The 55,478-nt window shown below is 60.8% G+C and carries 57 protein-coding genes and 1 other RNA gene (2 of these 58 cut by a window edge); 33 read left to right on the forward strand and 25 right to left on the reverse strand.

What is annotated here, in order from left to right:
• Positions 1 to 567, forward strand: partial view of an IclR family transcriptional regulator C-terminal domain-containing protein gene (locus HCZ23_RS01125; protein ID WP_167599861.1) — the 3' portion only. 204 nt of this gene lie to the left of the window's left edge; the window shows 567 of its 771 coding nt (coding positions 205–771); its start codon lies off the left edge, out of view; its stop codon occupies positions 565 to 567.
• An 8-nt stretch (positions 568 to 575) separates the two neighbouring features.
• Here HCZ23_RS01125 and HCZ23_RS01130 read toward each other — a convergent pair whose 3' ends face one another.
• From HCZ23_RS01130 to HCZ23_RS01155, 6 genes are all read right to left on the reverse strand, one after another.
• Entirely contained in the window at positions 576 to 1,169 is a 594-nt protein-coding gene (locus tag HCZ23_RS01130) for an energy-coupling factor transporter transmembrane protein EcfT (RefSeq protein ID WP_167599862.1), read from the reverse strand.
• Positions 1,163 to 1,840 (reverse strand): energy-coupling factor ABC transporter ATP-binding protein, encoded by a 678-nt coding sequence (locus tag HCZ23_RS01135; RefSeq protein ID WP_167599863.1) that lies wholly within the window; start codon positions 1,838 to 1,840, stop codon positions 1,163 to 1,165. The genes HCZ23_RS01130 and HCZ23_RS01135 overlap by 7 nt, the downstream gene beginning before the upstream one ends.
• Positions 1,840 to 2,388 (reverse strand): biotin transporter BioY, encoded by a 549-nt coding sequence (locus HCZ23_RS01140; protein ID WP_167599864.1) that lies wholly within the window; start codon positions 2,386 to 2,388, stop codon positions 1,840 to 1,842. The genes HCZ23_RS01135 and HCZ23_RS01140 overlap by 1 nt, the downstream gene beginning before the upstream one ends.
• Before the next feature lie 221 nt (positions 2,389 to 2,609).
• The gene (gene arsJ, locus HCZ23_RS01145; protein ID WP_167599865.1) at positions 2,610 to 3,896 is read right to left on the reverse strand and encodes an organoarsenical effux MFS transporter ArsJ; all 1,287 of its coding nucleotides are present in this window, start codon (positions 3,894 to 3,896) and stop codon (positions 2,610 to 2,612) included.
• The gene (locus HCZ23_RS01150) at positions 3,896 to 4,918 is read right to left on the reverse strand and encodes an ArsJ-associated glyceraldehyde-3-phosphate dehydrogenase (protein WP_167599866.1); all 1,023 of its coding nucleotides are present in this window, start codon (positions 4,916 to 4,918) and stop codon (positions 3,896 to 3,898) included. The genes arsJ and HCZ23_RS01150 overlap by 1 nt, the downstream gene beginning before the upstream one ends.
• 11 nt (positions 4,919 to 4,929) lie before the next feature.
• Positions 4,930 to 5,745: a helix-turn-helix domain-containing protein gene (locus HCZ23_RS01155; RefSeq protein ID WP_167599867.1), complete on the reverse strand. Its 816-nt coding sequence runs from the start codon at positions 5,743 to 5,745 to the stop codon at positions 4,930 to 4,932.
• Between the two features lie 274 nt (positions 5,746 to 6,019).
• Between HCZ23_RS01155 and cydD the strand changes: the two genes are divergently transcribed.
• From cydD to HCZ23_RS01205, 10 genes are all read left to right on the forward strand, one after another.
• Positions 6,020 to 7,711, forward strand: coding sequence for a thiol reductant ABC exporter subunit CydD (gene cydD, locus HCZ23_RS01160; protein WP_167599868.1), 1,692 nt, complete (start codon positions 6,020 to 6,022; stop codon positions 7,709 to 7,711).
• Positions 7,704 to 9,329 (forward strand): thiol reductant ABC exporter subunit CydC, encoded by a 1,626-nt coding sequence (gene cydC, locus HCZ23_RS01165; RefSeq protein WP_167599869.1) that lies wholly within the window; start codon positions 7,704 to 7,706, stop codon positions 9,327 to 9,329. Before cydD ends, cydC begins: the two co-directional genes overlap by 8 nt.
• Positions 9,330 to 9,553: 224 nt before the next feature.
• Entirely contained in the window at positions 9,554 to 11,167 is a 1,614-nt protein-coding gene (locus tag HCZ23_RS01170) for a cytochrome ubiquinol oxidase subunit I (RefSeq protein WP_167599870.1), read from the forward strand.
• A 5-nt stretch (positions 11,168 to 11,172) separates the two neighbouring features.
• Positions 11,173 to 12,336, forward strand: a complete 1,164-nt coding sequence (gene cydB, locus HCZ23_RS01175; RefSeq protein WP_167599871.1) for a cytochrome d ubiquinol oxidase subunit II — start codon at positions 11,173 to 11,175, stop codon at positions 12,334 to 12,336.
• Between the two features lie 13 nt (positions 12,337 to 12,349).
• Entirely contained in the window at positions 12,350 to 12,472 is a 123-nt protein-coding gene (cydX, locus tag HCZ23_RS01180) for a cytochrome bd-I oxidase subunit CydX (RefSeq protein WP_167599872.1), read from the forward strand.
• 219 nt (positions 12,473 to 12,691) lie between these two features.
• Complete coding sequence (locus HCZ23_RS01185; protein ID WP_167599873.1) at positions 12,692 to 14,008, forward strand: NAD(P)/FAD-dependent oxidoreductase; 1,317 nt, start codon at positions 12,692 to 12,694, stop codon at positions 14,006 to 14,008.
• A 12-nt stretch (positions 14,009 to 14,020) separates the two neighbouring features.
• Positions 14,021 to 14,383 (forward strand): DUF5368 domain-containing protein, encoded by a 363-nt coding sequence (locus HCZ23_RS01190; protein ID WP_167599874.1) that lies wholly within the window; start codon positions 14,021 to 14,023, stop codon positions 14,381 to 14,383.
• Between the two features lie 170 nt (positions 14,384 to 14,553).
• The gene (locus HCZ23_RS01195; RefSeq protein ID WP_167599875.1) at positions 14,554 to 15,306 is read left to right on the forward strand and encodes a glycosyltransferase family 2 protein; all 753 of its coding nucleotides are present in this window, start codon (positions 14,554 to 14,556) and stop codon (positions 15,304 to 15,306) included.
• Positions 15,307 to 15,309: 3 nt separating this feature from the next.
• Positions 15,310 to 15,627, forward strand: a complete 318-nt coding sequence (locus HCZ23_RS01200; RefSeq protein ID WP_167599876.1) for a lipid-A-disaccharide synthase N-terminal domain-containing protein — start codon at positions 15,310 to 15,312, stop codon at positions 15,625 to 15,627.
• Positions 15,611 to 17,041 (forward strand): glycosyltransferase family 39 protein, encoded by a 1,431-nt coding sequence (locus HCZ23_RS01205; RefSeq protein WP_167599877.1) that lies wholly within the window; start codon positions 15,611 to 15,613, stop codon positions 17,039 to 17,041. The genes HCZ23_RS01200 and HCZ23_RS01205 overlap by 17 nt, the downstream gene beginning before the upstream one ends.
• Positions 17,042 to 17,102: 61 nt before the next feature.
• On the opposite strand, the gene HCZ23_RS01210 is transcribed toward HCZ23_RS01205, so the two are convergent.
• Entirely contained in the window at positions 17,103 to 17,741 is a 639-nt protein-coding gene (locus HCZ23_RS01210) for a sugar transferase (RefSeq protein WP_368487263.1), read from the reverse strand.
• Positions 17,742 to 18,417: 676 nt separating this feature from the next.
• Between HCZ23_RS01210 and modB the strand changes: the two genes are divergently transcribed.
• The 4 genes from modB to HCZ23_RS01230 all read left to right on the forward strand — a co-directional run bounded on the left by modB (position 18,418) and on the right by HCZ23_RS01230 (position 24,640).
• Entirely contained in the window at positions 18,418 to 19,131 is a 714-nt protein-coding gene (gene modB / locus HCZ23_RS01215) for a molybdate ABC transporter permease subunit (protein ID WP_167600281.1), read from the forward strand.
• Positions 19,128 to 20,207, forward strand: a complete 1,080-nt coding sequence (gene modC / locus HCZ23_RS01220; RefSeq protein ID WP_167599879.1) for a molybdenum ABC transporter ATP-binding protein — start codon at positions 19,128 to 19,130, stop codon at positions 20,205 to 20,207. The genes modB and modC overlap by 4 nt, the downstream gene beginning before the upstream one ends.
• A 166-nt stretch (positions 20,208 to 20,373) precedes the next feature.
• Complete coding sequence (locus tag HCZ23_RS01225) at positions 20,374 to 21,360, forward strand: efflux RND transporter periplasmic adaptor subunit (RefSeq protein WP_167599880.1); 987 nt, start codon at positions 20,374 to 20,376, stop codon at positions 21,358 to 21,360.
• A complete protein-coding gene (locus HCZ23_RS01230; RefSeq protein ID WP_167599881.1) occupies positions 21,353 to 24,640 on the forward strand; it encodes an efflux RND transporter permease subunit in 3,288 nt (1,095 codons plus the stop codon). Before HCZ23_RS01225 ends, HCZ23_RS01230 begins: the two co-directional genes overlap by 8 nt.
• 69 nt (positions 24,641 to 24,709) lie before the next feature.
• On the opposite strand, the gene HCZ23_RS01235 is transcribed toward HCZ23_RS01230, so the two are convergent.
• Both HCZ23_RS01235 and HCZ23_RS01240 read right to left on the reverse strand, forming a co-directional pair.
• Positions 24,710 to 26,785 (reverse strand): PAS domain-containing methyl-accepting chemotaxis protein, encoded by a 2,076-nt coding sequence (locus tag HCZ23_RS01235; RefSeq protein ID WP_167599882.1) that lies wholly within the window; start codon positions 26,783 to 26,785, stop codon positions 24,710 to 24,712.
• 157 nt (positions 26,786 to 26,942) lie between these two features.
• Positions 26,943 to 29,132, reverse strand: coding sequence for an NADP-dependent isocitrate dehydrogenase (locus HCZ23_RS01240; RefSeq protein WP_167599883.1), 2,190 nt, complete (start codon positions 29,130 to 29,132; stop codon positions 26,943 to 26,945).
• A gap of 315 nt (positions 29,133 to 29,447) precedes the next feature.
• Between HCZ23_RS01240 and HCZ23_RS01245 the strand changes: the two genes are divergently transcribed.
• From HCZ23_RS01245 to HCZ23_RS01260, 4 genes are read left to right on the forward strand one after another with little or no spacing between them, the layout of a single operon-like run.
• Positions 29,448 to 30,872 carry a circularly permuted type 2 ATP-grasp protein gene (locus tag HCZ23_RS01245; RefSeq protein ID WP_167599884.1) on the forward strand — a complete coding sequence of 475 codons (1,425 nt, stop codon included), beginning with the start codon at positions 29,448 to 29,450 and terminating at the stop codon, positions 30,870 to 30,872.
• A gap of 13 nt (positions 30,873 to 30,885) precedes the next feature.
• Positions 30,886 to 31,827: an alpha-E domain-containing protein gene (locus HCZ23_RS01250; RefSeq protein WP_167599885.1), complete on the forward strand. Its 942-nt coding sequence runs from the start codon at positions 30,886 to 30,888 to the stop codon at positions 31,825 to 31,827.
• Positions 31,828 to 31,833: 6 nt separating this feature from the next.
• Entirely contained in the window at positions 31,834 to 32,643 is an 810-nt protein-coding gene (locus tag HCZ23_RS01255; RefSeq protein ID WP_167599886.1) for a transglutaminase family protein, read from the forward strand.
• Between the two features lie 9 nt (positions 32,644 to 32,652).
• Positions 32,653 to 33,384 carry a proteasome-type protease gene (locus HCZ23_RS01260; protein WP_167599887.1) on the forward strand — a complete coding sequence of 244 codons (732 nt, stop codon included), beginning with the start codon at positions 32,653 to 32,655 and terminating at the stop codon, positions 33,382 to 33,384.
• Here the strand turns inward: HCZ23_RS01260 and tsaD are convergent.
• The 7 genes from tsaD to HCZ23_RS01295 all read right to left on the reverse strand — a co-directional run bounded on the left by tsaD (position 33,381) and on the right by HCZ23_RS01295 (position 38,646).
• Positions 33,381 to 34,373 carry a tRNA (adenosine(37)-N6)-threonylcarbamoyltransferase complex transferase subunit TsaD gene (tsaD, locus tag HCZ23_RS01265; RefSeq protein ID WP_167599888.1) on the reverse strand — a complete coding sequence of 331 codons (993 nt, stop codon included), beginning with the start codon at positions 34,371 to 34,373 and terminating at the stop codon, positions 33,381 to 33,383. The two genes, HCZ23_RS01260 and tsaD, sit on opposite strands and share 4 nt — an antisense overlap.
• Entirely contained in the window at positions 34,370 to 34,963 is a 594-nt protein-coding gene (locus HCZ23_RS01270; RefSeq protein WP_167599889.1) for an L-threonylcarbamoyladenylate synthase, read from the reverse strand. Before HCZ23_RS01270 ends, tsaD begins: the two co-directional genes overlap by 4 nt.
• Positions 34,960 to 35,562, reverse strand: coding sequence for a hypothetical protein (locus tag HCZ23_RS01275; RefSeq protein ID WP_167599890.1), 603 nt, complete (start codon positions 35,560 to 35,562; stop codon positions 34,960 to 34,962). The genes HCZ23_RS01270 and HCZ23_RS01275 overlap by 4 nt, the downstream gene beginning before the upstream one ends.
• Positions 35,559 to 36,020: a tRNA (adenosine(37)-N6)-threonylcarbamoyltransferase complex ATPase subunit type 1 TsaE gene (tsaE, locus tag HCZ23_RS01280; RefSeq protein WP_217703093.1), complete on the reverse strand. Its 462-nt coding sequence runs from the start codon at positions 36,018 to 36,020 to the stop codon at positions 35,559 to 35,561. The genes HCZ23_RS01275 and tsaE overlap by 4 nt, the downstream gene beginning before the upstream one ends.
• A gap of 84 nt (positions 36,021 to 36,104) precedes the next feature.
• Entirely contained in the window at positions 36,105 to 36,545 is a 441-nt protein-coding gene (dtd, locus tag HCZ23_RS01285; RefSeq protein WP_167599892.1) for a D-aminoacyl-tRNA deacylase, read from the reverse strand.
• A 15-nt stretch (positions 36,546 to 36,560) separates the two neighbouring features.
• Entirely contained in the window at positions 36,561 to 37,487 is a 927-nt protein-coding gene (locus HCZ23_RS01290; RefSeq protein ID WP_167599893.1) for a carbohydrate kinase, read from the reverse strand.
• An 82-nt stretch (positions 37,488 to 37,569) separates the two neighbouring features.
• A complete protein-coding gene (locus HCZ23_RS01295) occupies positions 37,570 to 38,646 on the reverse strand; it encodes a primosomal protein N' (replication factor Y) - superfamily II helicase (protein WP_167599894.1) in 1,077 nt (358 codons plus the stop codon).
• 104 nt (positions 38,647 to 38,750) lie between these two features.
• On the opposite strand from HCZ23_RS01295, the gene HCZ23_RS01300 reads away from it, so the two are divergent.
• On the forward strand, positions 38,751 to 39,140 hold the full coding sequence (locus HCZ23_RS01300; protein WP_167599895.1) for a CZB domain-containing protein: 390 nt from the start codon (positions 38,751 to 38,753) through the stop codon (positions 39,138 to 39,140).
• Between the two features lie 26 nt (positions 39,141 to 39,166).
• On the opposite strand, the gene HCZ23_RS01305 is transcribed toward HCZ23_RS01300, so the two are convergent.
• From HCZ23_RS01305 to HCZ23_RS01335, 7 genes are all read right to left on the reverse strand, one after another.
• Positions 39,167 to 39,421, reverse strand: a complete 255-nt coding sequence (locus HCZ23_RS01305; protein ID WP_167599896.1) for a hypothetical protein — start codon at positions 39,419 to 39,421, stop codon at positions 39,167 to 39,169.
• A gap of 233 nt (positions 39,422 to 39,654) precedes the next feature.
• Positions 39,655 to 40,761 (reverse strand): SPFH domain-containing protein, encoded by a 1,107-nt coding sequence (locus tag HCZ23_RS01310; protein ID WP_167599897.1) that lies wholly within the window; start codon positions 40,759 to 40,761, stop codon positions 39,655 to 39,657.
• Between the two features lie 15 nt (positions 40,762 to 40,776).
• Positions 40,777 to 41,721 carry a DUF2927 domain-containing protein gene (locus HCZ23_RS01315; RefSeq protein WP_167600282.1) on the reverse strand — a complete coding sequence of 315 codons (945 nt, stop codon included), beginning with the start codon at positions 41,719 to 41,721 and terminating at the stop codon, positions 40,777 to 40,779.
• 21 nt (positions 41,722 to 41,742) lie between these two features.
• Complete coding sequence (locus HCZ23_RS01320) at positions 41,743 to 42,921, reverse strand: toxic anion resistance protein (protein ID WP_167599898.1); 1,179 nt, start codon at positions 42,919 to 42,921, stop codon at positions 41,743 to 41,745.
• A 22-nt stretch (positions 42,922 to 42,943) separates the two neighbouring features.
• Positions 42,944 to 43,864, reverse strand: a complete 921-nt coding sequence (locus HCZ23_RS01325) for a 5-bromo-4-chloroindolyl phosphate hydrolysis family protein (RefSeq protein ID WP_167599899.1) — start codon at positions 43,862 to 43,864, stop codon at positions 42,944 to 42,946.
• Between the two features lie 191 nt (positions 43,865 to 44,055).
• A complete protein-coding gene (locus HCZ23_RS01330; protein WP_167599900.1) occupies positions 44,056 to 45,438 on the reverse strand; it encodes a pseudouridine synthase in 1,383 nt (460 codons plus the stop codon).
• Positions 45,439 to 45,549: 111 nt separating this feature from the next.
• Complete coding sequence (locus HCZ23_RS01335) at positions 45,550 to 46,170, reverse strand: OmpW family protein (protein ID WP_167599901.1); 621 nt, start codon at positions 46,168 to 46,170, stop codon at positions 45,550 to 45,552.
• 181 nt (positions 46,171 to 46,351) lie between these two features.
• Between HCZ23_RS01335 and HCZ23_RS01340 the strand changes: the two genes are divergently transcribed.
• Complete coding sequence (locus HCZ23_RS01340) at positions 46,352 to 46,801, forward strand: nucleoside deaminase (protein ID WP_167599902.1); 450 nt, start codon at positions 46,352 to 46,354, stop codon at positions 46,799 to 46,801.
• Here the strand turns inward: HCZ23_RS01340 and HCZ23_RS01345 are convergent.
• Positions 46,798 to 47,046 (reverse strand): peptidase, encoded by a 249-nt coding sequence (locus tag HCZ23_RS01345; protein ID WP_175580857.1) that lies wholly within the window; start codon positions 47,044 to 47,046, stop codon positions 46,798 to 46,800. The genes HCZ23_RS01340 and HCZ23_RS01345 overlap by 4 nt on opposite strands.
• A 272-nt stretch (positions 47,047 to 47,318) precedes the next feature.
• Here HCZ23_RS01345 and HCZ23_RS01350 point away from each other — a divergent pair, with 272 nt between their 5' ends.
• The 5 genes from HCZ23_RS01350 to HCZ23_RS01370 all read left to right on the forward strand — a co-directional run bounded on the left by HCZ23_RS01350 (position 47,319) and on the right by HCZ23_RS01370 (position 49,617).
• The gene (locus HCZ23_RS01350) at positions 47,319 to 47,726 is read left to right on the forward strand and encodes an EF-hand domain-containing protein (RefSeq protein ID WP_167599903.1); all 408 of its coding nucleotides are present in this window, start codon (positions 47,319 to 47,321) and stop codon (positions 47,724 to 47,726) included.
• A gap of 128 nt (positions 47,727 to 47,854) precedes the next feature.
• On the forward strand, positions 47,855 to 48,169 hold the full coding sequence (locus tag HCZ23_RS01355) for a hypothetical protein (protein ID WP_167599904.1): 315 nt from the start codon (positions 47,855 to 47,857) through the stop codon (positions 48,167 to 48,169).
• A gap of 129 nt (positions 48,170 to 48,298) precedes the next feature.
• Positions 48,299 to 48,865 carry an RNA polymerase sigma factor gene (locus tag HCZ23_RS01360; protein ID WP_167599905.1) on the forward strand — a complete coding sequence of 189 codons (567 nt, stop codon included), beginning with the start codon at positions 48,299 to 48,301 and terminating at the stop codon, positions 48,863 to 48,865.
• A 6-nt stretch (positions 48,866 to 48,871) separates the two neighbouring features.
• Positions 48,872 to 49,207, forward strand: coding sequence for a hypothetical protein (locus HCZ23_RS01365; RefSeq protein WP_167599906.1), 336 nt, complete (start codon positions 48,872 to 48,874; stop codon positions 49,205 to 49,207).
• Positions 49,207 to 49,617, forward strand: a complete 411-nt coding sequence (locus HCZ23_RS01370) for a periplasmic heavy metal sensor (protein WP_167599907.1) — start codon at positions 49,207 to 49,209, stop codon at positions 49,615 to 49,617. Before HCZ23_RS01365 ends, HCZ23_RS01370 begins: the two co-directional genes overlap by 1 nt.
• 3 nt (positions 49,618 to 49,620) lie before the next feature.
• On the opposite strand, the gene HCZ23_RS01375 is transcribed toward HCZ23_RS01370, so the two are convergent.
• Entirely contained in the window at positions 49,621 to 50,325 is a 705-nt protein-coding gene (locus HCZ23_RS01375) for a metal-dependent hydrolase (protein ID WP_167599908.1), read from the reverse strand.
• Positions 50,326 to 50,519: 194 nt separating this feature from the next.
• Between HCZ23_RS01375 and HCZ23_RS01380 the strand changes: the two genes are divergently transcribed.
• The 7 genes from HCZ23_RS01380 to HCZ23_RS01410 all read left to right on the forward strand — a co-directional run.
• Positions 50,520 to 51,182 (forward strand): ceramidase domain-containing protein, encoded by a 663-nt coding sequence (locus HCZ23_RS01380; RefSeq protein ID WP_167599909.1) that lies wholly within the window; start codon positions 50,520 to 50,522, stop codon positions 51,180 to 51,182.
• A gap of 35 nt (positions 51,183 to 51,217) precedes the next feature.
• Entirely contained in the window at positions 51,218 to 51,505 is a 288-nt protein-coding gene (gene gatC / locus HCZ23_RS01385) for an Asp-tRNA(Asn)/Glu-tRNA(Gln) amidotransferase subunit GatC (RefSeq protein ID WP_167599910.1), read from the forward strand.
• Positions 51,505 to 52,992 (forward strand): Asp-tRNA(Asn)/Glu-tRNA(Gln) amidotransferase subunit GatA, encoded by a 1,488-nt coding sequence (gene gatA, locus HCZ23_RS01390; RefSeq protein ID WP_167599911.1) that lies wholly within the window; start codon positions 51,505 to 51,507, stop codon positions 52,990 to 52,992. Before gatC ends, gatA begins: the two co-directional genes overlap by 1 nt.
• A 39-nt stretch (positions 52,993 to 53,031) precedes the next feature.
• Complete coding sequence (locus tag HCZ23_RS01395; protein ID WP_167599912.1) at positions 53,032 to 53,697, forward strand: excalibur calcium-binding domain-containing protein; 666 nt, start codon at positions 53,032 to 53,034, stop codon at positions 53,695 to 53,697.
• A 1-nt stretch (position 53,698) separates the two neighbouring features.
• Positions 53,699 to 54,397 (forward strand): N-acetylmuramoyl-L-alanine amidase, encoded by a 699-nt coding sequence (locus HCZ23_RS01400; protein ID WP_303048516.1) that lies wholly within the window; start codon positions 53,699 to 53,701, stop codon positions 54,395 to 54,397.
• Positions 54,398 to 54,410: 13 nt separating this feature from the next.
• Positions 54,411 to 54,823: RNase P RNA component class A (gene rnpB / locus HCZ23_RS01405), an RNA gene on the forward strand.
• Positions 54,824 to 54,982: 159 nt separating this feature from the next.
• Positions 54,983 to 55,478, forward strand: partial view of a DUF533 domain-containing protein gene (locus tag HCZ23_RS01410; protein WP_167599914.1) — the 5' portion only. 215 nt of this gene lie beyond the right edge of the window; the window shows 496 of its 711 coding nt (coding positions 1–496); the start codon lies at positions 54,983 to 54,985; the stop codon falls past the right edge of the window.

The following is a 55,478-nucleotide window of genomic DNA, read 5'->3' on the forward strand; positions in this document are numbered from 1 at the left end:
TTCACGCTCACGCCGCGCACCTTGCGGTTGGGGATGGGGGCGATCTCGTCCCTGCCTCTGCCGCAGATCGTGCAGCCCTGGCTCGATCAACTGACCGAACAGATCGGCCAGAGTTGTTCCGTGTCGATCCTTGACGGTACAGAAATCGTCTATCTCGCCCGCGCGGCGCAGAAGCGGGTGATGTCCATCGGGTTGATGCCCGGCTCGCGTTTGCCGGCGCATTGCACCTCGATGGGGCGCATCCTGTTGGGGGCTTTGCCTGCCACCGAAGCCCGCGCGATTGTCGAGGCCTCCGACCTGTCGCCCCGCACGAAGTTTAGCGTCACCGACCCGGAGGAGGTCATGAAACGCATCGAAGAGGCGCATGCCCAGGGCTATGCGATCAACGATCAGGAGGTGGAGATTGGGCTGCGCTCCATCGCCGTGCCACTGGTGGACGGGCAGGGGCGGATCGTCGCCGCGCTCAACACCGGCATGGCCGCGACGCAGGACAAGGCGCATGCTTTGGTGCCGACCTACCTGCCGCGGCTTTTGAAAGTGCAATCGGGATTGCGCCGGGTCCTTTAAGCGGGTTTTTAGTCCAGAGACCGCGCGGTGATCGCCTCCGCGACCTCATCGGCGGTCTTGAGTGTGCGCACGACCAAAGGCACCACCAGCGCCAACATGTTGCGCTCAAGTCCGCGCGCGCGTTGTGCCTCGCGCACCTCATCGAATTGCGTGCGGATCAGTGGAATGAACCGCCAGACCAGAGACATGGCGAGCGCGATCTTGTCCTTTGGCACCCACGCGGGGGCGCGGGACAAGAGCGCGATGATGCCCTCGGTGAATTCGCTGGCGCGCGTCGTGTAGGTCACCAAAGCGGCGGCCATCAAAAGCGCCATGAGCCGAAGCGTGACATAACCCGCCATCGCGAGACCCGCGAGCCAGAGCTGGGCGGCGAAGATGATCGCGAGGACAAAGAGGGCGGGGCGAATGGCGGTGAAGGCGTCGCGGAGGGTGAGACCGGCTGCCCCATAGCCAAGCGCGACCAGCACGAGCCCGACGGTCAGCACGACCGGATGCGTGACGACAAAAAGCGCTGTGCAGTAGAGAAACAGCAGCGCCAGTTTCCACGCCGGACGCGCGCGGTGCAACGCGCTGTCGCCGGGGATGTAGAGGTCCGTCAGCATCCGCCCAGGTCTTCGCAGAGTTTCCGGTAGGCGGGGATGACCTCTTCGGGAGTGCCGTCAGCGTAGATGCCGCCCTCTGCGATATGCAGCACGCGGTCGAACCCCGCGAGCAGATCGAGGTCATGCGAGACCACGACGGCGGGCTGGGGCAGGGTGGCGAGCACGCGCATGAATTGCATCTTGTTGCGCAGGTCCAAAAGCGTGGTCGGTTCGTCGAAGACGATCATTTCGGGCTCGGTCACCAGCACGCCCGCGAGCGCGACCATCTGTTTCTCGCCGCCGGAAAGCTGATGTGTCAGACGGCCTTTGAGATGGGTGAGCGACAGGTCGCTGAGCACACGCTCGATACGCGCGGTGACCTCGGCTTTCGGCAATTTTCGGGATTTGAGGCCAAAGGCCAGATCTTCTTCGACCAGCGGATAAACGATCTGATTGTCGGGGTTCTGGAACATAAAGCCGACATGACGGCGCAGGTCGTCTTCGGTGTCCCCAAATTGCACTGTGCCGAAAGAAGGTTTCTCCAACCCGTTGAAAAGCCGGAGAAATGTACTTTTCCCGGAGCCATTGTTGCCGATCACGCCAATGCGGCTCTCGGTCAGCTCCAAAGTGATCTCCGACAGGATTTCGCGTGTGCCTTTGGTCACGGAGACCCTGTCGAAGCGCATGGACATCAGGCGGCTTGTCCGATGATCGGGTAGGATTTCTTGACCGTGACCATGACGGCGGCGGCGACCAGGGCCTTGACGATGTCACCGGGGATGAAGGTCACGGAGCCTATGAAGGCCTTGGAAATCGGCACGCCCGCCATGAGGCTGATGCCCGGAATGCCGATGGCGTAAAGGACGCCGATGCCGCCGACCACACAGATTAGCGTGGCGGAGACGAAAGACAGCCCGTCCCAGTATTTTTCGGTCAACCAGCCGATCACGAAAGCGGCGACGAGCCAGCCCAAAAGGAAGCCTGCGGTCGGGCCGAAGAACACCGAAAGTCCGCCGCGCCCGCCGGACAAAAGCGGCAGGCCGATGGCGACGAGCACCAACAGCAAAAGGATCGCCAGACCGCCACGTTTCGCGCCGAGGATGCCGCCTGCGAGCATGACACCCAAAGACTGCGCGGTGATCGGCACCGGCAGAATCGGCAGGGCAATCGGCGGGAAAACGGCCATTACGGCGGTCAGGGCCGCAAACAAGGCAATCAGAGTGATGTCGCGCGTGGTCATGGGGTCTCCTCCACAGAGTGCCGGTTGGATCGGCGTCATAGCTTTGGCGCAGAGTGATAAGCGTCCGCTTCCCCTTTGGTAAACCCCCTTTTTCGACAGGAGTCAGTTTGCTTTGCAAAATTGCGGAAAAACTCTGCAAATTACGCATTCTACGTGCTCTGCTGCAAAGTTATTCAGGAATTTTCCCATATTTTCAGACCTTTCGGTCAGGTTTTTACCCGTCAATGCGACGAATGTCGATCCATGCTCCGATCCAAGCCGCGCGCGGAGAGAAAGCTCAGCCCCGCCATTATGCCAGCAGTTGCGAGGCAAAGCCAAAGTCCGCCGAGCTGATAGGAGAGGCCGGACAAAAGCGTGCCCAAAAGCCGCCCCGCCGCGTTGGCCATATAGTAGAAGCCCACATCCATCGTCACACGGTCCTCGCCGGAGAAGGCGAGGATGAGGTAGGAATGCACCGAGGAATTCACAGCAAAGACAAAGCCGAAGAGCAAGAGCCCCGCGACCAAGGAGATCGTCAGCCAAAGTGTCGGCGCACCAGCGATCAAGGCGAGCGCGGCGAGGACAAAGGGGATGGGCGTCAGAAGCCCGACCCATTTGACGGCCATCCGCGCACCGGCCGCGTCGTCTCCTGCGGCGCCTTTGAGAAAGCTTGGCGCGATGCCTTGGACAAAGCCATAGCCGATAATCCAGAGCGCCATGAAGGCGCCGACGATGAAAAACGCCTGCCGCGCGCCTTCGGGCGTGCCGTCGGAGAAGATCGCTTTGAAATAGATCGGGATGCCGACCACGAACCAGACATCGCGCGCGCCAAAGAGGAACATGCGCGCGAGGGACAATTGGTTGATGCGGCGATCCTTCGACCAGATCGCCGAGATTTTGGTGCCCTTTTTGCCGGTCGGAAGGCCCTTGGGCATGAAGATCGCCACCGCCACGAGGATCACGGCAAGGACCAAAGCCATGCCCCAGACCGCCGCCTTGAAACCTGCGAGCGCCAGGAGTGCGGCGCCTAAGAAAAAGCCAAATCCTTTGACCGCGTTCTTCGATCCCGTGAGCACGGCAACCCATTTGAAGAGGCTGCCGTCGCCTTTCGGGGCGAGGATCTTGACTGCCGATTTCGACGACATTTTTGCGAGGTCTTTGGCGACGCCCGAGGCGCCTTGCACTGCCATGACGTAGATCACCGAGGCCGAGACCGACCAAGCGGGATCAAGCCCGGCCAAGGCGGCGAGGGCGCCGATCTGGATGACAAGTCCCGCGTAAAGTGTTGAGGTCAAACCGAAACGTGCCGCCAACCAACCTGCAGAGAGGTTGGTGACGATGCCCGCAATTTCGTAGAACAGGAACAGATACGCCAGTTGGATCGGCGAAAACCCCAGCCCGTTGAAATGCAACAGAACGAGCATTCTGAGCGCGCCATCCGAAAGCATGAAAGCCCAATAGGCCGCCGTGACGGCCATATAGGCGCGCATTGGATTTGAACGTGGGTTTTCCGCCGCTTCGGTCGTCATCACATGGCACTCGCAACCATGCGGGCAATGTCCGCAAGACGGCAGGAATAGCCCCATTCATTGTCGTACCAGGCGTAAATTTTCACCTGTGTCCCGTTGATCACCATGGTCGATTGCGCGTCCACGATGGAGCTGCGCGGGTCGTTGACGTAATCCGTGGACACCAAAGGCCGCGTTTCATAGCCAAGAATGCCTTTGAGCGCGCCTTCGGAGGCCGTTTTGAACAGCGCGTTGACCTCTTCGGCGGTCGTTTCGCGTTCGACTTCGAATACACAATCGGTGATCGAGGCATTGAGCAACGGCACCCGCACCGCATGGCCATTGAGGCGACCTTTCAGCTCCGGGTAGATCAGCGTGATCGCGGTCGCCGAGCCGGTCGTGGTCGGGATCAGGTTCATCGAAGCGGCCCGCGCGCGGCGCATGTCCTTGGCGGGGCGGTCGACGATGGTCTGCGTGTTGGTCACGTCATGGATCGTCGTGATCGAGCCGTGTTTGATGCCAAGGTTTTCGTGGATCACCTTGACCACCGGCGCGAGGCAATTGGTGGTGCAAGACGCTGCCGTGACCAGATCATGCGCCGCTGGATCGTAGAGATCATGGTTGACCCCGTAGACGAGATTGAGCGCGCCGCCATCTTTCACCGGCGCCGAGACGACCACCTTCTTGACGCCCGCCTCGTAATAGGGCGCGATGCGCTCGGCGGTCTTGAAATACCCTGTGCAGTCCATCACCAGATCGACGCCCAATTCCCGCAAAGGCAGGTTTTCGATCCGCGCCTCCCGCGTCAGCATCATATGCGTGCCGTTCACCGTCAGACTGTCGGCGTCATATGAAATCTCCGCATCCCAGCGCCCATGCACGGAGTCGAATTCCAACAACAGCGCATGCTGCTCCGGGTCACCCATCAGATCGTTGATCAACACGATGTTTTCGCCCAGCCCACGGTCGAACAGATCCCGAAGCGCGAGTTTCCCGATGCGGCCCAGGCCGTTCAGGGCAATTTTAGGGGCAATGTTAGCCATGAGATAAATCCTTAGATGTCAGAGAGATCGTCGATCTGCTTTTGCAGAGACAGGCGGTCGAGTTTTTCGAGGGGCAGCGCGGTGAAGACCTCAATCCGGCGGCGCAGCGCGTCATAGGTCTGCGCAAACGCCAATGCGCGTTCGGCCTCCGATCCGGTGGCTTTCACTGGGTCCGGCAGCCCCCAATGCGCGCTCAAAGGCTGACCGATCCACGGCGCGCAGTCTTCGCTCGCGGCCAGATCGCAGACGGTGAAGGTGAAATCGAAAGCGGGTGCGCCTTCGCCCTGAAATTCGGTCACATCTTTTGGGTGCAACCCGGCGGTGAGATGCCCGTGACGCTCCAACAGCGCTCGGGTCTGCGGGTTGATCTCAGCACTGGGCCGGGTGCCCGCGGAAAAGGCCTCGAACCGACCGGCGCCAAGTTCATTCAACAGGGCCTCGGCCATGATCGAGCGCGCGGAATTGCCGGAACAGAGAAACAGCACGCGGTAGGGCCGCGTCTCGCGCTCCGGCAGGGCGCTCAAACACATCTCGGGCCGTCCGCGACAACAATCGTTGACCAGATAGCTGACCAGCCCGTCGCACTGCGCCATGTCCACGCCATAAAACAGCGACCGTCCCTCGCGCGTGGCGGTGATCAACCCGGTTTGCAACAGATCGGAGAGATAGCCCGACAGAGTGTTGGGTTTCATCTCGAGCGCTTCGGCGATTTCCGTCGGACGCACGGGGCGCGGGGCGAAGCGCATCAACAGCCGAAACACCGAAAGGCGTCCGGGGTGGCCGAGGGCGGCGAAGGCTTGGGGCGCTGTGCTGGTGTCATAGGACATGGGGGACTCGCTTATATTTCTATAATTCGTGAATAATAGAAATAAATGATTCTGCCAAACCGAAATCTGTGAGATATGCGTGAAACTTTCATGACAGGACCCGCGACCCCGTTTTGACGTAAGGACAAGGTGAGACACCCCGCCGCAGAAAGGTCGCTCATGGACGGCATACGATTGCATCCCTTGTCGCAACGTGCCAGCAAAGAGCAGATCTGTAAAAACAGGACACAGACTGTAAAGCACAGCCTATAAAGCACAGCGGGATCACACGCGCATGACACGACCAAAGAAACGCCGCCCGGTCGCGCCGGAGCGGCAGAGGCTCAAGGCGCTCTTGGCCGGGGAAAGCCGCGCGATCAAACTGGCGTCTTACATGACCGCTTTCTCGGCGCTCTTATGGTTGCCGCAGGCGGCTTTCGTGGCGGGCGTGTTTGCGCGTCTTCTGACGGGCGAGGGTGGTGTCACGGTTCTGACGGGCGTGATCGCCTTTCTGGGCTTTGCCGTGCTGCGTTTGCTGCTCAATTACCTCGCCGAAGGCCTGCTGTTTCGCGCAGGCCAAAACATCGTCACCCGGACACGGCAGGAGATTTTGGCGCGCGAAGCGAACAGTCTCGGCACCTCGCCGCTGGGTGGCCCCGGTGCGCTGGCGGCCTTGGCGGGCGAAAAACTCGACGCGGTGTTGCCCTATATCACGCGCTACGCCCCCGCCCAGACCCGCGTGATGACGGTGCCTTTTGCGATCCTCGCGATCGCCTTTTGGCAAAGCTGGGCCGTCGGGCTGGTCTTTGTGATTGCCGGGCCTCTGATCCCTGTGTTCATGGCGCTGGTCGGGTATGCTGCCAAGGAGGCCTCCGAGCGCCAGATGCAGGAAATTGGCTCTCTTGGCGATCTCCTGGTCGACCGGTTGGCCGCGCTCTCTGACATCCGTCTCCTGGGTGCCGCCCCGCGACTGATCGAGCGCTTTGAACAGGCTGCGGATGACCTGCGCGACCGCACCATGGCGGTGCTGCGCATCGCGTTCCTGTCCTCGACCGTGCTCGAATTGTTCGCCGCCTTGGGCGTCGCGATGGTCGCCGTCTGGGTCGGCTTTTCGCTCTTGGGTGAGCTGAGCTGGGGCGCTTATGGCGGCGGTATCACGCCTTGGGGTGGGATTTTCCTTTTGCTCTTGGCGCCCGATTATTTCCAGCCGCTGCGCGATCTCTCTGCGGCCTGGCATGACAAAGCCGCGGCGCTGGCTGTCGCGGGCGAATTGGACGCGTGGCAGGCCCATGAGGCCGAGACGCTCATGGGCACCGGCGACAAGGTTTCGCCTCTTGCGGGTCCCGCCCATATCCGCACCTCTGATCTCTCCGTGACTCGCGGCAGTCGCATGATTGCCTACCCCGATGCCGAAATCCCCCCCGGCGCGCGGGTGGCCCTTTCCGGTCCATCAGGCGCAGGCAAAACCACGCTTTTGCGGTTGTTGGCAGGGTTGGAACGTCCGAGCCGCGGCACGGTCGAGGTTGCGGAACAGGAGCTTTCCGACGACACCGCCGACGCTTGGCGCGCGCGCCTTGGCTGGATGCCGCAGGCGCCGATGTTCCTCGGCCGCTCGCTGCGCCACAACATCGCTTTCGGGGCGCCTTTGAACGCCGAATTGATCTCCGATGCGGCCCTGAAGCAGGTGCTCGCAGCGCTGCCCAAGGGCGAACTGACCATTCTGGGCGAGACCGGAGGGGGGCTGTCGGGCGGCGAAGCGCGGCGCGTGATGCTGGCCCGTGCTTTGGCCGCACGCCCCGACGTGGTGTTGGCGGATGAACCCACCGCGGACCTCGATCATGAGACCGCCGACCGGGTGACCGAGGCGCTTTTGGCGCTGGCGGATCGCGGCGCGACCCTGATCGTTGCCACTCATGACACGCGACTCATCGCCAAGATGGATCAGGTGATCGAGATTGCGCCAGAAGGGGAGCGTGCCCATGGCTAAGCTCTGGCATATTTTCCGCCTCATGATGCGCGGCGAGCGCACATCTTTGCTGCGCGGGCTGGCGCTGTCCGCGCTGGTCCTGATCATGGGCGCCTCGCTTCTGGGCCTTTCGGGCTGGTTCATCGTCGCGGCCTCTGCCGCCGGTCTGATCGGGACTGGTGCCGTCTTCGACGTGTTCCGTCCCTCCGCCATGGTACGCTTTCTGGCGATCACCCGCACCGCGACCCGCTACGGCGAGCGTGTGCTCACCCATGATGCGACGCTTCGGGCGCTGGCCAAACTCCGCGTCACGCTTTTGGCGGCGCTATCGACCCGCTCGCATGATCGTTTGATCCGGCTCCGAGGCGCGCAAGCACTCAACCGGATCGTGGCCGATGTCGATGCGCTGGACGGTGTGCCCTTGCGACTGTTCCTGCCGCTGATCGCCGGCGGCGCGACACAACTCTTGGCCTTGGCGGTGCTGTCCTGGCTGGTCGATTGGCGTGTGGCCGTGGCGATTTTCGGCATTTTCACCCTCGGCGGTCTGGGCGTCGTGCTTTGGGGCGTGCGCAGGGCGCGGGTGCCCTCACGTCGCGCGGAAAGTGCCGCGCAGGCCTTTCGGGCGCGCTTTATTGATCTGGTCACAACCCGCGAAGACCTCGCCCTCTACGGGCAACTGCCGGATCAGGTTACGGACTGTCGCGATGCCGAGACGCGGCGTCAAACGGCGGCCACCACGACCGATCTGCGCGAGCGTCAGGCAGGCGCCGCACTCATGGTCGTCTCCGCTCTGGCGGCGGCGGCGGCGCTTTGGATTGGCGGCACGCTGGCAGCGTCTGGCGAGATCACGCCGGCGCGCGCGGCCATCGGGTTTTTCACGGCGCTGGCGCTGATGGAGACCGTGGCGCCGTTGCGGCGCGCGGTGGCGGAGATGGGGCGGATGGTCGGGGCTGCGCGGCGTGTGACGGCACAGACCGAGATGTCGGATTGGCCCGACGCTTTGCCTTGGCCAGAGGGGGCACAGAGTCTTTCATTCTCTTCCGTAACCTTCGCGCGCGGCACGGCACGGCCGGTGTTGTCCGATTTCAACCTTACGGTTACGCCCGGCGAATGGGTCGCGCTCAAAGGCCCGTCGGGCGTGGGCAAAAGCACGGTTCTGTTGCTGGCCGCAGGCGCTTTGCGCCCCTTGAGCGGTAAAGTCTCCCTAAACGATCAATCCGTTACGGAATTTTTACCCGGTGCGACCACCTTGGTCGGGCAACGGGCGGCGCTGATTCAGGGCACGATCGCGGAGAACCTGCGTCTGGCGGCACCGGAGGCGACGGATGAGGCGCTTTGGTCTGCGCTTGCGGCGACGGCTCTGGATGAGGTCGTCGTGTCCAAGGGCGGCTTGGACGCGCGTTTGGGGCCACGCGGTGCGGGGCTTTCGGGCGGCGAGACGCGGCGACTGGTTTTGGCGCGGGCGATTTTGCGGCAGCCTACCGTGTTGCTGTTGGACGAGCCGACCGAGGGGCTCGACACGGCGACCTCGGACCGGGTGCTGGCGGGGATTCGTGCGGCCTTGCCTGAGGCGGCGGTATTGATCGCGGCACATCGGGCGGAAGAGCAGGGGGCGGCGGACCGGATTCTGTCGCTCTGAGACGAGAGACGGGACAGAAAGGGTCAGCGCTCACGCGCAATTGAACGGAAAACACCCCGAACGACGGGGGGCGCGCCGCCATGTCGCGGTCACAATAAGATATATCTGGAATATTGCATTTATTGACATGGGTCAAAGTACCCAAACCTGTGGCGCTTTAAGTCGAAGCCACAAACATGCATCTGCGAGACATCTTTTTTCTCGCGCAAAAGGAGCAAGGGAACATGGAGTTCGGACTAGTTGAGCTGTCGCGCCTGCAATTCGCGATGACAGCCATGTACCACTTTCTCTTCGTGCCGCTCACGCTTGGTCTGTCGATCATCGTGGCGATCATGGAGACGGTCTACGTCATGACCGGTCGCCCGATTTGGCGACAAATGACGAAATTCTGGGCCACGCTGTTCGGGATCAACTTTGTGCTGGGCGTTGCGACGGGCATCACGATGGAGTTCCAGTTCGGCATGAACTGGTCCTACTACAGCCACTACGTCGGCGATATTTTCGGCGCACCGCTGGCCATCGAGGGGCTCATGGCCTTCTTCATGGAAGCGACCTTTGTGGGTCTCATGTTCTTTGGCTGGGACAAGATGTCGAAAGTGGCGCATATGATCGTCACATGGCTTGTGGCCATCGGCTCGAACTTTTCCGCGCTCTGGATTCTCATTGCAAACGGCTGGATGCAGAACCCGGTGGGGGCCGAGTTCAACCCGGACACCATGCGGATGGAGATGACCAACTTCTTCGAAGTGGTGTTTAACGAAGTGGCTCAGGCCAAATTCGTGCACACTGTGTCTGCGGGTTACGTGACCGCCTCGGTCTTCGTGCTGGGTGTCTCTGCCTGGTACTTGCTCAAAGGGCGCCACACCGAGCTGGCCCGTCGCTCCATCGCGATTGCCGCCGCCTTTGGTCTGGCGTCGGCTTTCTCTGTTGTCATTCTGGGCGACGAGTCGGGCTACAACGCCACGCACACTCAGAAGATGAAACTCGCAGCCATCGAAGGCATGTGGGAAACGCAGGAAGCGCCGGCCTCTTTCACGCTGGTCGGCATCCCGGATCGCGAAGCGCGTGAGACGCATTACGCCATCCATATTCCTTACGCGATGGGTCTGATCGGCACGCGCTCTCTGACGGAGGAAATTCCCGGCGTGGATCAACTTGTGGCGGAAGCCAATGAGAAAATCCGCTCCGGCATCATTGCATACGATGCGCTGATGACGATCCGCGAAGAACGCGATGCAACGCCTGTCGAAGTGCGTGCCACCTTTGAAGAGCATTCTGCTGACCTTGGCTTTGCCATGCTGTTGAAGCGCTATGTCGAAGATCCGCGTCAAGCGACCGATGAACAGATCGCCATGGCCGCCGATGACACCGTTCCGGGCGTCGGGCCGCTGTTCTGGGCCTTCCGTCTGATGGTGGGGCTGGGCTTTAGCTTCATCGCGGTGATGATTTACTTCTTCTACCGCACCTCCTTCAAAGGCATGCAATACCCGCGCTGGGCCTTGCGGGCGGCTGTGATCATCATCCCGACGCCGTGGATTGCCGCGGAGCTGGGCTGGTTCGTCGCCGAATTCGGGCGTCAACCCTGGACCGTGGACGGTGTTCTGCCGACGGCTCTGTCGGCCTCGCATCTGTCGATCACCGATCTGCTGATCACGCTTGCTGGCTTTGTGATCTTCTACTCGGTGCTCTTCATCATCGAGATGGGGCTGATGATCAAATACATCAAAAAAGGTCCCTACATGGATGTCGATGAAACAGATCAGTGGATGGAACGCCATGCGCACCGTCTGAGCACCCATGACAGCAAAGGGCCCTTTGCGGCCGAACCTGCGGAGTAACTGACATGATCTTGCATGAATTTATGAGCTTCGAAGTCCTCCGCGTGATCTGGTGGTTGCTTCTGGGCGTCCTTCTGATCGGGTTTGCGCTGACGGACGGGTTCGATATGGGCGTGGGCGCGCTTCTGCCGTTCGTTGGCAAATCCGACAAAGAACGCCGCATCGTGATCAACACCATCGGCCCGGTTTGGGAAGGCAACCAGGTGTGGTTCATCCTGGGTGGGGGTGCGATTTTCGCCGCCTGGCCGATCCTCTACGCCGTGTCCTTTTCGGGGTTCTATCTGGCGATGTTCCTCGTGCTGGCGGCGCTGATCCTGCGTCCGGTGGGCTTCAAATACCGCTCCAAACGCGAAAGCGCGCGGTGGCGGAACAACTGGGACTGGGCGCTCTTCGTGGGCGGTGCGGTTCCGGCGCTGATCTTCGGCGTGGCCGTGGGCAACGTGTTGCAAGGCGTGCCCTTCCACATCACGCCCGACCTTTTGATGCCGCGCTATGATGGCAATGCGATCATGAAGCTTCTGGGTCTGTTGAACCCCTATGCGCTTTTGGCCGGTGTCGTGTCGCTCTCCATGCTCTTGATGCATGGTGCGGCCTGGCTCGGGCTCAAAACCGAAGGCGTGGTACAGCAGCGCGCTCGGAGCATCGGCAACGTCGCGGGCATCGTCGCGGCTGTCACCTATGCGCTTGCCGGTCTCTGGCTGGCCTTCGGCATCGACGGCTTCCAGATTGTCGGCGAGGTGGTCAAAGACGGCCCGTCCAACCCGCTTCTGTCCGAGGTGACCCGTGGTGGCTCCTGGATGCAGGCCTATTCCGACCGTCCGTGGATCGTGATCGCGCCGGTGATGGCCTTTGTCGGCATCGCCATGGCTGTGATGGGGCTGCGCAAAGGCAAAGAGGTCTCGACGCTTTTGTGGTCGAAACTGGGCATCACCGGGATCATCTCTTCGGTCGGCCTGACGATGTTCCCCTTCATCTTGCCGTCCACCGTCGATCCCAACAGCTCGCTCACCGTCTGGGACAGCTCAAGCTCGCACCTGACGCTCTTTGTGATGCTGATCTGTGCGATCATCTTCATGCCGATCATCCTCGCCTACACCTCCTGGGTCTACAAAGTGCTCTGGGGCAAGGTCACCGAGGATGAACTCGACAGCAACGCTCAAAGCTACTGAGAAAGGACCAACCATGTGGTATTTTGCCTGGATTCTTGGCCTTCCGCTCGCTGCTCTCTTCGCGGTCTTGAACGCGATGTGGCTTGAAATGCGCGAAGATTCGCGTCTGGCCGATGAGCAGGACGACAAGTCCTGAGACACCGCCTGACCAAAACGTTGACAAGGTCATTCGACCTGACCTTGTCATAAACGCTTTCGTCCCTTCAGGTGGCCTGCTCCGGGGGTGTCGTTCCACCGCCCCCGGAGCGCCTTAAACCAAACTGCTCCGCCCGCCATCGTGGGCGGAATTTTCCGCACCAAAAATATGCATACATATGCATGCAAATATGTGACGTACACAGAGATGGAGAGAGACATGAACTCACCGAATTCCCCAAAGATCGGGCGCCGGGGTTTCCTCGGACTGGCCGCAGGGGCCACGGCGCTGGCCGCCAGCTCCGGCGAGGTCCGCGCCGCTAGCGTTCCGACCAACGCCAGGATCGTCATCATCGGCGCGGGCGCCGGTGGCACCGCCCTGGCCAACCGCCTCGTAGACCGCCTTGAGGGCGCCCAGATCACGCTGATCGACCCGCGTAAGCAACACCTCTATCAACCCGGCCTGACACTTGTCGCCGCCGGTCTCAAGCCCGCAGATTACGTGGTCTCCGAGACCACCGACTGGCTGCCCAAAGGTGTGAGCCTCATCGCCGAAAAAGCCGCCGCCATAGACCCCGTCGCGAAAACCGTTTCGACCGAGGGCGGTCAGACGCTCTCTTACGATTTCCTCGTCGTGGCCCCCGGCCTGATCCTCGATCACGATGCCATCGAAGGGTTCTCCCTCGATATGGTCGGCGAAAACGGCATCGGCGCGCTTTACGCCGGGCCGCAATATGCCGCCGCCACCTGGAAAGCCGCCTCGAAATTCATCGAAGAGGGCGGTCACGGCATCTTCACCCGTCCGGGCACCGAGATGAAATGCGCCGGTGCGCCTTTGAAACACACCTTCCTGATCGACGACCGTCTGCGTCGCGCGGGCAATCGGGGCAAAGCCGAGATCACCTACGGCGCCCATGACGGTGCGCTTTTCGGGGTGCCGATTGTCTCTGAGAAAGTCCGCATGCTGTTTTTGGACCGCGACATCGCGCCGGTTTACCAGCACACGGTGAAATCCATTGATGCGGGCGCGAAACGTGTGACCTTCAACACCGCCGAGGGGACCGAAGAGATGGACTACGATTACATCCACCTCATTCCGCCGCAACGCGCGCCTGAGGTGATCCGCCAGTCCGGCCTGTCCTGGGCCGACAAATGGACGGATCAGGGCTGGGTCGAATGCGATATGGCGACGCTTCAACACCTGCGCTACCCGGAGATCTGGGCGCTGGGCGATGTCGCCGGTGTGCCAAAGGGAAAAACCGCAGCCTCCGTCAAATGGCAGGTGCCGGTGGTCGAAGACCAGATCGTCTCCGCCATCGCAGGCACTGAACCGACAGAGACCTATGGCGGCTACACCTCATGCCCGATGATCACCAGGATCGGCCGCGCGATGCTGGTGGAGTTCGACTACAACAACAATCTTCTGCCGTCCTTTGAGGGTATCATCCCGCCGCTCGAGGAGCTGTGGATTTCCTGGCTGATGAAAGAGGTGGCGCTGAAAGCCACCTACAACGCCATGCTGCGTGGCAAGGCCTAAGGGAGAGCGACTATGAAAGATCTGACGTTTCAAACCCTCATCGCCGTTTTCGAAGAAATCTTCGGGCGGGGGCTGTTCTGGACCATGGTGGCCGCTGCTGTCGTGGTGACGCTGGGCTATCTTTACGTGCTGGTCCGCGACCGTGCGGTGAGCTGGCGCAAATTCCTTTGGGCGCAGTTGTCCATGCCGGTGGGTGCCGTTTTGGCAGTCTGGTTCGTCATGGCGATGACCCATTCGGCGCCGTCTGACATCGGCGGTGCGGTGGACCTCATCGTCTTCCTCGGTGTGGCCGTCATGGGGGCGATCGGCATGGCGATCCTCGTCTACACGCTCGAGTCCCTCATCAAACCGCCGAAAGCCAAACCCGAATCCTGAGGCCGTTTCGTTCCGAACGCGCCAAAGGGTGGGCGCCCCCGGTGTGCGGACCGGGGGCGTCTCTTTGTATCAGGCATGCCGCAATCCCGTGCAGCCCTTGGCGTTTTGCTTTACATCAAGAGGCGGCTCCGGTAATCGCGGGGACGAAAAATAAAGGGTACGACCGGCTTATGTGCGACACGTCCATCATCATTCCCTGCCGCAATGAGGCGGAAAACATCGGCGCTTTGCTCGACGAGATCACCGAAGCCTGTGCCAATATCGGCCCCTTCGAAATCATCGTGATCGACGACGCCTCCGATGACGGCATGGCCGATATTCTGGCTCAGAGAATGGGTGTGATGCCGCATCTGCGGGTGATCCGCCATGACCGCTCCGGCGGCCAATCCGCAGGCGTCCACTCCGGCGTGCGCGCGGCGCGGGGCACGGTCTGTTGTACGCTGGATGGCGATGGCCAGAACCCGGGCACCGAAGTGCCCAATATGATCGCGCCGTTCAGCGGCCCGAATGCCGCCAACATCGGCCTCGTCGCGGGGCAACGCGTCGGGCGTCAGGACACGTTTTCGAAACGCTACGCCTCGAAATTCGCCAATGCTCTGCGCGCGAAAATCCTCAAAGACGGCACGCGTGACACAGGCTGTGGGCTCAAGGCCTTTCGCCGCGACGATTTTCTGAACCTGCCCTATTTCGATCACATGCACCGCTACCTTCCGGCGCTTTTTGCCCGCGATGGCTGGGAGATCGCCCACGTCGATGTCTCTCACCGCGCGCGGGGCGGCGGTCGGTCGCATTACTCGAACCTGCAACGCGGGCTGGTGGGTGTGGTCGATCTGATCGGGGTGGCCTGGCTTTTGAAACGCCGCAAGAAATCACGCCCCACCGAAGTCACGTCGCCCGCCAAATCCCCCCGCACGGAGGGCTAACCGATGCAATGGCTGATGACGATCCTGCATGTCGACACGGTGGCGGAACTGTGGTGGGTGCTCTTTGGCCTCTCCGCGCAGCTCATGTTCACCGCGCGGTTTCTGTTGCAATGGATCGCCTCTGAGCGTGCCAAAAATTCGGTGATGCCGGTGGCGTTCTGGTATTTCTCGCTCGCGGGCGGGGTGATGCTTTTGATCTACGCGCTCTACCGCAAGGACCCGGTTTTCGTTTTGGGCCAAGCCCTTGGCGTCGTGATCTACGTCCGTAATCTCTGGCTGATCTATGCAAATCGCCGCGCCGACAATGCCCTCTCGGACTGAGCCGCAAAGCTGGCGCCCTCTGGCGCTGATTTTCATTGCCGTGGCCGTCGCGCTGCGGCTTGTGGCCTTGGCGTTTGATCGCACCGATCTCTTCGTCGATGAGGTGCAATATTGGTTCTGGGGGCAGAACCTCGATTTCGGCTATTATTCCAAACCGCCTTTGATCGGCTGGCTGATCCGTCTCGTCACCGATCTGGCCGGCTCGGATGCGGCCTTTTGGGTGCGGATGCCGGGCGCGGTGCTGCACGGGATCACCGCCTATCTTCTCGGCGCTTTGGCTGCACGGCTGTTCGGGCGTGAGGCCGCGCTTTGGACCGTGGCGCTGTACCTGAGCCTGCCCTTCGTGGCCTTGGGCTCCGTCATGATTTCAACCGACACGGTGATGGCGCCGTTTTATGCCGCGGCTCTTTTGTTCTTTTTCCGCACCATCGAGACCCGCCACCTGCGCGATGCGCTGGCCGTCGGTGTTTTTGCAGGCCTCGCCTTCATGGCGAAATACGCCGCGATCTATTTCCTCATCGGCTCCGCGCTTGTGATGCTCACCCAGCCGGGCCTGCGACCGGGCTGGCGCAATCTCGCGGTGATGATCGGGGGCTTTGTCGTCACCATCCTGCCGAATGTGCTGTGGAACCTGTCGCATGATCTGACCACCGTGTCGCATACGATGGACAACGCGGGCTGGGTCCGCACCGGTGCCGCCTTTGATGTCGGCTCGATGGCGGAGTTCTTTTTCAGTCAGTTCGGCGTTTTCGGGCCCGTGACCATGGGCGCGCTGATCGTCGCATATTTGCGGCCGAAGCGCGGCATCCACACCGCCCTCGTGTTGTTTTCCATCCCGGCGCTTCTGACCGTCACCGTGCAGGCGCTTTTGGAAAAAGCCTATGCCAATTGGGCCATTGCGACCTATTTTTCCGGGCTGATCCTCGCCGTCATGGTCTTGCCGCGACTTGGTCGCTGGATCGCATTGGGCGTCAATCTGGTGCTCTCTGCCCTCCTGCCGATCCTGATCGTCCTTGCGCCCTGGCCGCAAACCGGGGCAGGAGCGCCTCTGCTCGAACGCTATCTCGGACGTCATGCCCTCTCAGAGAGCATCCTGAGTCTGGCGGAACAAGAGGATCTGCCTGTCGTCAGTGGCAATCGCGATATTCTGGCCGATCTTTTCTACGTCGGGCGCGACAGCGATGTGGCGCTCTATGCGTTGCCGGAAGTCGGTCGGCTCTCAAGCTACTATGCCCAGACGGTCGCCTTGCCCGCGACGGTCTCTGGCGATGTCCTGATCCTTTGGTCCGGAATGCCGCCATGCGAGGCCGAAGAGCTCAATGGTCTGGTGCTAGAGGGGCTTTATGCGGGCGCCGATCTCTCCGCCTGGCGGGTGCCTGCCGCCTGTCTGCTGGCGTTAGGGGCGGGCGAATAAAAGAGCCGCTCAGACGGCTGAGCGGCTCAAAAGACTTTCCGTCATCTGGCTCTCATTTGGCTCAGTGCCCGGTGGTTTTGAACACCACTGTCACCGTGCGCAGGATCAGACTTATATCGGTCATGAAGCTCTGTTTACGGTGGTAGAGATTGTCGAATTTTACGCGGGCCACGAAACTCGTCTCACCACGCCCCGAAACCTGCCACATGCCGGTGATGCCAGGGCGCATTTCGAAATAGGCGCGTCCCTTGGCCTTTTCATAGAGCATCTGCTGGCTCGGCATGAAGGGGCGCGGGCCGACAAAGCTCATGTCGCCTTTCAGCACATTGAGCACCTGCGGCAGTTCGTCGAGCGAGGTTTTGCGGATGAACCGCCCGATCTTGGTGATCCGGGGGTCATGGCGTAGCTTCTGATAGGTGCTCCATTCCTTCGCGATCTCCGGGTTCTCTTTGCACAGCTGAACCAGAAGTTGGTCTGCATTCACTCGCATGGAGCGCAGCTTGTAGAACTGGAACATCCTGCCGTCACGTCCGATCCGCCTCTGGGCGTAAAAGGCCGGCCCGCCATCCATCTTCACCAGCACGGCCAGGATCAGGATCACTGGGATGACGACAGGCGAGACGAGGAGAAAGAACAGGACGTCGAACAGACGCTTGCCGAAAGCCTCGTAAAAGGAAAAGTGGAAGCGGGGCAAATCCACCGCATGAGCAGACGTAGTGAAAGTTCTCTCGGATTTCGATGGGTATACCATAATTTCCTCCGAAACGCGTCTTTCGACATTTGTAGGCGAATTAAATTTCCCATGCAACCCTAGGTTGATTTTGGAACTGATTCTGGGGGCGACGGGCCTTCAATGCTGCACTTGAATATTCCTACACCATATGGGCGATGTTTCCTACCGTCTGGCAAGGCGATTTTAGGGGTGTTTTGTTAACTTCGATATTTTTTTGATCTATATCAAAGGAGAATTGGCATAAAACACACGCGAAAAGAAATTTGAAAAGTCAAAACATGGTTAACGCAAGCAGGGCCAGTCGCGATTTTTTTACGCGAGTGACGCCACGGAAATTTTGATTCGGTCGCTGCGTCGCAGCGCCCGCATGACGTGTATTGCGAGATCCGCGTGACTTTGCCTGTGCGACTTTGCCTGCGCGACTTTGCCTGAGTGACTTTGCCTGCGTGGCATTGAAAGACGCCTGCGACGAGACTTGCGCAGACAAGGCCTGCGCCCGAAGGTATAAGTCCAGGAGGAGAGACGGGACTGAATGGGATGAAACGGCAATGACAGGACGCTTTCGCAGGCGGGCAGAAGGGGGCCGAAAAGAGTGTACGTCTTCCATTGGGCTGCGTTGCTCCCACGCGGAAGGTGAGCCGTGCTGAGTTTAGAGACCACAGGATTGGGGCCAGAAGAATGGCAGGCCATCGCCCTCTCGCTCAAAGTCGCCTTTTGGGCGGCGCTCGCGAGCCTGCCGTTCGGCATTTTCATTGCCTATGCGTTGGCACGCTGGGACTTCCCTGGGCGTCAACTGCTCAACGGTCTGGTGCATCTGCCTCTGGTCCTGCCGCCGGTCGTCACCGGCTATCTGCTGTTGATGACCCTGGGCACCCGCGCGCCGCTCGGGGCGTTCCTGCAAAACTTCGGCATCGTCTTTTCCTTCCGCTGGACCGGCGCCGCGCTGGCCGCCGCGATCATGGGGTTCCCGCTCATGGTGCGCGCCATCCGACTGTCGATCGAGGCGGTGGATGCCCGCCTTGAAGAGGCTGCCTCCACCTTGGGGGCCTCGCCCTTGCATGTGTTTTTCCGAGTGACCCTGCCGTTGTCCTGGCCCGGCATCCTCGCCGGCGCGGTATTGGCCTTTGCCAAGGCCTTGGGCGAATTTGGGGCCACGATCACCTTCGTCTCCAACATCCCGGGCCAGACCCGAACCTTGCCCTCCGCCATCTACGCCTTTCTCCAAGTGCCAGGCGGCGAAAGCGCGGCGTTGCGGCTGGTCCTGATCTCCATCGCTCTGGCCATGGGGGCGCTCATCCTGTCCGAGGTCTTGGCCCGCCGGGTGTCGAAACGCCTGTCCGGGGGAGGGCGCTCATGACCCTGCGTGTCGATCTCAAACACCGTTTCGCCGAGTTCTCACTCGATCTCGGTTTTGATGTGCCAGATGGCATCACCGTGTTGTTCGGTCGGTCGGGCTCCGGCAAGTCCACTGTGCTGCGCGCCATCGCGGGGATTTTCAAACCGGATCAGGCGCGCATCGTCCTGTCGGATCGGGTGCTCTGTGACAGTGAGGCCGGGCCCTGCCTGCCGCCGCAGAAACGTCGGATCGGCATGATTTTTCAGGACGCCCGGCTCTTTCCGCATCTCACCGTGGCGCAAAACCTTGATTTCGGGCGGCGGTTCTCCAAGCGCGACGTGCCAGCACATGCAGTCACGCAAATGGTCGACATGCTGGGTATTGGCGCGCTTCTGGACCGTCGCCCAGAGGGCCTGTCCGGCGGGGAACAGCAACGTGTCGCCATCGGGCGGGCGCTTTTGTCCGGGGCCGAAATGATCCTGGCCGACGAACCGCTGGCCGCGTTGGACGAGGCGCGCAAGGCGGAGATCCTGCCCTATTTCGAACGGTTGCGCGATGAGATCGCCATCCCCGTGCTCTACGTCAGCCACAGTCCCGCAGAGGTTGCCCGCCTCGCCACCACGGTGATCGCGCTCGAGGCCGGTCGTGTGATCGGGCAGGGCAGCGCCGAGGCTGTGCTGGGCGATCCTGCCGTTTTGCCGGTGGGCGCGGGCGGCGCAGGCGCACTGATCCGGGCCACGGTGCGGGCGCATCACGCGGATGGGTTGACCGAGCTTGACGCCGGGGGCGAGGCCCTGTTCCTGCCGCGTCTCATGGCCGATCCGGGCCATCCGGTTCGTTTGCGTATTGCGGCACATGAGGTGATCCTTTCTCCGGACCGCCCCGTCGGGCTTTCGGCACTCAACATCCTCAGCGGCACCATTGCCGAGGTTTCCGAAGCCCAAGGCTCCGCCGTCCTGGTGGCGCTTCAAACCGGGGCAGGGCGGGTTTTGGCGCGGGTCACGACACGCTCGGTCGCGGCCTTGGGGCTCTGCGAGGGCGCGCCTTGTCACGCGGTGATCAAAACCGCCTCGATCGCGCAGGATAACCTCGCCTGAAGGGCGTCCAAACGGCGGCCCTGATGGAAAGTCTCGGACTGTCGCGACAACAGGCGACATTTCCTACACATTCAAGACAGGGTAGACTTGCGTATAGTCTGAAATTTGATACACATGCAAAAAGTTGAATGTTAGGCTGCCGCCTGACGCCAGAACAGAGGTCAAAATGCGCCGCACCCTTTTGCTCACGATGATGCTTCTGCCCGGGTCGATCCTGGTCGGACATCCCGCCCTCTCCGAAACCCTTGCGCTCACGCCGCAGCCGATCACCGAATGGAAACCGGTCTACGCCGAGGTCGAGCCCCGCGATCAGGTGCCCGCGCGCGCGCGCATCGGCGGCACGATCACCACGCTTGATGTGACCGAGGGCGATCTGGTCGAGGCGGGTCAACGCGTGGCGCTGATCGAAGACACCAAACTTTTGTTCCAGATCGAAGGCATCGATGCCCAGCTCGACGCCTATAACTCCCAGCTTGTGAAAGCGCAGGACGATCTGACCCGGGGCGAGTCGCTGTCGGAACGCGGCGTGATTTCGACCTCGAGCCTGCAGGCGCTTCAGACCAATGTGACCGTGCTCGAAGGCCAGATCACCTCGTTGCAGTCCGAACGCCAAGTGGTGTCGCGCCAGATCGAAGAGGGCGAAGTGCTCGCCCCTGAGGCCGGTGTCGTGCTCGATGTGCCGGTGTCGAAAGGCGCGGTGATCATGGGCGGCGAACAGGTGGCCCTGATTGGCTCGGGCGGCACATTCCTGCGCCTCGGTGTCTCCGAGCGCTATGCGGATCGTTTGACCGAAGGCGATACCATTCAAATTCTGGGCGCGGACGAGACCCAGACCGGCACGCTCGCGAAAATCTATCCGCTCATTCAGGGCGGCCGCGTCGAGGCCGATGTCGAGGTCGAGGATCTGGACGCCCGTTTCGTTGGGCGCCGTGTGCAGGTTCAACTCCCCGTCGGAAGCCATGACGCACTCCTTGTGCCGCAAACCGTGCTGACCCAATCCGGCGGCCTTGATTTCGTGTCGGTCGAAGCGGACGGACAGTCCAGCGAGCGCGTCGTCGTGCCGGGCAATGAGGTGATGCTGGACGGAGTCACCTATGTCGAAATTCTGAGCGGCCTGTCCGCCGGCGATGTGGTGGTGATCGACCATGAGTAATCCACACGGACCGACGGGCGCGCTCGGCATTGCCGGCCACCTGACCCGCAGTTTCATTCTTTCTCCTCTGACACCCCTTTTCCTTTTGGCCGCTTTGGCTGTGGGCATGATCGCACTGATCTCCCTACCGCGCGAAGAGGAACCGCAAATTTCCGTGCCTCTCGTGGACATCCATGTCGAAACACCCGGGCTCAAAGCTCAGGACGGGCTCAAGCTTGTCACTGAACCGCTGGAGACCATCGTCAAGGGCATCGATCAGGTCGAACATGTCTACTCCGACAGCCGAGATGATCACATCATGGTCACCGCGCGGTTTGACGTCGGCGTGCCCTCCGAGACCGCCATCGTGCGGGTGCGGGACAAGATCATGGCCAATCTCGACCGCCTTCCGGTCGGGATCAATGAACCTCTCGTGGTGGGCCGCGGCATCAACGATGTCGCCATCGTCGCGCTGACCTTCAGCCCGTCTGAGGACAATGCGGCGATGAATGCCGCCGATCTGACCCGGGTCGTCAAAGAGGTCGAGGTCCAGCTCGCGCGGATCGAAAATGTCGGTCTGACCTATGTGATCGGCGCCACCGAAGAGGCCCTGCGCGTCGCACCGGACCCGGAAAAACTGGCGCTTTACGGCGTGACCCTGCAACAGCTCTCGAACAAGGTCGCGGGGGCCAATTCCGCAAGCCCCGCCGGGCTTTTGCGCGATGGCGGCGAACAGGTCGGGCTGATCGTCGGCAAGACGCTGACGACGCCCGAAGAGATCGGCAACCTCGAACTCACGGCCCGCGATGGGCGCACCGTCTATGTGCGGGACGTCGCAGATGTCGCCTTTGTCTCCGATCTCGATGAGCACTATGTCGCGACGCTGACACGCGCCGGGGCGCAGGGCGAAGAGGCCGGTGACGAGGCCGGTGAAGAGGGCCATGTCGAAATGGATATGGCCGCCCCGATCATTCGCCGCCCGGCGGTGACCTTGGCGATTGCCAAACGCGCGGGCGCCAATGCCGTGGTCGTGGCCGATGAAATCCTGCATCGCGTCGAGACCATGAAGGGCGAGATCATCCCCAATAGCATCGACGTCGAAGTGACCCGTGACTATGGCGAAACCGCCAATGAAAAGGCCAACGAACTTCTGTTCCACCTGGCCCTTGCGACGCTTTCCATCGTCGGTCTCGTGCTGATCGCCATCGGCTGGCGGGAGGCCATCGTGGTCGCCATCGTGATCCCGGTGACCATCCTTCTGACGCTCTTTGCCTCCTATATCATGGGCTACACGCTCAACCGGGTGTCGCTCTTTGCGTTGATTTTCTCCATCGGGATTCTCGTCGATGACGCCATTGTTGTGATCGAAAACATCGCGCGGCACTGGGGGCTTAAACGTCCGGGTCAAAACCGATTTGGTGCAGCCATTGCCGCCGTGGCCGAGGTCGGCAACCCGACAATCGTCGCCACGCTCACCGTGGTGGTCGCACTTTTGCCGATGCTGTTCGTCTCTGGCATGATGGGTCCCTATATGTCGCCGATCCCGGCCAATGCCTCGGCCGCGATGATCTTTTCCTTTTTCGTGGCTGTGATGATCACGCCCTGGCTGATGATGAAAATCGCGGGCCGCGCCGAGTTACATCACGATGGCGATCATGGCGAAGGTGAGATTCCGGGCGGTAAATTGGGCAAGCTTTACACCCGGATTGCCCGTCCGATCCTGCACACCAAGGGGCATGCTTGGATTTTCCTGATCGTGGTGATCGTGCTGTCTTTCGGCTCTCTGGGGGCGCTTTACACCAAACATGTGACCGTCAAACTTTTGCCCTTCGACAATAAATCCGAGCTGTCGGTGATGATCGACTTGCCGGAAGGCTCCTCCGTCGAGGCTACCGATGCCATTGCGCAGGAGGCTGCAAGGCTGGCCATGACCTTGCCGGAGGTGATGTCGGCCCAGACCCATGCGGGCACGGCGGGCGCCTTTAACTTTAACGGTCTGGTGCGGCATTACTATCTGCGTGAAAACCCGGAAATGGGCGAAGTGCAGTTGAAACTTTTGCCGAAAGGGGATCGCGACCGGACCTCGCATGATATCGCGCTGGAACTGCGCGAGATGTTGCTCGACGGCATATCTGTGCCGCCCGGCACGGCCATGAAAGTGGTTGAGCCGCCGCCGGGACCGCCGGTGATCTCGACGCTTTTGGCGGAAATTTACGGGCCCGATGGCGCAACCCGTCGCGCCGTGGCGGGCAAGGTCCGCGAAGCCTTTGAGAGCGTGGATTTCATCGTCGACACCGATGACAATTATGGCGTTCAGGCGCGTCGCATTCGGGCGGAGATGAAACCGTCGGACCTGAATTTCTACCAGGTGGCCGAAGCTGATGCCGCACAAACCTTGCAGCTTCTGAACAGCTACACCACGGTTGGCTATTCGCACCGTGGCGAGGGGCGGCGTCCGATCCCGATCGTCATCGGGCGGGACAAATCCGACCGTGTCCTGGATGCGACAGCGCTCTCGACGCCGGTCCCAGCCAATGCCTTGCCCGGTGGGCGCGGCGTGGTTGAGCTTGGCGATGTGGTCGAGATCACTGAAGAGGACACCTCATTCCCGATCTTCCGTCACAATGGCTATGACGCCGTGATGGTGCAGGCGGAACTTGCGGGTGCCTATGAAGCGCCGCTCTACGGCATGCTTGCCGTCGCCGAAAAACTCGACGAGATGGACTGGCCCGAGGGGATGAAGCCGGAGATTTCGATGCACGGTCAGCCGACCGATACGTCGAAACCGGTGTTGCTTTGGGATGGGGAATGGGAGGTGACCTGGGTTACGTTCCGCGACATGGGGGCCGCTTTCGGTGTGGCACTTCTGGGCATCTACATTCTTGTCGTGGCACAGTTTGGCTCGTTCCGTTTGCCGCTGGTGATCCTGACACCTGTGCCTTTGACCTTCCTCGGCATCATGATCGGCCACTGGCTGTTCAACGCGCCGTTTTCTGCGCCCTCGATGATTGGTTTCATCGCTTTGGCGGGGATCATCGTACGGAACTCGATCCTTTTGGTCGATTTTATTCGCAACGCAGATGATGACGGCAAGGTGACAACAGAGATCCTTCTGGAAGCTGGCGCCACCCGGTTCAAACCGATCCTGCTCACCGCTGTCGCGGCGATGATCGGGGCGGCGGTGATTCTGGCGGACCCGATCTTCCAAGGTCTGGCCCTGTCGCTGTTCTTCGGGCTGTTGTCTTCGACCGCTCTGACAGTTCTGGTGATCCCGGCGATCTATCGCATCTTCAAGATGTGATCTGGCCTGCAAAACTTAAGGTAAAGGGGAGCGTTTTGCGCTCCCCTTTTTGTATGTCTTGCTGAGATGTTACGCCGATCTCGCGAAAGGAACCGCGCCGCCCTGCGGTGCGCTGGCCGCTGTCGACACAGAGAAGAACGACAGGTCGCGTTCCATCGTATCGATGTTGTTGCGCAGGCTCATCGTCGCCGCATTGGTTTCTTCGGACATCGCCGCGTTTTGCTGGGTGGTTTGATCCAGCTGATTGATGGCTGAGCTCAATTCCCCGAGACCAGTGGCTTGTTCCGTGGTCGATGTGGCGACATGCTCGATGCCGGCATGGATTTTTTCGGCCACTTCGCGGATGCGGGACAGCGCCAGACCGGCTTCGCGCACCAGTTCCACACCTCCGGAAACCTGTTGGTTCGAGGTCGAAATCAGGGTGGCGATTTCGCGGGCCGCTTCCGAGGAGCGCTGCGCCAGCGCACGCACTTCGGAGGCGACAACGGCAAACCCGCGACCGGCTTCGCCCGCGCGTGCGGCCTCGACGCCCGCATTCAAGGCCAAAAGGTTGGTCTGGAAAGCGATGTCATCGATGACGGAGGTGATCGACGCCACTTGTTTGGACGAGTTCTCGATCTCGTCCATCGCTGAAATCGCACGATCAACGACTTCTTCGGCTTGGACAGTGTGGTTTCTGGCCTCTCCCGAACGCGATTGAACTGTGTTGGCCGTCTCGGCGACGCCCTTCACGGAGGCGACGAGTTCGTCCAGTGCGGCGGCGCTTTCTTCCAGTGTCGCGGCCTGATGTTCGGTGCGGCGGGCCAGATCATCTGTGGCCTGACCGATGGATTCGGATTCGGATTTGAGGATTTGTGCGCCATCGGTGATGCCGCCGACGATCTCTTGCAGTTGCGAGGCGGTTTGGTTGAAATTCTGACGCAGGCTATCGAATTCGCCCAGGTTCGTGTCGAGATGCACGGAGAGATCGCCTTTGGCCAGACGATCCAGCCCCTCCATCAACGTGTCGACGGTGACGCGGTAAACCGTTGTGTCGACGGCGAATTTGACGATTTTGGTCACCTGACCGGCAGCGTCGCGGATCGGATTGTAGCTGGCGCGTATGGAAATGCGCTTACCACCTTTGCCGATGCGCTCGTACTCATCGCTGAGCGCTTTGCCGGAGCGCAGGTCTGCCCAGAACTCCGTGTAGCTTTGGCTTTGAACGATTTTCGGATCGACGAACATGCTGTGGTGCTTGCCGACGATTTCCTCCACCGTATAGCCAAGGGCATCGCAGAAATTCTGATTGGCGCGCAGGATCGTGCCATCCGGTTTGAATTCGATGACCGCCTGAACCTTTTGAATGGCCTCGATCTGGCCGCAGGCGTCGGCCTCCATGTTCTTCGCCTTGGTGATGTCGAAGGCGTATTTGACCACTTTGAAGGGCCGACCCTCAGGATCGATCAGGGTTTCATAGGTGGCTTCGAGCCAAATCAGGTCCCCATTCTTCGCGCGACGTTTGACCTGACCCTTCTCGGACGATCCTTTGCCCAAGCGGTCCCAGAGGTCGCGATACGCCTGCGAGTCCGCTTCGCCATCGGGCATGAAGATACGGTGATGGCTGCCCTTGATCTCATCGAGCGTATAGCCCGTCGTCTGGAGGAACAGATCGTTGGCATGCAGGATATTGCCCTTCAGATCGAATTCGATGAAGGCCATGGAGCGGCGGATGGCGTCCTCTTTCGAGCGGTTGTCGCGCCGCTTCAGATGCATCGTCGAAATTTCGCGCCCAATGATATAGATCGAGTCGACTTTGCCATCCATGCCGCGATGCGCGCTATAGGTGGCGCTGAACCAGATCTCTTCGCCCGCCTTGTTCAGGCGGGGCACGATCACTTTTTGGGTTTCGCCGGCGCGGATACGGTCCCAGAGGGCTTTCGCCTCTTCCTTGTCCTTGGTGCGGACGAAGAAGGTGTAATTTTTGCCAATCGCCTCTTCACGGGTGAAACCGGTCGTTTCAAGAAAGATGTCATTCACATGGCGAATGACCCCATCCGGATCACAGGAGACGATGACATGCGTGTCGTCGAGGACATGTTCCAGAGCGGTGGTGGGAATGCTGTAAAGCTCCGCGCCGCGTTTCGCTTTCGACTTAAAGAACATCCGGCTGTGACCTCGTCTAATGAACCTGATTTGACCAGAAATGCTGGCGAATTGCGGATCATCTTACGGGGCGCCTATTACCGATTGGTTTAAGAGGTCTTCCAAAAAATAAGGGCGCCCGAAGACGCCCTTATGGTTTTGCTTTTACAGTGTTTATTTAGCCGATGATCGCATTGAGCGTGGCCGAGGGGCGCATGATCGAGGCCACTTTGGCCGGGTCGGCGTGGTAATAGCCGCCCATATCCGCCGGTTTACCTTCCGCCGCTTTCATCTCATCGAGGATCACCGATTCTTTGTCGGCCAGAGCCGCGGCGATCGGTGCGAAATGCGCTTTCAGCTCGGCATCGTCGTCTTGTGCCGCCAGAGCCTCGGCCCAGTAGCGGGCGAACCAGTAATGCGAGGAGCGGTTGTCGTTCTGGCCGACTTTGCGCTCCGGCGATTTGTTCTCCAAAAGCAGCTTCTGCGTCGCGACCTCGACGGCGGCGCCCAGCACGCCAGCTTTCGGCATGGATTTCGACGCGGCGAGGAAGTTGTAGCTTTCGCCAAGCGCACAGAACTCGCCGAGGCTGTCCCAACGCAGGTGGTTTTCTTCCTGAACCTGCTGGACGTGCTTCGGCGCGGAGCCACCGGCACCGGTCTCGAACAATCCGCCGCCCTGCATCAGTTTGACGATGGAGAGCATCTTGGCAGAGGTGCCAAGCTCGAGGATCGGGAACAGGTCGGTGAGGTAGTCACGCAGCACGTTGCCGGTGATGGTCACGACGTTCTTGCCCTTGCGCATCTCTTCCCAGGTAAAGCGGGTGGCTTCGCGCGGTGCCATGATCGGGATGTCCTTGCCAGCTTCCTTGAGGGCCGGTTCGACATATTTGATCAGCTCGGCGTCATGCGCGCGGTTTTTGTCGAGCCAGAACGCGCCGGTGCCTTCGACGTCGAAACGTTCGATGCCGGTCTTGATCCAGTCGAGGATCGGAGCTTTTTTCGCGGTGCAGGAGCGCCAGATGTCGCCCGCTTCGACCTCGTTCGACAAAAGCACTTCGCCGCTGTCCAGAACGATGGAGACGGTGCCGTCGGCGCTCATCTCAAAGGTGGTCGGGTGGGAGCCGTATTCCTCGGCTTTCTGCGCCATCAGACCGACGTTGGACACGGCGCCACAGGTGGTGACGTCGAGCGTGCCGGTCTCTTTGAAATACTCCACCGTCTCGTCATAGACGCAGGCGTAGGAGTTGTCGGGGATGCAGCATTTGGTGTCGGCAGCCTTGCCATCCGGGCCCCAGCCGATGCCACCGGCCTTGATCACAGCGGGCATGGAGGCGTCGATGATCACGTCAGAGGGCACGTGCAGGTTGGTGATGCCCTTGTCGGAATCCACCATGTACATCGGCGGTTTGGCGGCCAATGCGGCTTTCAGATCGGCTTCCATCTCGGCATTGCCTGCGATGAGCTTTTCCAAAGCGCCGATGCCGGAGTTCGGGTTGAAGTCCAGCTTGTCACCGTGTTTCGCAAGGAAGTCTCCGAGATAGACCGACACGAAATGGCCAAAGATGATCGGGTCGGAGACCTTCATCATCGTGGCTTTCAGGTGCACGGAGAACAGCACACCCGGCTCCATGCTGGCGACCTCGGCCTTGATGTAGCTGCGCAGCGCCCTGGCGGACATGAAGGTCGCGTCGACGATCTCGCCTTCGAGATATTTGAGACCGGATTTCAGAACCGTCTCGGTGCCGTCTTTCGCGGTGAAGACGATCTTTGCGCCACCGGCCTGAGCGGCGGTGATGGTGGCGGCTTTTTCATTGGCAAAGAAATCATCGCCCGGCATTGCGGCAACGGTGGTTTTCGAGGTGGATTTCCACTCGCCCATGCGGTGCGGGTTGGCTTTGGCGTATTCTTTCACGGCCTTGGCGGAACGACGGTCGGAGTTGCCCTCGCGCAGCACCGGGTTCACGGCGGAGCCTTTGACGGTGTCGTATTTGGCGCGGACGGCTTTTTCTTCGTCGGTTTGCGGGTCAGAAGGGTAGGCCGGGATCGGGTAGCCTTGGGATTGCAGTTCCTTGATGGCGGCTTCGAGCTGCGGCACGGAGGCCGAGATGTTCGGCAGTTTGATGACGTTGGCCTCGGGGGTTTTCACCAATTGGCCCAGCTCGGCGAGGTCATCGGATACACGCTGATCGTCGGACAGAAGCTCCGGGAAGAGGGCGAGGATACGACCGGCCAGAGAGATGTCCTTGGTCGCGACGCTGACACCGGCGGCGTCGGAGAAAGACGAGATGATCGGCAAAAGCGAGCCACGCGCCAGCTCGGGCGCTTCGTCCACGATGGTGTAGATGATGTCGGGTGTCTTGTCGGCCATGAGGTCCTCCTCTTTACGATTCTGCGACAGGGGATTTCCCCTGTTTTAGGCTTGCCAAAGCGGGTAGCGGAGTAGGGGGCGCAAGTCAATGTGTGCAACTGTATACTGCGACCGTCCGGGGCGATGTTTGCGCCAGTCAGATGCCACGCTGTGCGAGGTTTTGCAGAGACCCCGGGACAGAGATGTGCGCAAAGCAGAGGGTGTTGAACTTTGCTGCTTAAATAGTGTGCGATTGCGCAGCAATTCACCGCTTGTCGTGGGGGAGATTTGCGAATCCGATTGTGAAGCGAATTCGGCACGCCTTAAATTCATTCCATGAGCGAGAAAAACATCTTTGATGAAATGTGGGGGACCGACGAGGTTCTGCGTGGCCCTTACAGCGAATTTCAGAGCTGGTTTCAGGACGAAGATCTGAAACGGCTGCGTGCAAAACAACGCGAGGCGGAAGAGGTGTTTCGCCTGGCGGGCATCACCTTCAACGTCTACGGTCGCGCCGAGGCCGAAGAGCGGCTGATCCCCTTTGACATCATCCCGCGCATCATCGCGGGGCGCGAATGGCAGAGGCTCTGCAAGGGCATCGAGCAACGCGTGCGGGCGATCAATGCCTTCCTGCATGACATTTACAACCGTCAGGAAATCATCAAGGCGGGCCGTGTGCCGCAAGAGATGATCGCCAAGAACGAGGCCTTCCTGCCGCAGATGATCGGCATGACGCCGCCGGGCGGGGTTTATACCCATATCGTCGGCATCGACCTTGTCCGCACCGGGCCGGATCAGTTCTACGTGCTCGAAGACAACGCGCGCACGCCCTCTGGCGTCTCCTATATGCTGGAGAACCGCGAGACGATGCTTCAGATGTTCCCGGAGCTGTTCTCGCGCAACCGGGTTCAGCCCGTGCAGAATTACCCTGTGAATTTGCGCCGCTCTCTCGCCGCCTGCGCGCCGCCTGCCTGTGACGGGCCGCCGACGGTCGCCGTGCTGACTCCGGGGATTTACAACTCCGCCTATTACGAACACGCCTTTCTCGCCGATCAGATGGGTGTGGAGCTGGTCGAGGGGCATGATCTGCGCGTGGTCAACGGTCGCGTCGCGATGCGCACCACCCATGGCTACAAACCGATCGACGTGCTTTACCGCCGCATCGACGATGACTTCCTCGATCCTCTGAACTTCAACCCGGAAAGTGCGCTGGGCGTGCCGGGCATCATGGATGTCTACCGCGCCGGTGGGATCACCATCGCCAACGCGCCCGGCACCGGCATCGCGGACGATAAGGCAATCTATAGCTATATGCCCGACATCGTTGAGTTCTACACCGGCGAAAAGGCGATTCTTGAGAACGTGCCGACCTGGCGCTGTTCGGAACCCGACAGCCTTGCCTATGTGCTCGACAACCTCTCCGAACTGGTGGTCAAGGAGGTGCATGGCTCCGGCGGCTATGGCATGTTGATCGGGCCGACCTCGTCCAAGAAAGAGATCGAAGAGTTCCGCAAGAAACTCACCGCGCGGCCCGGCAATTACATCGCCCAGCCGACGTTGGCGCTTTCCACCGTGCCGATCTTTACCAAGTCCGGGCTGGCGCCGCGCCATGTGGACCTGCGGCCCTTTGTGCTCTGCTCGCCCGAGGGGATCGACATCACGCCCGGCGGCTTGACCCGTGTCGCCTTGGAAAAAGGCTCGCTCGTGGTGAACTCGTCACAGGGTGGCGGGACCAAGGACACTTGGGTTCTGGAAGACTGAGGGGAGGACAGAGATGCTTGGGAAAACGGCAAATGGCCTCTACTGGATGTCACGCTATCTGGAGCGCGCGGAGAACACCTCGCGGCTTGTGGAAACCGGCCAGCGGATCGGTCTGACGCGATTGGGTCAAGACGATGACGAATGGGCCTCTGTGATGCGCTCGGCGTCGGTTCTGGCGGGCTATGAAGAGCACCACGACGAGGTGACGAAAGACGCGGCGATCAACTGGATGCTGCGGGAAAAGGCCAATCCGGCCTCGGTGCTTTCGACCATTTCGGAGGCGCGGCAAAACGCCCGCATGGTGCGCACGGCGCTGACCCATGAGGTTTGGGAGGCGATCAACGGCTGTTACATGGCGGTGAAGGACGCTCTGGCACGCAAGGTGTCGGAACGTGATCTTCCTGCCGTTCTGGGCCTCATTCGGCAACGCACCGCCTTGGTGCGCGGTGCCACCCACGGGACGATGCTCAGAAATGACATCTACGATTTCACCCGTTTGGGCACCTTCCTTGAACGCGCCGATGCGACCGCGCGGATACTGGATGTGAAATACTACGTGCTTTTGCCCTCGGCCTTTGCGGTGGGCTCGTCGATCGACAATGTGCATTGGGAAACCATCCTGCGCTCGGTCTCGGCGCGGGGCGGATTTCGCATGGCTTATGGCTCTCAGGTCAACGCCCGCGACATCGCACAATTCCTGATCCTCGACAAACGCATGCCGCGCTCTCTGAACTTTTGTGCGACGAAGATCCACAACAACCTGAGCTATCTCGGCGCTGACTACGACACGCCTCCGCAATCTTCTCTGATGGCAAAGGCACTGGTGGATCGTTTCATGAACCACGACATTGAGGCGGTTTTCGACTATGGTCTTCATGAATATATCCAGACGGTCCTGAGCATGCTGAGTAAGCTCGGCCAGCAGATCGAGAAAGACTATCGGTTCTATGAGTAAATCCAGATGCGCCTGACCATTCGCCACACGACCCGCTATTCGTTTGAGAGTCCCGTCACCTACGGGCTTCAACAGCTGCGCAAGACGCCGAAAACCGGCCATGGCCAAGAGGTGCTCACCTGGTCGACGACGGTGAGCGGCGGGCAAAAGGAGCTGTCCTATCACGACCATATGAACAATCTGGTTGAGCTGATTTCCTTTGAAAAAGATGCGCAGGAGTTGGTGATCTCCTGCGAGGGCGAGGTCGAGGTCGCGGACAATCATGGCGTGGTCGGCCAGCATCGCGGGCCTTCACCTCTTTGGCTGTTCGACAGCGTGACGCCTCTGACCAAACCCGGCGCAGGCGTGCGGGCCCTCGTCAAACAGGTCGAAGGCGAAACGGATCTCGAACGCCTCCACGCGCTGTCCAAATTGGTGGGCGAAGCGGTGACATACGAGGTCGGCAGTTCGCACGCCGACGGCAGTGCCGAAGAGGCGCTGAGTGAGGGCAAAGGCGTCTGCCAAGACCACGCCCATGTTTTCATCTCCGCCGCCCGCGAGATGGGATTTCCGGCACGCTATGTTTCCGGCTACCTGATGATGAACGACCGCACCGAACAAGATGCCACCCACGCTTGGGCCGAAGCCCATGTGCGCGGCCTCGGATGGGTCGGATTCGACGTCTCAAACGAGATTTGCCCCGACCAACGCTACGTTCGTGTCGCAACAGGTCTGGACTACCGCGATGCCGCCCCTGTAACTGGCACGAGATACGGCGGCGAGGGCGAATCCCTCTCTGTCGAGATCGAAGTCATACAGCAACAAGAGCAACAATAAGGACGGCAGATGACCTATTGCGTGGGGATGATGCTCGATCAGGGCCTCGTCATGATGTCCGACACAAGGACCAATGCCGGTGTCGACAATATCTCGACGTTCAAGAAGATGTTCTCCTGGGAGACCCCCGGCGAGCGTATTCTGACCGTCATGACCGCGGGCAATCTCGCCACCACGCAGGCGCTCGTGTCGCTGTTGGATGAGCGCACCAAAGCGCCCGAGGACCGCGAACCCTCGATCCTCTCCGCGCCGTCGATGTTTCAGGTCGCCCGCCTTGTGGCCCGCACCCTCAAAGATGTGATCGCCGACAATGCCGACGAGGGCCAGCGCGCCGACAGCGCGTTTAACGCCACCGTGCTTTTGGGAGGTCAGATCAAGGGCTCCGAGCCACGCCTGTTCCTGATCTACCCTGAGGGTAATTTCATCGAGGCGGGCGCTGAAACGCCGTTTTTCCAGATCGGCGAGACCAAATACGGCAAGCCCATTCTGGTGCGTGCTTACGATCCGCAGATGTCCTTTGAAGAGGCCGTCAAACTGATGCTTGTCTCCTTTGACAGCACGGTCAAAGCCAACCTCTCCGTGGGCTTGCCCTTCGATCTTCAGGTCATCGAAAAAGACAGCTATCAGGTCGCCTTTCAGCGCCGCATTACGGCGGACGACCCGTATTATCATGAGATTTCAACGGGATGGGGTGAGGCTTTGAAGGCGACGTTGGACGGGCTACCCGGGTTTAAATTTTAAGGCGTCTCTAAGCTCAGGTTCGGCTTCGGCATCAATTCCGGCTGCAATCCGCGCTCGACATAATCCCAAGTCGCCATGGCGATCATCGCCGCATTGTCGGTGGCCCATTTCATCGGCGGCAGGCACAGTTCGACGCCATGTTTCTCCGCGACTTTGCCCATCGCCTCGCGCAACTGAGGAGAGGCGGCGACGCCCCCGACAATGACCAGAGACTTCGGTTTGCACTCCGCCAGCGCCCGGTCCGCCTTGGCCGTCAAAACATCCATGCAGGCCGCCACGAAGGAGGCCGACATATCCTCGACCGAGACCTCCGGGTGCTTTTCGATATGCCGCGCGACAGAGGATTTCAGCCCGGAAAACGAGAACTCATAAGCGTCATTCTTCATCGGACGCGGCAGGCGCAACACGGGGGCTCCCGCCTTTGCCGCCTTATCAATCGCCGGACCGCCAGGCATGCCAAGCCCCAGCATCCGCGCGACCTTGTCATAGCTTTCGCCCACCGAGTCGTCCCGCGTCGTGCCGAGCAGGCGATAGGACCAGGCGTCTTTCAGCTCGGCAATCAACGTATGCCCGCCGGAGACCAGCATGATCACGGCGGGAAACTCGGTCTTGCCGCGCTCAAGCGCCACCGACCGGATATGCCCGCGCAAATGGTTCGCACCGTAAGCCGGCACACCCCAGCCCATCGACAGCGCCTCCGCCGTCGACAGCCCGACCAAAAGCGAGCCGATCAGGCCGGGGCCACGGGTCACGCCGATGGCGGTCAGATCCCTCGGAGTCACCGAAGCCTCGTCCATAACCGATTGAATCGTTGGAAGAATGGCTTCGAGATGCGCGCGTGAGGCCAGCTCCGGGTAGACGCCGCCAAAGGCCTCGTGAATTTCGAATTGCGACACGGTCTGGATCGCGGCGACATGGCCCGTGCGGTCCACCAAAGCGACAGAGGTGTCGTCGCAAGAGGTCTCGATGCCAAGGATCAAATCGCTCATGCCAGCACCTCGTGAATTTTTGCCTCTGACACCACCCCATGGCGCAGGATGACAACCGGATCGCGGGTGCAATCGACGATGGTCGAGGGGGCAGGGGCCGCGCCTTTGCCCGGCACAATGAGATCGGGCGCGCCGAAGAGTTGCTCTGCGGCCTCTTCTGTTGTCGCGGGCGGCTCGGCGCCGGAGCGGTTGGCCGAGGTGACCATCAAAGGACCTGATTTTTCAAGCGCTTCGAGCAATAGAACATTGTTCGGAATACGAACTGCGATCTCTGTGCGCCCGATCAGCCAGGCGGGCACCAGCATCGGATCGAGCGCCAGAACCAGCGTCAGCGCGCCGGGCACGTAAGCGCTTGCGAGGAGTTTCAGAGCGCTCTCAGAGAGCACCGCGCCCAGCCCCGCGATCTGGTCTGCGCCTGCCACCATGATTGGCAGGTTCTTGTCGCGGGGACGTTGTTTAAGTGTGTAAATCTTCTCAATCGCCTGCGCGTGTGCGGGCGAGGCGGCGAGGCCCAGAACCGTATCCGTGGGCAAAAGTACCACGCCACCGGACCCGAGAACCTCGGCGATCTGATCCGAGGAGGGCGTCATTCGAGCACCTCGACAATGGGATAAGCGCGGGCCTCGGGGCCGGGTGTTCCGGCGTCCAAGGCCCGTTCGAGCATCGTGTTCATGGCCGCCATATTGGTGATAGGCGCGTCATGCCCCTCAACCTCGATATTCCCGGCGAGATCGTAATCGTCCAAGTCTGAAAGCTGATTTATGGCAGATTTCTCAAGACAATGTTCGTAATGTGCAAGTTTTCCATCCCGGAAAATCCCGAAATGCACATGCGGACGCGCCGCGCGGCGCAGGATTGCGACCGGTTTTCCGGTACTCACCTCTGCGCCCAAAAGCTCGAACGCCGCGAGGGACAGAACCGGAATGCCCCGCGCAAATCCAAGCGCATTGGCGAAAGCCGCCGCCGTGCGCGTGACGCCCAAGCCACCGGGGCCGATGTCACAGGCGATGAGGCTCAGGTCTGACAAAGCGCCGCCACAGGCCGCGAGCCCGGTTTCCAACAGCATACGATAGTCGCGCGATCCGCTCAGCGTCTCATCTTGCGATGAGTCGAAGACAATCTCACCGCCGCGTCCCAAAGCCAGCGCTGGCACGCCGTTCGAGGCCTGAATGAGCAAGGTGATCGTCATGTGAGTGCCTCCAAAACTGGCGACCAGCGCGGCGCCTCTGCGGTGAATGTCACCTGCCGCTCCATCTCGCTGTCCCCAAAGCCGATGCGGATCGACAGCGGCGCATCGAAATAGTCGGCAATCCGCTCGCCCCATTCGATCACGGAAACCCCGGTGTCGAAATACTCTTCCAAACCAAGGTGATAGAACTCATGCGCGCCTTTCAAACGATAGGCGTCGACATGAAGAACCGGCCCTTTGGGGGTCTCATAGATATTGGCAATCGTGTAGGTCGGGCTGGTCACCGCCTCGTCAGACCCCAGAGCGCGGACCAAGGCACGGGTGAAAAACGTCTTGCCCGCCGCCAAGGCGCCATCCAAAAGCACGACATCGCCCGGACGCAAGAGAGCCGCCAGCGCTGAGGCGATCTGCGCCGTGTCCTCTTCGGAGGCAACATGTTTGACGAGTGTCTGCGCCACGGATGAACCCTTTCTTTGCAGGCGATTTAGGACAAAGCGCGGCAAAGGTCCATGGGGGAGGCGGCAAGAGACGGGCAGGGGCGATCAGGCGTCTGTGTCGAGCCAGATTGTGATCGGCCCATCATTGATCAGCGAGACTTTCATATCCGCGCCAAAGATGCCTTTTTCACACGGCACGCCCTCAGCCACCAGACGCTCGGTGAAATAGTCGTAAAGCGCCTTGCCCTCGTCCGGGGCGGCGGCGGTGGAAAAGCCGGGGCGGTTGCCCTTGGTCTCGGCGGCGAGCGTGAACTGGCTGACGACCAGAGCGGTGCCGCCGATATCGCGCACGGAGAGGTTCATCTTGCCCGCATCATCCTGAAAAATCCGCAGCTTGGCGATTTTCGCGGCCAATTTATCCGCCTGCGCCTCGGTGTCGCCGCGCATGGCGCAGACCAGCACCAAAAGGCCCGGGCCGCTTTGGCCCACAGTCGCGCCGTCGACGCGCACGGCGGCTTCTGAAATGCGTTGGATGAGGGCTCTCACGATAGGGTCTCCAATTCATGTTGCCAGTTCATGTTGCCAGGGCGGATTTGCACCCGCGCGGGACACGGTGACCGCCGCCGCCTGCGCCCCCAAAGTGAGGGCGGCGCGCAGCGTCTCGTCATCCAGCGCAGCAATCGCGTCTTTGGTCAATTTTCCCGCCCGTTGCAACCCCGCCAAAAGCCCCGCGTTGAACGTGTCGCCGGCGCCGACCGTATCGACCACCTCGACGCGGGTGCTTGCCACATGGGTGGTGCCGCGCGCCGTGATGCCTTTGACGCCATCCGCGCCCATGGTGAGGCAGACAAGTTTCACCCCCATGCCCAAAAGCGTGGCGATATGGGCGTCAATGTCGCCCTCTCCCATCAGCCAAATGAGGTCTTCGTCGGAGAGTTTGACGATGTCGGCATGCGCCAGCATATGGTCCAATCGTGCACGATAACGGGCCTCATCGCGGATAAATCCGGGCCGAATGTTCGGATCCATCATGGTGACGCGCGTTGCGGCGGCCTGGACAAACAGGGCTTCATAGGCCGCGCCACAGGGTTCAACAGGCAAAGAAATACCGCCGCAGAACAGCGCCTCCACAGTGTCTGGCAGCGCGGGCAGGTCCGCCTCCGTCAACATCCGCCCGGCGGTGTTCTCATCGTAGAAAGCATAGGTTGCATGGCCATCAACCAGCTTAACGAAGGCAACGGTACAGGGTCTGTCGGCGGTGACAGCCAGGGAGGTGTTCACATGGCTCTCGGCGAGTTTGGCCTTCAAAAGATCGCCAAAGAAATCCTGAGAGAACCCGGAGAAAAACCCCACATCCGCGCCAAGCCGCCCCAAAGCGACAGCGGTGTTGAACACGGCCCCGCCCGCGTGGGGCGCATAGGCGTCTTCGCCCAGCGTCGAAGTGCGAGGCAACATGTCGATCAGGGCTTCACCGGCGCAAAGGATCATCTCTTCCTCCATGATTGATCTGTGATAGCGCTAGCACGCAACGCCTGCCCGAGTAAATGCGCAGCGGAAGACACCGCCAGACTTATTGGTTCATTGCGATGATATAGCCGAAGACCGCAGCGACAATCGCCCCCGCAAGGACCGCAAAGGCAATTTTCCACGCGGAATAGGGACGTTCGCCCTGCACCCGCCCGGTGCGACCGTTGACGACGAAGCGATAGGTCTTGCCGCGATATTTATAGGCCGCCATCCAGATCGGCAGGAGAATGTGTTTGAAGGTCACCGCAGAGACCGCGGTGTCCATGTCATGCACGCGCTGACGATCGCCGCCGATGTCGAATTTCACATCGCGCAAGATCACCCGATCCATGTAATCGCGCGCGTTCTTGTAGCCCGAGTCCAAGGGCACGGAATAGGCGGTGGCACGAAACCCGGCGAGATAATCGGGGATATAGGGTTCAAGTTCGGAGAGATCCCAAGGTTCAAGGCCGTCGGAAAACTGACGCGGCAGGGCGTCGGAGGCCCGCACCAGGACATCGTCGAAAAACCGCGAGACACGTCCGGCGGAGGCCCGCCAACGGGTGTGGCGCTTGCGCACGGTCTGGCGTTTGCCGTTTCGGGTGACGGTATGCGATGTGTAATAATCGTCACCGCGTTCGCCACGATACTGCGTCGCGGTCTGCGCATCAAATGTCCAATAGGGCAGGTAGACGCCCGACATTTTCCGCCCTTTGCGGGCGTAGGATTTCAACCCATTGGGCGCAAACCACAGGCTTCCGAGCCAATCGCTCATGGCATCATGCGCGGCCTCTTCGGTCAACGCAAAGGGCAAAAGACCGTGGGGCTTGATATGACGATGCGCGCCCGTGTCGGTGACGACGGGGGTCGCACAAAACGGGCATTCGGTCGCATGCAGGTCTTCGTCGAATTCCACCTCCGCGCCGCAATTTGGACAAGTCGCGACGCGCGTTTCTTCCATCTCTTGCTGAGGGATTTGTGACGTGAGGGCGGATTCGAAATCCACCTCACGCGGTGCGCGCGCGTTGCTTGTGTCCAGCGCTTCTGTGGCCCCGCAATGATCACAAGACAGCACTCCCTTCGCCGGATCGAACCGCATATCGGCGCCACAGGTGGTGCAGGGAAACCGGTGTTCGGTCATGTCAGATGAGGCGGATGTGTCCAAATTCATGTGCGTTTATCCCATGTTAAGGGAAAGATGTGAAAGCTAGGCAGAACATGGCTCGATTTAGGAAGGTTGACAACATGACCACTCAGGAAACCAAAGGCGAGACGCAGATCAGGGATGCCATCTGTGCGCATACCGCGTGGCGCCGCAAATTGTCGGACTGCATCGACAAGGGACAATTGGAGAAAACGTCTGACGAGATTTCCTGCAACGACAAATGTGAGTTTGGCAAATGGTTGGGCACTTTGCGCGCGCAGGCGGGGCATCCGGTCATGGAGAAATACGAGATGATCGCGGGTCTGCATACGCGGTTTCATCGAGAGGCCGGTAAAATCGCGGTCGAGGTGGAACAGGGCGACAAAATGGCGGCACGTACGCTTTATGAGAATCCGAGTTTCAAGCGCCTGACCAACTCCTTGATCCTGAATCTGAACGACTGGCGCGAGGACTTCAAACATCTGACTTAGAGGTGCGGTACGCGGGACAGTACGCATCATCTTTCCTTTTGCTCGACGCTGATGATCTGCGCGATCTGGCTCCGTTCCGGTGTTGTGAACCGCAATATCTGGCAAAACAGAAAGAGCCCATGTCCGTCACGGGTCAAACGCCCCGTGATCGTGGCGGCTTTGCCCTCTACAGTGATCTGCGTGACCGACAGGCTGGCGGGCGGCTTAAGCTGGCGGAGAGCGTCGAGGATATGCGCGCGCCCGACGACACTTGGGTGGTTCGAGCGCTCCCAACTGGCCATGTCGGAGAGGGCTTCAGAAGGCAGCGGTCCCAAGCCACTCATCGCAAGAGCGAGTTCCGCAACTGCGCGCTCTGCGGGGCCGGGATCGCAGGGATAGCTGACCCGGGGAGACTGGACCCGAGGCGCCGCAGCACTGTCTTTTAAGCGCGATTGGCACATTGCGCGCTCCCTCTTCGCAAATTTTGCCCCGCGCAAGGCTGCGCAGGGCGCTCAGATCGGTGGCTTGGCCAGATTTAGGCGCCCGGCGGTGGCGGCGGCGGCGCGATGGTGAACAATTGCGCCAGCTCCGTGACATCTTCCGCCTTGAGCCAGCCGTCTTGGCCCGGCGTCCAGACAAAAGTTTCTCGTTTGAGCGCGCCTTTCGCGGCCATCTGGCCCATTTCGGCTTTCGAATACGGCCCTTTGGTCTCGCCACTTTCCGCGATGTGCCAGACATGTTCGACGGGGGGAGGCGGCGGTGTTTGTGCCGCCGGGGCCGCGGCGGCGGGACGCGCGCCCCAAGGGCCCTGATGCGCCATGCCCATGCCAAGCCCGGCCCCCATGCCCGCGCCCATCGAGGCGGCCATGGCGGAGTTTTCCGCGCCCATGGCTTCGGCGGCGTTGAACTTCATGTAATTGTCGAGATTGCCGACGATGCCCATTGAGGTGCGCTTGTCCATCGCGGCCTCAACCGCTTCGGGCAAGCTGATGTTTTCAATGTAGAATTCCGGGATGGTCAGGCCGTATTCCGCCACCACCTTGGAAATCTCCGTGGCCACGAGCTTGCCCAGATCGGCGGTGTTCGCCGCCATGTCCAGAACCGGAATGCCGGAGCCCGCGACGACGCGCGAAAACGCCTGCACAATGATGTTGCGGATCTGGTAGGAGATCTCGTCCATGGTGAACTCGCCATCCGTGCCGACGATCTCGGTCAGGAACAGCGACGGGTCAGAGACCTTCACCGTATAGGTGCCATAGGCACGCAGGCGCACCGGGCCGAATTCCGGATCACGGCACATGATCGGATTTTTGGTGCCCCATTTCAGGTCGGAGAACCGCGTGGTGTTGACGAAATAGACCTCGGATTTGAACGGCGATTTAAACCCGTGATCCCAATGCTGCAACGTCGTCAGGATCGGCATGTTGTTGGTCTCGAGCATGTAGAGGCCCGGCGTGAACACATCCGCCAGCTGGCCTTCATGCACGAACACCGCCGCCTGACCTTCGCGCACCGTCAGCTTGGCGCCGTATTTGATCTCATGGCCTTCGCGTTCGAACCGCCACACCATCGTGTCGCGTGTGTCGTCTGTCCAATGGATGACGTCGATGAATTCGCCGGAAAGAAAATCGAAAATACCCATGGGGCCTCCTGTTGGTCAAATGTCCTCGCCCATCAGCTCATATGCGATCTGGGTCGCAATCGGGCGGGCGGTGTCCGGGCGCATGCCGGGGGCGAGGCGTCGGTCGTAGAGAATGCGCAAAAGCAGCTCGTCGTGCCGCGTCAAAAGCGCGAATTCTTCGTCGTCGTTAAAGATCGAGGGCCGCGCATAGGGGCTATCGTTCGCAAGGCCGAGCCCTTGTGTGATTTCCTCGTGGAAACAGGATTTGCGCAATAAATCAGGATGTTCCGCGCGAATGATCGCCACGGCAGAGCGATAGGCGCCATCGTTCGCCGGATCAGAAGCGACCACCAGACAATAGGACGAACGCGGCATGTTCACGACCGAGCGGATGGCGTCCTGACCGATGCCCGGGATCATTTCCGCCAAGCGCGGCCCGATGGCGCGGCGCTCGTTTTCATTGAGCACGAGCACATGGAAATTGGGCTGAGACGAGCGGGTGATCGCATGGCCCGAGGCGCGCGCCAGCCGCGCAATCAGGCTGTTGACGGTGGCTTCGTCCTTGGCGCGTATTTCTGGCGGAACAGTGGCGCCGAACTCAAGACCCACCCGCACCGGCACCTGCCAGCGATGCAGGTTCGAGGGCGTCTTTTGCGCCACGAATTGCCCGTTCACCGAGGTGTATTCGTCATTCAAAGCAATGGCTTCGAAATTTGCGGCCAGTTGCCGGGCGTTGAACGGTGTGTCCGGCCCGCCGCCATCGCTACGGAGCAATTCATGGCTCAAAAGATCATTCTGCACCCGCGCGTAATAGCTTTCGAGCGCAAAGCTCTCGCTACTGCGCGCTGGCGGGGCCTGAACGATTGGCCGCACCGCCGCCGCCGGGCGGGGCAGCGGTTTGATGTCGGGTGCTTGAACGCAGGCGGCGAGCACGACCAAAGGCGCGAAGAGGGCCAGCCCACTCACGCCTTTGCCGATCATATGTCCCACCCGCGCGCGCATTTATGCCGGCACAGAGGGGCCAGAGGCGTTGCCGGTCGCCTTGGCGGCGGCCAGCGTGTCGCGCAGTTTCGTTTCCATTGCCTTGAGCTCGACCTCGGCCTCGGCGCGCTTGCGTTTGCCCTCGTCGGCGATCTGCAGGCTCTCTTCGATGGTGGCGACGAGTTCCTCGTTGGCGGTTTTCACGGCCTCGATGTCGAACACACCGCGCTCCATTTCCTCGCGCACGACCTTATTGGCCTCGCGCAGGTTCTTGGCGTTGGCGGTCAGCAATTCGTTGGTGAGATCGGTCGCCTCACGCACGGATTTCGCCGCCTCCGACGAGCGCTGAATGGTCACGGCCTGCGCCAGTTGGGTTTCCCAAAGCGGCACGGTGTTGACCAGCGTCGAGTTGATTTTCGTCACCAGCGACTTGTCGTTTTCCTGCACCAGACGGATCGAGGGCAGGGATTGCATCGTCACCTGACGGGTCAGTTTCAGATCGTGCACCCGACGCTCAAGGTCATCACGCGCCGCCCGCAGATCGCGCAGCTCCTGCGCCTTGATCACCTGATCTTCCTCAGGGGCGGCATCGACGGCGGCGGCCAGTGCAGGAATGTCGGTCTCGTCCAGCTCCTTGAGCTTCAATTCCCCCGCCGCGATATAGATCGCCAACTGGTCGTAGAAGGTCAGGGTTTTGTCATAGAGCATGTCCAAGGACTTGATGTCCTTGAGCAATTTGTGCTCATGGGTCAGCAGGTTGTCGGTGATCTTGTCGATCTGGCTTTGCACATCTTCGAAACGGGCGACGAATTTCGCCATCGGGGCGGCACGCCCTAGAAGTTTCTCCCACCAGCTCCGCTCACGGCGCACATCGAGTTCAGACACCGAGAACCCGCGAATGGTCGTCACGATGGAACGCAGGCTGTCACCTGCCGGTCCCACGTCCTTGTTCTTGACGTCCTGCAACATCGCTTGCGAAATCACCTGCAACTCGGCCTGCGCGGCAGAGCCGAAGCGCACGATGGAATTCGTGTCATGCATGTCGATCTCGGATTTCGCCTTTGCGACCTCGGCAGCCACAGGGGCCTCAATGGTCGTCGGGTCGATCAGCTCGCCCTTCGGTTCGGGGAGGATGACGGCGGTCACCTCTTCGACGTCTTTCAAAGCGGCTTCGGCCTGCTGGCGGATGGTTTCGGACATGTTCGGTTCCCCTCATTCAAACTCATGACGTGATATTTTGTGTGACGCCTTCGCGCGCCAACCGGTCGCGCAGCACCTCGATCTCGATGTCGAGGTCCGTCTTATCGTCCAAAAGCAACGCTTTATGACGGGCGTCGAAATTCGCTTCCAAATCGTCCAAAAGCGCGAACCAATCGCTTCGCGCCTCGACATTGCGGCTCTTGCTCCACAGATCGGCATATTTCGCCGTCGCATCGCGTGCGCCCAGGAGATAGACGCCAAGATATTTCCGCGCCGCCGTCAGATCGCGTGGATCGTCCTCGACCGTGCGGAACATGGCCCGCGCCGTGGTGATGAACTTTTCCAGCCGATCCTGCGCCTGCCGGTCGCCGGTGCGCTCAAGTGCTGCGCGCATGGATGCGAGATGCGCCTCGGCCTCATCCACGGCCTTGGCGACGCGGTCCTGCTGGAACAGGTCGATCTCGTCGAAGCCCTTGTTTTTCAAAGGATCCAAGCCAAAGGCGAGACTATGCAAAATGACGCCCAGCACGGCGAAAATCACCGTCTCCAGCGGGCCCCAGCCGAACCAGCCGACAAGACCTAACCCGAGGCCGGTCAACACGGAGCCGAAAATTTTGCGAGGAATGGCCGGGCGGCGGGACACTTTGCGCGCCTCGTAAGCCTCTTCGGCCTTTAGCCCCTCGCGGGTCAAAAACGCGGCGCCGACGAGACAGCCAAGCGCCGCCAGATAGCCGGCCATGGTGACGGGTTCCGCCGTAAACGCCTTCCACGCCAAGGGGATCGCCGCAAAGAACAACAGGTTCGAGCGGGCACCGACGCGGGTCGGTTTCTTGCCGTCAAACGGACGTGCGGCAGGCGCCGCCGTTTCGCGGTCCCCGTCTGTGAGGGGCCTGTCGGACAGATTGCCTTTCGGGGAGTGGGTGGACCCGTAGCGTTTCGCCATCACAGGCCCTGCGCCTTGATCGTCACGTAAAACGTCAGCGCAACCAACAGATAATAGGCGAGTTTTGAAAACACGCTGTCGCTCATGGGCACCCTTTCCAAAGCGGTTCTTATCACAAGATATAGAAAGGAATCGCACCCGGTGAAAGGGTGAAGGGGAGCGCTGGCCGTGCTTTCCCCCTCAGTTTCGATTTAGCGCCCAGATTTCGGCGGTTTGCCGCCTCTGCCGCCACCCGGTTTGCCTGAATTGCCGCCCGCGCCACCACCGTGGGATTTGAATCCGGCCGAGCGCGGTTTGCCGTCACGCCCGCCACCGTGGGATTTGAAACCGTGGGATTTGAAGCTGCCCGGCTTGCTGCCGCGCTCTTCGCCTCGATCGTCACGCGTGCCGCCCGGTTTGCCGCCAAACGGCTTGCCACCCGGTTTCCCGTCACGCGGCTTGCCCTTGAAGCCTTCGCCACGCGGTTTGAAATCGCCATCGCGTGCCCCGTCTCGCCCACCGTCACGCTCCCGATTGCCGCCGGGACCGCGTTTGCCCTGAAAACCTTCGCCACGGGGTTTGAAGCCACCGGGTTTCGCATCCCCGTCTTCGCGGCGTTTGAAACCTTGGCTACGCGGCTTGAATCCTTCGTCGCTGTCACGCCTGTCTTTGTTCGGCCCTTTGAACGGGGGTTTGCCGCCCGGTTTGCCAAAAGGCTTGCCGCCCGGTTTTCCACCCGGTTTGCCACCGCGCGCATCATCGCGCCCACGCACCTCTTTGCGCGGACCGCCTGGCTTGCCGCCGCGCTCAACAGTGCGCTTCGCCTTGCCGCCTTCGCCGATCTCAAGATCCATGCCAAGCTGATCGCGCAGCACCCGGCCGCGCACTTCCTCGACCTGACCCGGCTGCAAGGTGCCCAAACGGAAGGGCCCATATGACAGGCGGATCAGACGGTTCACGGTGAGGCCGATGTGCTCCATCGCGCGGCGAATCTCGCGGTTCTTGCCCTCGCGCAGACCGACGGTGAGCCAGGCATTGGCGCCTTGCTGACGGTCAAAGGCCACTTCCATCGGTTGGAAGTTTTCGCCATCAATGGTGACGCCCTTGCGCAGCGGTTCCAACATGGCCTCGGTCGCGGTGCCTTTGACCCGCACGCGGTATTTACGCAGCCAGCCGGTGTCGGGCAATTCGAGTTTGCGCTTCAGCTCGCCATCATTGGTCAAAAGCAAAAGCCCCTCGGAGTTCAAATCGAGGCGTCCGACGGACATCACTCGCGGCAGTTCTTTCGGCAGCTGATCGAACACAGTGTCGCGGCCCTTTTCATCTTTGGACGAGGTCACCAGACCCAGAGGCTTGTGATAGAGCCAAAGCCGCGGCGGCTCCGGTTCGCCGACCTCTTTGCCATCGACGAAAATCTTGTCCTTCGGCAGGACATTGAGGGCAGGCGAGGCAACAACGCGTCCGTTCACCGTGACGCGGCCCTCTTCGATCAAAGCCTCGGCTTCGCGGCGCGAGGAAATGCCGGCGCGCGACAGCACCTTGGCGATGCGGTCGCCGGGCGGGGTCTTTTTCGGAGTGTTGGGCGTGTCAGTCATGAGAATGGCCTTTCGTTGGCGCGCTCATACTCCGCGCGGGGGGCTATGGAAAGAGAAAAGGCGGCCCGCAGTGCTGGGGGCCGCCGATCCTGGTCATGCTGTGTGAGAGATTTAGAAGCTCATGACGTAGGAGACGCCAAAGACCCAGGGATCAATCTCGGCTTCGCCGATTTTAGCGCCGTCGAGTTTTACATCGCTGTCGATGTCGATCCAGCGCACATCGGTCCGCAAAGCGCCGCGTTCGCTGATCTGGTAATCGAAACCGGCGTGCAGCGCGACACCCCAAGAGTCGGAGAGATCGAGATCGCTGCCCGCGATGGCGCCCTTGGCGGTTTCATCGAAGAAGGCGGTGTAGTTCACACCGACGCCGAGGAAGGGGGTAAAAGTCGATCCGGTGTCAAAGTGATATTGCAGCGAGACCACCGGCGGCAGGTGCTGGGTCGAGCCGATCTCACCCATGCCAGACGCGCTGATGTCATGTTTGAACGGCCAGGCGCCCAAGACTTCGATGCCGAGATTGTCCTTGATGAAATACTCAAAGGTGATGGTCGGGCGCAGGTTGTCGCCGACATCCAGATCCGCGGGGACGGCAATGCTGCCATTGTCGGATTTCGGCATCACGTTGCCGAGGCCGAGACCGAGGGTCATCGTGCCAGCGTCTTGCGCGAAGGCAAATGTCGGCAGGGCGAGGGTGAGGGCCACGGTGGCGGCCATTACGGAAGTCTTGTTCATCTTGTATGTCCCAAACTGTCTTGAGCGCGGCGTTGCGCGCCTTTGCACAGATGTCAGGGGCCGTGTTGTAAAACTTTGATGTGCATCAATTTCGGTCCCGCTGCGGCAATTTGTCATGTCCGCGGTCGTCGTGGGTGTGCGGCGGGCTTGCGCTCGACAGATTTGCGCGGCAGGAAAGGGCATGTCGTTTCGCTCTTATATGGATGAGGCCTTGAAAGAGGCCCGGCTGGCCGAGGCCCGTGGCGAGGTGCCCGTGGGCGCCGTTGTCGTGTCGCCCGAGGGCGAGATCGTGGCGCGCGGTGGCAATCGCACGCGGGAAGATAGTGATCCGACGGCGCATGCGGAGATTGTTGCGATCCGGGCAGCCTGTGCCACTTTAGGGCAGGAGCGGCTGCCGGGGTTTGATCTATATGTGACGCTAGAGCCCTGTCCGATGTGTGCGGCGGCGATTTCCAACGCGCGCATTCGCAGGCTCTATTATGGGGCCTCCGATCCGAAATCCGGCGGCGTGGCCCATGGCGCGAAAATCTATAGCCATGCGCAGTGCCATCACGCACCGGAGATCTATGACGGGATCGCGGGGGCGGAGGCCGAGGCGCTCCTGAAGGCGTTCTTTGCCGCGAAACGTTAAGCTCCGATCACCATGTAGCGGCCGATGCCGTAGACGTAGAAGCCCGCGAAGAGGATGTTGATCCATTTGAGCTGGCGTTCGCTGTGCAGCCATCCCATCGCCATCCAGATCAGGCAAAAGGGTAGGGATAAAAAAAGATTCAGCGGATACCAATTCTGCACGATCGCCACGGTGGAGGTGAGGCCGAGGACAAGGGCGGTGTTTTTCAAAAGCCGCTCGTGGCGCGACAGGAAGATTTCGAACATATGCGGACCTGAGACAAAGCACAGCAAGACAACGCGCGAGAATGCGGTTGGGCCTGCGGAGGTTTCACGGATGTGGGAGGCGGTTCGCCTGAACGCGTCTTAGCGCAAATGCGGGCCTGTCACAATGCGGTCTGTCACAATGCGGGCCTGTCAAACAAGGCGAGGGACGCGGCCAAAGCCTCCCCAAAAAACTTCAAAAAATTCTAAAGCCCGCGTAGGGGCCCCTCTGGGCGCCCGTATTATGAGTATCGACGCCGCAAAGGAGTAACCAAATGCGCACCCGATACCGGGCCCTGATGGGGGCAACATTTTGCACATTGGGGCTGGCCGCGTCCGCCATGGCTGCGACGAATGTCTTGGCCTATGACACCAACGGCGACAGTGTTTTGACCCGTGCCGAGTTCCAGGGGCTGCAAATCGACAGCTTCAAGGCGCTCGATGCCAATGGCGACGGTTCCGTCACCATGGCTGAGTTGCAAAGCCTCGCCGCAGCCAAGGACATCAACGTCTCCGGCAAACGCGTCATGGTGCGTGACACCAATGGCGACGGGTCGGTGACGCAGACGGAATACCTTGCCGTCGCCCCCGGGTTCCAAAAGGCGGACGTCAACAACGATGGCGTTCTGGCCGGCAAGGAACTCACCCGCGTGGCGAACTTTCTCGCCCAGGCTGGATACTAACCGAGGTTTACTGATCACCTCACCCTTCCCGCAAGATCACACCTGAAAGCCGGATCTTGTTTTTCACCTACCCCGCGACAGCGGATCGAAAGACATGGCCAAATGGCCGAAACAAAAGGATGTTAACGATGAAATCCGTGAACAAGCCCCTCTACGCCCTCTCCCTGATCGTGCCGCTCATGGCCGCCATGCCGGGCTTTGCCCGCGGCCTGACTGTGACCACCAACAACGGCGGCGAGATTTCGAAAGAACACACCTGTGTGCAGGGCAATCATATTGTGAGCTGTGAATCGGTGACCACCGGCACGACGGCGGCGGGCGAAAGCGTCTCGCGCGGTGTGGTGCGCACAACCGACGGCAATGGCACCGATGTCACCGCGACTGTGACAGGCCCCGGCGGCAGCTCCGGCTCCCGCGAACGTGGTCTGAACGTATCCCGCTAACGCGGGGTCTGGCCCGGGTCACCATCCCCCCCCCCCCCGTGACCCGGGCCAACATTTTAACGCGTCGCTTCTGTGTTTCATGGTAAATCTGTTGACATCTTCTCGCCCCTCTCGACCGGAGCCGCAGCGATGACCGCGCATAAGCCTCCCACGCAGGCAGATGCAAAAGCCGTGATGGCGGCGCTGGCCCGGGGCGAGCGCGCGGCCTTGGCGCGGTTGATTGCGATGTACGGCCCGGGCATCCGGCGCTATGCCGCGCAGTCGCTGACCGTGGCCTCGGAGGCCGAAGATGTCGCACAGGAGGTGTTCTTGCGGGCCTGGCGCCATGCGGAACGCTACGATCCGTCGAAAGGCGCCGTGTCCTCATGGCTCTACAGGATCGCGGTCAATCTGTGCATTGATCACAACAGGCGGGGGGGCTTTCGGCGGTTTGTCGGGATCGACAGCATGCCGGAGCCGGAAGACGATACGCCGGGGGCGGAGGCGGACTATGGCGCGCGCCAGAGATTGGCGCAGACCCAGGCCGTGATCCGCACATTGCCGACCCGGCAGAAACAGGCGATCCTGCTCAAGGCCGCAGGGGAGCTTTCGGGGGCGGAGATCGCGATGACGCTCGGCACGAGCGAGGGGGCGGTGGAACAATTGCTGGTGCGCGCTCGAGCGACGCTCAGGGCCCGGCTGGAACTGGAGGAGTGATTCAAGATGTCGGATCATGACAACACGACGACGGCGACACATGCGAAGACAGATGCGGAATTCGACCGCGCGCTCTCCGCAGTTTTCGCCCACCCCGAGGATGAGGATGTCGCGGAACTGTCCCGCGCCGTGCTGAGCCAGACCGTGACCGTCAACCGAACGCGCTCGGACGGCCACGTCGCCGAAGTTCTGTCTGAACCCTTGCCCTGGGCGTTGGGCTTTGGCGGGCTGATGGCGATTGGCGTGGCGCTGGGCTATGTCCTGTCGTCAACTGCTTTGGGCGACGGGTTTCTGACCTGGTTTGCCTTTGGCGATCTCTTGTCCGTGATGGGGGGCTTCTGATGTCTGCTGCACACCGCCCCCATCGCATCTCCAAGGGGCGCATCGCCTTGATCGGCGTTCTGGCTGTCTCGCTTTTGGGCAATGCCGTGGCCTTGGGCGCCGTCTGGCGGTTTCAACAGGTGCGCGTTACCTTGATGGGCGACGAGGCCGGACCGCCCCCCGCTTTCCCCGCCGATATTCGCCGAGAGCTTCGGGCGCATTTGCAGGACAACCAAGACAGCCTCTCGCCGAAAGTGCGCGCCGTCATTGATGCGCGTCGCGACGTGGTCGACACCGGCACCGCCACGCCGTTTGACAAAGCCGCGACGGAGGCCGCGATGGAGGAGTTCCGACGCGCTCTGGACGAGGCCGTGCGCGAGGCGCAGGGGCTTGTGCTCGAAGTTTTGGAGGCGCGCGCGTCGGAACAGTAGAGCTTAAATCTCAATCGGTTTCAGCACCTCGGGCACCTTCACCACGCCGTCTTTCAGCGCATAGACAAGCTCATCGCAGCTCTGCGCCAAAAGCGGGAAGGTGCCCCAGTGGCAGGGGATCACCGTTTTGAAATCAAAGAACTTTTGACACACGTAAGCGGCGCGTTTCATGTCCATCGTGTAATGCCCGCCTGCGCACAGCAGCCCGATGTCGGGTTGGTGCAGGTCGGCGAACCATTCCATATCGGCCATGATGTCGGTGTCGCCGGAGACATAGATCGTGTGGCCCTCGCCAGAGATCATGAAGCCCGCCGGATCGCCCGCATATTGCGGCGCACCGTCTTTAAAGTCGATCGACGACGAATGCACGGCATTGACCATGGTCACAGTGACGGCCTCGTCGCCCTCTCCAAGCGTGATCGTGCCGCCCTTGCCAAAGCCCGTGACCTGCGCGCCCTCTTTGCCGAGGATGATCGACAGCTCGTGGATGCAATAGATCATCGCATCAGTGCTTTGCGCAACGGGCAGGGTGGTCGAGGCATGATCGCCATGACCATGGGTGAGGAAAATTGCGGTCGCGCCTGTCGTTGCCTCTGCCTCGCGGCCCTCGGGAAACGCCGGGTTGCCCGCCAGCCACGGGTCGATGAGCAACACCTGATCTGCAATTTCGATGCGAAAACCGGAGTGGCCCAGCCATGTGATTTTCATTTGTACAAACTCCCTGGTTTGGAAAACGACTCTCAACGCTATGTTATAGCCTAAAGCGTTTTTCGTTTAATCTGAATCAGATTGAGCGAAAAACGTTGTGACACTGAATTGATCTTGCTGCGTTTTTCAAAAATTGAGTGCCTCAAGTTTTTTTGAAAAACGATTTAAGATCAATATACTAGGATGACAGGGCGATGGGACCAGAGGTTTGGACTGCGCAAATTGATGCCTATTGCGAACGCACGGATTTCACGTTTTGGTCGGAACCGGTCAATGCGCTGACAAATGCGGCGTTTTTGATCGCCGCTTTGGTGATCTGGCCGCGGGCGAGGGCCTATCCCATGGCGCGGGCTTTGGCCGGTGTGCTTTTCGTGATCGGCCTCGGCTCCTTCGCCTTTCACACCAGGGCGACACGTTGGGGCGCGATGGCGGACACTTTGCCGATCCTTCTGTTCATCCTGCTCTATGTTTTCGCGGCGACACGGGATTTCTTTGGCCTTGAGACATGGAAATCCGTCCTCGTGACGCTGCTCTTCTTTCCCTACGCCGCCGCCACCGTACCGCTGTTCTCGAACCTCGGTCTCGGCAGTTCGGCGGCCTATGCGCCCGTGCCGATGCTCATTTTCATCTACGCGATCCTCCTGCGACATCGCGCGCCCCGCACCGCGCGCGGTCTTGCCATCGGCGCGCTGATCCTTTGTCTCTCCATTGCCATGCGCTGGCTCGATGAGCCGATCTGCGCAGGTCTTCCCTTGGGCACGCATTTCCTTTGGCACATCCTCAATGCCCTCATGTTGGGCTGGATGATCCATGTTTATCTCACGCATATGCTTGAAGGCCGCGCGCAGGGGCGCTAAAGCCTCATGTGACCAAGATTACGGAGCATTGCCCCATGTCCATCGACATTGATACCGCCCGCCGGGTGGCCAAGCTCGCCCGCATCCGCGTCGAGGAAGACGCGCTTCCGGCGCTGGCCTCGGAATTCAACGCTGTGCTCGGCTTTATCGAGCAACTCTCCGAAGTGGATGTCGAAGGGGTCGAGCCGATGACCTCGGTGACCCCGCAGCGTCTCAAACGCCGCAAGGACGGTGTCACAGATGGCAACATGCAGGAGAAAATCCTGAAAAACGCGCCCGACGCGCGCGAGGGCTTCTTTGCCGTGCCGAAGGTGGTTGAATAATGTCTGATCTCAATAAACTCACGCTCTCAGCCGCCCGTGACGGTTTGCGCGCGAAAGACTTCACCTCTTCTGACCTGACCGAGGCCTGTCTCACCGAGATCGAAGGCGCCGGTGCGCTCAATGCCTTTGTGCACAACACGCCGGAGATCGCCCGCGAACAGGCCAAAGCCGCCGACGCGCGTTTGGCCGAGGGCGATGCGCCCGCGATGTGCGGTCTGCCCATCGGGATCAAGGATCTCTTTGCGACCAAAGGCGTGCCGACCCAGGCGGCCTCTGCCATTCTCGAAGGCTTCAGGCCCGAATACGAGTCGACCATCACATCTAAGCTGTTTGATGCAGGCGCGGTCATGTTGGGCAAGCTCAACATGGACGAATTCGCGATGGGCTCCTCCAACGAGACCTCGACCTATGGCAATGCGGTCAGCCCGTGGCGCCGTGGCAATGAAGACACCCCGTTGACGCCGGGCGGCTCCTCGGGTGGCTCCGCCTCTGCCGTCTCCGCCGATCTCTGTCTCGCTGCGACCGGCACCGACACCGGCGGCTCGATCCGCCAGCCTGCGGCGTTTACCGGCATCGTGGGCATCAAACCGACCTACGGGCGTTGCTCGCGCTGGGGCGTGGTGGCCTTTGCTTCCTCTCTGGACCAAGCCGGCCCGATGACCAAATCCGTGCGCGATGCGGCGATCATGTTGGAGGCCATGTGTGGCCATGACATGAAGGACAGCACCTCCGCCGATCTGCCGGTGCCGAATTTCGAGGCGCTCTTGACCGGCGATATTCGCGGCAAGAAAATCGGTATCCCGAAAGAATACCGCCTCGACGGCACGCCGGATGAGATCGTCAAGCTCTGGGACGATGGTGCCGCGATGCTCAAAGACGCAGGTGCCGAGATCGTCGACATCTCGCTGCCGCACACCAAATACGCGCTGCCGACCTATTACGTCATCGCACCCGCCGAAGCCTCGTCGAACCTCGCGCGCTACGACGGCGTGCGCTACGGCCACCGTGCGACGCTGGCTGCGGGAGAGGGCATCAACGACATGTACGAAAAAACCCGCGCCGAAGGCTTCGGGCATGAGGTGCAACGCCGCGTGATGGTCGGCACCTATGTGTTGTCGGCGGGCTATTACGACGCCTATTACAACAAGGCGCGCAAGGTCCGCACGCTGATCAAAAAGGACTTCGAAGACGCCTTTGCTGCTGGTGTCGACGCGATCCTCACGCCCGCGACGCCGTCCCCGGCCTTTGGTCTGGGCGAGGTCTCCGACTCGGATCCGATCCAGATGTATCTGAACGACGTCTTCACCGTGACCGTGAACCTCGCGGGTCTGCCGGGCATTTCCGTGCCGACGGGGGTGTCGGCCACCGGCCTGCCGCTCGGGCTTCAGCTCATCGGCAAGCCGTGGGAAGAGGGCGATCTGCTGAATATCGCGCATTCGCTCGAAGGCGCTGCAGGCTTTGTTTCCAAGCCTGAAAAATGGTGGTAAGAGGCGCGTAAATTCGCCTCTTTTGGAGCTTTTGCCCCCATGCGCCTGACTGTTGCTCTGATCTCTTTGGCCGCGCTCGCTGCCTGTGAAACCCCTGTGCCCGACAGTGGCTCGGGGGTGGGTTTCGGCTCTTATGCCGAGTATCAGGCGGAGCGTGAGGCGCAGCTGATTGCGGGCGGTGAAGGCAGCGGGGCCGCCACGGCGGGCCTCGACACCCAGGCGATTTCCGCCGAGGCTACGGCGGCCATCGACGCCGCAGAGGCCGAAAGCGCCGCGCCGACGGGTCCGGCGCCCTCCGCCGTCACCAATGCGGTCGGCATCTCGTCCGAGAATGATTTCTCCGCCGTGTCCTCCGAGCGTTCGATCGAAGAGGACGCCGCCCTCGTCGCCGCCAACAAAGAAGCCTATGTGACGATCCAGCCGACGGCCCTGCCGTCGCGCCCGAACTCGGATGCGGGCACCATCGTGGAATTCGCGCTCTCGACCACCAACACCGTTGGTCAGGCGCTCTATTCCCGCCTGATCCCCGGCGCCGAATCGCGGGCGGCACGCAATTGTGCGAAATACCCGTCCCCCGATCTGGCACAGGAATATTTCCTGAAACATGGTGGGCCTGAGAAGAACCCGCAGGGCCTCGATCCCGATGGCGACGGTTTCGCCTGTAGCTGGGACCCGGCGCCCTTCCGTCTGGCCGCCAAGCGCTAAGATGCCCTCTGAGCTTGTGATTCAAGAGCACCCGTCGCCGAATTTCGGCGAACGGCGCGACGGCGCGCGGCCTGATCTGGTGGTGATCCACTACACGGCCATGGCAACGGCCGAAGCGGCTTTGGAGCGGCTGTGTTCCTCCGAGCATGAGGTCTCTGCGCATTACCTGATTTGCGAGCAAGGGCAGGTGTTCCGCCTCGTCGACGACGAGATGCGCGCTTGGCACGCCGGTGCGGGGCAATGGGGCGAGGTGACGGATGTGAATTCGCGCTCCATCGGGATTGAACTGGCGAACACGGGCGCAACACCCTTCGCCGCCGCGCAAATGGATGCTTTGGAGGCGCTTCTGACGGATATTTTGGCCCGCCATGCGATCCCGCCGGAGCGTGTCATCGGGCATTCCGACATGGCGCCCCTGCGCAAGATCGACCCGGGTCCCCGGTTCGACTGGAAAAGACTGGCTTTGCAGGATTTGTCCGTGTTTTCGACAAATCTGGAGGGTATTGAGCCCAACGAAGTTCGATTTGTACAAGATTTGCAGGCCTTCGGATATCCGGAAACACCGCTTGAGGCGCTCTTGCCAGCGTTCCGAAGCCGCTTTCGCCCGCTTCATCACGGACCGCTCGATGGTCGCGATATGGCGCTGGCGCACGATCTTGCCACGCGCTTTCCCGTTGACCGCGACGACCTGACCGCCTAAGTCGCACACCGACGCGGATGGCCGGATAACCGCCGCTTCTCTCAAGGTTCGCGCTTTGGGAGGAGGGGAGGAAAGTCCGGACTCCCTTGAGCAACGGTGCCGGGTAACGCCCGGCGGGGGCAACCCCAGGGACAGCGCCACAGAGAAGAGACGGCCTTCTATACGGAGGTCATGGTGAAACGGTGGGGTAAGAGCCCACCGCGCGAGCGGCAACGTGAGCGGCACGGCAAGCCCCACCGGGAGCAATGCCAAATAGGGGTTCTACGCGGGGTCTGTTGTGCGCAAGCATACCGCCCGCAAGGTCGCTCAAGCCTGAGAACCCGGGTTGGCAGCTTGAGCCGTCTGGTAACAGCCGGCCTAGAGGAATGGTTATCCACGGCGGGTTTCCCGCTGAGACAGAATCCGGCTTACAGGCTGTCCGCGTCGTATTTCAGGGGCTTTTGAGGGCTCTGCCCTCTTGGTCGCTCCGCGCCCAATTCTTCCAGGATATTTAGAGACAAAAGAAGGCGGATTTTGCCCGGTTGGCAGATCGTTTTTTTCGACGCAGTATAGGGGCGAGTGATTTTTCAAAGAGGGAGCCCCCCAATGAGTTTTGTGAAAACCCTGACCACGCTCGCGATCGGCTTTGCCGCCGCCAAAGGCGTTGAGAAGATGAAGAAAATGGGGGGGATGGACGGGGTGCGCGAAGCGATGCGCCAATCCGGCGCCCCCGGCAGCATGGCCGATCAGATGGGCCAGATGGCGGAGAAATTCGGTTTTCCCGGTGGGTCAGAAGCCGTGCGCGACATGATGGGCAAGTTCGGCAATCAGGCCGCCGATATGTCCGAGGCGACCGAAGCGGGGCTTGGCTCGCTGTTCTCCGCGATGTCGGGTGCTGCGGCGACAGGTGCCACGTCGATGTCCGATATGTTTGCCTCTGTGACCGCCGGGACGCCCGTGGGTGCGGCGGCGGAAGAGAATGCCAAGCTGATGATCCGCTCGATGATCATGGCCGCGAAGGCCGATGGCGAGATCGACGCAGAAGAGCGCACGAAAATCCTCGATCAACTGAATGATGCCTCCGAGGAAGAGATCGCCTTTG

Source organism: Celeribacter sp. HF31 (assembly GCF_011806455.1).
Classification (GTDB): Bacteria; Pseudomonadota; Alphaproteobacteria; order Rhodobacterales; family Rhodobacteraceae; genus Celeribacter.

Coding starts and splice junctions, on each gene's coding strand:
- HCZ23_RS01130 (WP_167599862.1), bottom strand. CDS start 1,169: ATGCTGACGGACCTCTACATCCCCGGCGACAGCGCGTTGCACCGCGCG.
- HCZ23_RS01135 (WP_167599863.1), bottom strand. CDS start 1,840: ATGTCCATGCGCTTCGACAGGGTCTCCGTGACCAAAGGCACACGCGAA.
- HCZ23_RS01140 (WP_167599864.1), bottom strand. CDS start 2,388: ATGACCACGCGCGACATCACTCTGATTGCCTTGTTTGCGGCCCTGACC.
- arsJ (WP_167599865.1), bottom strand. CDS start 3,896: ATGACGACCGAAGCGGCGGAAAACCCACGTTCAAATCCAATGCGCGCC.
- HCZ23_RS01150 (WP_167599866.1), bottom strand. CDS start 4,918: ATGGCTAACATTGCCCCTAAAATTGCCCTGAACGGCCTGGGCCGCATC.
- HCZ23_RS01155 (WP_167599867.1), bottom strand. CDS start 5,745: ATGTCCTATGACACCAGCACAGCGCCCCAAGCCTTCGCCGCCCTCGGC.
- cydD (WP_167599868.1), top strand. CDS start 6,020: ATGACACGACCAAAGAAACGCCGCCCGGTCGCGCCGGAGCGGCAGAGG.
- cydC (WP_167599869.1), top strand. CDS start 7,704: ATGGCTAAGCTCTGGCATATTTTCCGCCTCATGATGCGCGGCGAGCGC.
- HCZ23_RS01170 (WP_167599870.1), top strand. CDS start 9,554: ATGGAGTTCGGACTAGTTGAGCTGTCGCGCCTGCAATTCGCGATGACA.
- cydB (WP_167599871.1), top strand. CDS start 11,173: ATGATCTTGCATGAATTTATGAGCTTCGAAGTCCTCCGCGTGATCTGG.
- cydX (WP_167599872.1), top strand. CDS start 12,350: ATGTGGTATTTTGCCTGGATTCTTGGCCTTCCGCTCGCTGCTCTCTTC.
- HCZ23_RS01185 (WP_167599873.1), top strand. CDS start 12,692: ATGAACTCACCGAATTCCCCAAAGATCGGGCGCCGGGGTTTCCTCGGA.
- HCZ23_RS01190 (WP_167599874.1), top strand. CDS start 14,021: ATGAAAGATCTGACGTTTCAAACCCTCATCGCCGTTTTCGAAGAAATC.
- HCZ23_RS01195 (WP_167599875.1), top strand. CDS start 14,554: ATGTGCGACACGTCCATCATCATTCCCTGCCGCAATGAGGCGGAAAAC.
- HCZ23_RS01200 (WP_167599876.1), top strand. CDS start 15,310: ATGCAATGGCTGATGACGATCCTGCATGTCGACACGGTGGCGGAACTG.
- HCZ23_RS01205 (WP_167599877.1), top strand. CDS start 15,611: ATGCCCTCTCGGACTGAGCCGCAAAGCTGGCGCCCTCTGGCGCTGATT.
- modC (WP_167599879.1), top strand. CDS start 19,128: ATGACCCTGCGTGTCGATCTCAAACACCGTTTCGCCGAGTTCTCACTC.
- HCZ23_RS01225 (WP_167599880.1), top strand. CDS start 20,374: ATGCGCCGCACCCTTTTGCTCACGATGATGCTTCTGCCCGGGTCGATC.
- HCZ23_RS01230 (WP_167599881.1), top strand. CDS start 21,353: ATGAGTAATCCACACGGACCGACGGGCGCGCTCGGCATTGCCGGCCAC.
- HCZ23_RS01235 (WP_167599882.1), bottom strand. CDS start 26,785: ATGTTCTTTAAGTCGAAAGCGAAACGCGGCGCGGAGCTTTACAGCATT.
- HCZ23_RS01240 (WP_167599883.1), bottom strand. CDS start 29,132: ATGGCCGACAAGACACCCGACATCATCTACACCATCGTGGACGAAGCG.
- HCZ23_RS01245 (WP_167599884.1), top strand. CDS start 29,448: ATGAGCGAGAAAAACATCTTTGATGAAATGTGGGGGACCGACGAGGTT.
- HCZ23_RS01250 (WP_167599885.1), top strand. CDS start 30,886: ATGCTTGGGAAAACGGCAAATGGCCTCTACTGGATGTCACGCTATCTG.
- HCZ23_RS01255 (WP_167599886.1), top strand. CDS start 31,834: ATGCGCCTGACCATTCGCCACACGACCCGCTATTCGTTTGAGAGTCCC.
- HCZ23_RS01260 (WP_167599887.1), top strand. CDS start 32,653: ATGACCTATTGCGTGGGGATGATGCTCGATCAGGGCCTCGTCATGATG.
- tsaD (WP_167599888.1), bottom strand. CDS start 34,373: ATGAGCGATTTGATCCTTGGCATCGAGACCTCTTGCGACGACACCTCT.
- HCZ23_RS01270 (WP_167599889.1), bottom strand. CDS start 34,963: ATGACGCCCTCCTCGGATCAGATCGCCGAGGTTCTCGGGTCCGGTGGC.
- HCZ23_RS01275 (WP_167599890.1), bottom strand. CDS start 35,562: ATGACGATCACCTTGCTCATTCAGGCCTCGAACGGCGTGCCAGCGCTG.
- HCZ23_RS01290 (WP_167599893.1), bottom strand. CDS start 37,487: ATGATCCTTTGCGCCGGTGAAGCCCTGATCGACATGTTGCCTCGCACT.
- HCZ23_RS01295 (WP_167599894.1), bottom strand. CDS start 38,646: ATGACCGAACACCGGTTTCCCTGCACCACCTGTGGCGCCGATATGCGG.
- HCZ23_RS01300 (WP_167599895.1), top strand. CDS start 38,751: ATGACCACTCAGGAAACCAAAGGCGAGACGCAGATCAGGGATGCCATC.
- HCZ23_RS01305 (WP_167599896.1), bottom strand. CDS start 39,421: ATGGCCAGTTGGGAGCGCTCGAACCACCCAAGTGTCGTCGGGCGCGCG.
- HCZ23_RS01310 (WP_167599897.1), bottom strand. CDS start 40,761: ATGGGTATTTTCGATTTTCTTTCCGGCGAATTCATCGACGTCATCCAT.
- HCZ23_RS01315 (WP_167600282.1), bottom strand. CDS start 41,721: ATGATCGGCAAAGGCGTGAGTGGGCTGGCCCTCTTCGCGCCTTTGGTC.
- HCZ23_RS01320 (WP_167599898.1), bottom strand. CDS start 42,921: ATGTCCGAAACCATCCGCCAGCAGGCCGAAGCCGCTTTGAAAGACGTC.
- HCZ23_RS01325 (WP_167599899.1), bottom strand. CDS start 43,864: ATGGCGAAACGCTACGGGTCCACCCACTCCCCGAAAGGCAATCTGTCC.
- HCZ23_RS01330 (WP_167599900.1), bottom strand. CDS start 45,438: ATGACTGACACGCCCAACACTCCGAAAAAGACCCCGCCCGGCGACCGC.
- HCZ23_RS01335 (WP_167599901.1), bottom strand. CDS start 46,170: ATGAACAAGACTTCCGTAATGGCCGCCACCGTGGCCCTCACCCTCGCC.
- HCZ23_RS01340 (WP_167599902.1), top strand. CDS start 46,352: ATGTCGTTTCGCTCTTATATGGATGAGGCCTTGAAAGAGGCCCGGCTG.
- HCZ23_RS01345 (WP_175580857.1), bottom strand. CDS start 47,046: ATGTTCGAAATCTTCCTGTCGCGCCACGAGCGGCTTTTGAAAAACACC.
- HCZ23_RS01350 (WP_167599903.1), top strand. CDS start 47,319: ATGCGCACCCGATACCGGGCCCTGATGGGGGCAACATTTTGCACATTG.
- HCZ23_RS01355 (WP_167599904.1), top strand. CDS start 47,855: ATGAAATCCGTGAACAAGCCCCTCTACGCCCTCTCCCTGATCGTGCCG.
- HCZ23_RS01360 (WP_167599905.1), top strand. CDS start 48,299: ATGACCGCGCATAAGCCTCCCACGCAGGCAGATGCAAAAGCCGTGATG.
- HCZ23_RS01365 (WP_167599906.1), top strand. CDS start 48,872: ATGTCGGATCATGACAACACGACGACGGCGACACATGCGAAGACAGAT.
- HCZ23_RS01370 (WP_167599907.1), top strand. CDS start 49,207: ATGTCTGCTGCACACCGCCCCCATCGCATCTCCAAGGGGCGCATCGCC.
- HCZ23_RS01375 (WP_167599908.1), bottom strand. CDS start 50,325: ATGAAAATCACATGGCTGGGCCACTCCGGTTTTCGCATCGAAATTGCA.
- HCZ23_RS01380 (WP_167599909.1), top strand. CDS start 50,520: ATGGGACCAGAGGTTTGGACTGCGCAAATTGATGCCTATTGCGAACGC.
- gatC (WP_167599910.1), top strand. CDS start 51,218: ATGTCCATCGACATTGATACCGCCCGCCGGGTGGCCAAGCTCGCCCGC.
- gatA (WP_167599911.1), top strand. CDS start 51,505: ATGTCTGATCTCAATAAACTCACGCTCTCAGCCGCCCGTGACGGTTTG.
- HCZ23_RS01395 (WP_167599912.1), top strand. CDS start 53,032: ATGCGCCTGACTGTTGCTCTGATCTCTTTGGCCGCGCTCGCTGCCTGT.
- HCZ23_RS01400 (WP_303048516.1), top strand. CDS start 53,699: ATGCCCTCTGAGCTTGTGATTCAAGAGCACCCGTCGCCGAATTTCGGC.